Annotated in this window: 51 protein-coding genes (1 of these 51 running past the window's edge); 28 read left to right on the forward strand and 23 right to left on the reverse strand. The window is 35.7% G+C overall.

The features are described from left to right. Positions 1–155: 155 nt before the first annotated feature. A complete protein-coding gene (locus VB796_RS19295) occupies positions 156–1,238 on the reverse strand; it encodes an LptF/LptG family permease (protein WP_323348223.1) in 1,083 nt (360 codons plus the stop codon). Between the two features lie 305 nt (positions 1,239–1,543). After that, entirely contained in the window at positions 1,544–2,626 is a 1,083-nt protein-coding gene (locus VB796_RS19300; protein WP_323348224.1) for an aminotransferase class V-fold PLP-dependent enzyme, read from the reverse strand. Between the two features lie 186 nt (positions 2,627–2,812). Between VB796_RS19300 and VB796_RS19305 the strand changes: the two genes are divergently transcribed. Beyond that, positions 2,813–3,850 carry a type IX secretion system membrane protein PorP/SprF gene (locus VB796_RS19305; protein ID WP_323348225.1) on the forward strand — a complete coding sequence of 346 codons (1,038 nt, stop codon included), beginning with the start codon at positions 2,813–2,815 and terminating at the stop codon, positions 3,848–3,850. A 266-nt stretch (positions 3,851–4,116) separates the two neighbouring features. Here the strand turns inward: VB796_RS19305 and VB796_RS19310 are convergent, their stop codons facing one another. The 5 genes from VB796_RS19310 to VB796_RS19330 all read right to left on the reverse strand — a co-directional run bounded on the left by VB796_RS19310 (position 4,117) and on the right by VB796_RS19330 (position 7,917). Next, positions 4,117–4,446: a hypothetical protein gene (locus VB796_RS19310; RefSeq protein WP_323348226.1), complete on the reverse strand. Its 330-nt coding sequence runs from the start codon at positions 4,444–4,446 to the stop codon at positions 4,117–4,119. Positions 4,447–4,508: 62 nt separating this feature from the next. Continuing rightward, positions 4,509–4,901 (reverse strand): LytTR family DNA-binding domain-containing protein, encoded by a 393-nt coding sequence (locus tag VB796_RS19315; RefSeq protein WP_323348227.1) that lies wholly within the window; start codon positions 4,899–4,901, stop codon positions 4,509–4,511. Positions 4,902–5,048: 147 nt separating this feature from the next. Further along, complete coding sequence (locus tag VB796_RS19320) at positions 5,049–5,516, reverse strand: NADH-quinone oxidoreductase subunit A (RefSeq protein WP_323348228.1); 468 nt, start codon at positions 5,514–5,516, stop codon at positions 5,049–5,051. A gap of 32 nt (positions 5,517–5,548) precedes the next feature. Beyond that, positions 5,549–6,166, reverse strand: a complete 618-nt coding sequence (locus tag VB796_RS19325) for a DedA family protein (protein ID WP_323348229.1) — start codon at positions 6,164–6,166, stop codon at positions 5,549–5,551. Between the two features lie 101 nt (positions 6,167–6,267). Next, positions 6,268–7,917 (reverse strand): amidohydrolase, encoded by a 1,650-nt coding sequence (locus VB796_RS19330; protein WP_323348230.1) that lies wholly within the window; start codon positions 7,915–7,917, stop codon positions 6,268–6,270. 58 nt (positions 7,918–7,975) lie between these two features. Here VB796_RS19330 and VB796_RS19335 point away from each other — a divergent pair, with 58 nt between their 5' ends. Then, positions 7,976–8,482 (forward strand): DUF192 domain-containing protein, encoded by a 507-nt coding sequence (locus tag VB796_RS19335; RefSeq protein WP_323348231.1) that lies wholly within the window; start codon positions 7,976–7,978, stop codon positions 8,480–8,482. Positions 8,483–8,543: 61 nt separating this feature from the next. On the opposite strand, the gene VB796_RS19340 is transcribed toward VB796_RS19335, so the two are convergent. Beyond that, the gene (locus VB796_RS19340; RefSeq protein ID WP_323348232.1) at positions 8,544–9,206 is read right to left on the reverse strand and encodes a hypothetical protein; all 663 of its coding nucleotides are present in this window, start codon (positions 9,204–9,206) and stop codon (positions 8,544–8,546) included. A 93-nt stretch (positions 9,207–9,299) separates the two neighbouring features. After that, complete coding sequence (locus tag VB796_RS19345) at positions 9,300–9,851, reverse strand: hypothetical protein (protein WP_323348233.1); 552 nt, start codon at positions 9,849–9,851, stop codon at positions 9,300–9,302. A 123-nt stretch (positions 9,852–9,974) separates the two neighbouring features. On the opposite strand from VB796_RS19345, the gene VB796_RS19350 reads away from it, so the two are divergent. The 4 genes from VB796_RS19350 (at position 9,975) to VB796_RS19365 (ending at position 13,429) form a co-directional block, all read left to right on the forward strand. After that, on the forward strand, positions 9,975–10,829 hold the full coding sequence (locus tag VB796_RS19350; protein WP_323348234.1) for an AraC family transcriptional regulator: 855 nt from the start codon (positions 9,975–9,977) through the stop codon (positions 10,827–10,829). Positions 10,830–10,912: 83 nt separating this feature from the next. Further along, positions 10,913–11,539 (forward strand): ABC transporter ATP-binding protein, encoded by a 627-nt coding sequence (locus VB796_RS19355; protein WP_323348235.1) that lies wholly within the window; start codon positions 10,913–10,915, stop codon positions 11,537–11,539. 117 nt (positions 11,540–11,656) lie between these two features. Continuing rightward, on the forward strand, positions 11,657–12,919 hold the full coding sequence (locus VB796_RS19360) for an ABC transporter permease (protein WP_323348236.1): 1,263 nt from the start codon (positions 11,657–11,659) through the stop codon (positions 12,917–12,919). 60 nt (positions 12,920–12,979) lie between these two features. Next, the gene (locus VB796_RS19365) at positions 12,980–13,429 is read left to right on the forward strand and encodes a DUF3299 domain-containing protein (RefSeq protein WP_323348237.1); all 450 of its coding nucleotides are present in this window, start codon (positions 12,980–12,982) and stop codon (positions 13,427–13,429) included. A 104-nt stretch (positions 13,430–13,533) separates the two neighbouring features. Here the strand turns inward: VB796_RS19365 and VB796_RS19370 are convergent, their stop codons facing one another. From VB796_RS19370 to VB796_RS19380, 3 genes are all read right to left on the reverse strand, one after another. Continuing rightward, the gene (locus VB796_RS19370) at positions 13,534–14,016 is read right to left on the reverse strand and encodes a GNAT family protein (protein ID WP_323348238.1); all 483 of its coding nucleotides are present in this window, start codon (positions 14,014–14,016) and stop codon (positions 13,534–13,536) included. A gap of 7 nt (positions 14,017–14,023) precedes the next feature. Further along, positions 14,024–15,112 carry a hypothetical protein gene (locus VB796_RS19375; protein ID WP_323348239.1) on the reverse strand — a complete coding sequence of 363 codons (1,089 nt, stop codon included), beginning with the start codon at positions 15,110–15,112 and terminating at the stop codon, positions 14,024–14,026. A gap of 125 nt (positions 15,113–15,237) precedes the next feature. Next, a complete protein-coding gene (locus tag VB796_RS19380; RefSeq protein ID WP_323348240.1) occupies positions 15,238–15,867 on the reverse strand; it encodes a uridine kinase in 630 nt (209 codons plus the stop codon). A gap of 310 nt (positions 15,868–16,177) precedes the next feature. On the opposite strand from VB796_RS19380, the gene VB796_RS19385 reads away from it, so the two are divergent. The 9 genes from VB796_RS19385 to VB796_RS19425 all read left to right on the forward strand — a co-directional run bounded on the left by VB796_RS19385 (position 16,178) and on the right by VB796_RS19425 (position 26,675). After that, complete coding sequence (locus VB796_RS19385; protein ID WP_323348241.1) at positions 16,178–19,417, forward strand: endonuclease/exonuclease/phosphatase family protein; 3,240 nt, start codon at positions 16,178–16,180, stop codon at positions 19,415–19,417. A gap of 109 nt (positions 19,418–19,526) precedes the next feature. Further along, positions 19,527–21,404, forward strand: coding sequence for a 7TM diverse intracellular signaling domain-containing protein (locus tag VB796_RS19390; protein ID WP_323348242.1), 1,878 nt, complete (start codon positions 19,527–19,529; stop codon positions 21,402–21,404). 352 nt (positions 21,405–21,756) lie between these two features. Then, complete coding sequence (gene typA, locus VB796_RS19395) at positions 21,757–23,571, forward strand: translational GTPase TypA (RefSeq protein ID WP_323348243.1); 1,815 nt, start codon at positions 21,757–21,759, stop codon at positions 23,569–23,571. 180 nt (positions 23,572–23,751) lie between these two features. Further along, positions 23,752–23,955, forward strand: a complete 204-nt coding sequence (locus VB796_RS19400) for a hypothetical protein (protein ID WP_323348244.1) — start codon at positions 23,752–23,754, stop codon at positions 23,953–23,955. After that, entirely contained in the window at positions 23,939–24,373 is a 435-nt protein-coding gene (locus VB796_RS19405; protein WP_323348245.1) for a putative toxin-antitoxin system toxin component, PIN family, read from the forward strand. Before VB796_RS19400 ends, VB796_RS19405 begins: the two co-directional genes overlap by 17 nt. 91 nt (positions 24,374–24,464) lie before the next feature. Further along, on the forward strand, positions 24,465–25,439 hold the full coding sequence (gene ftsY, locus VB796_RS19410; protein WP_323348246.1) for a signal recognition particle-docking protein FtsY: 975 nt from the start codon (positions 24,465–24,467) through the stop codon (positions 25,437–25,439). A gap of 15 nt (positions 25,440–25,454) precedes the next feature. After that, positions 25,455–25,784, forward strand: a complete 330-nt coding sequence (locus VB796_RS19415) for a nucleotidyltransferase domain-containing protein (protein ID WP_323348247.1) — start codon at positions 25,455–25,457, stop codon at positions 25,782–25,784. Between the two features lie 226 nt (positions 25,785–26,010). Next, complete coding sequence (locus VB796_RS19420) at positions 26,011–26,139, forward strand: hypothetical protein (RefSeq protein ID WP_323348248.1); 129 nt, start codon at positions 26,011–26,013, stop codon at positions 26,137–26,139. After that, positions 26,136–26,675 (forward strand): hypothetical protein, encoded by a 540-nt coding sequence (locus VB796_RS19425; protein WP_323348249.1) that lies wholly within the window; start codon positions 26,136–26,138, stop codon positions 26,673–26,675. The genes VB796_RS19420 and VB796_RS19425 overlap by 4 nt, the downstream gene beginning before the upstream one ends. A 203-nt stretch (positions 26,676–26,878) precedes the next feature. On the opposite strand, the gene VB796_RS19430 is transcribed toward VB796_RS19425, so the two are convergent. Then, positions 26,879–28,540: a glutamine--tRNA ligase/YqeY domain fusion protein gene (locus VB796_RS19430; protein WP_323348250.1), complete on the reverse strand. Its 1,662-nt coding sequence runs from the start codon at positions 28,538–28,540 to the stop codon at positions 26,879–26,881. A gap of 187 nt (positions 28,541–28,727) precedes the next feature. On the opposite strand from VB796_RS19430, the gene VB796_RS19435 reads away from it, so the two are divergent. The 8 genes from VB796_RS19435 (at position 28,728) to VB796_RS19470 (ending at position 39,472) form a co-directional block, all read left to right on the forward strand. Further along, positions 28,728–30,107 carry an ATP-binding protein gene (locus VB796_RS19435; protein ID WP_323348251.1) on the forward strand — a complete coding sequence of 460 codons (1,380 nt, stop codon included), beginning with the start codon at positions 28,728–28,730 and terminating at the stop codon, positions 30,105–30,107. Then, complete coding sequence (locus VB796_RS19440; RefSeq protein ID WP_323348252.1) at positions 30,094–30,753, forward strand: hypothetical protein; 660 nt, start codon at positions 30,094–30,096, stop codon at positions 30,751–30,753. Before VB796_RS19435 ends, VB796_RS19440 begins: the two co-directional genes overlap by 14 nt. A gap of 234 nt (positions 30,754–30,987) precedes the next feature. Continuing rightward, the gene (locus tag VB796_RS19445) at positions 30,988–32,859 is read left to right on the forward strand and encodes a DUF1800 domain-containing protein (protein WP_323348253.1); all 1,872 of its coding nucleotides are present in this window, start codon (positions 30,988–30,990) and stop codon (positions 32,857–32,859) included. Positions 32,860–32,948: 89 nt separating this feature from the next. After that, positions 32,949–34,478, forward strand: a complete 1,530-nt coding sequence (locus VB796_RS19450; RefSeq protein WP_323348254.1) for a DUF1501 domain-containing protein — start codon at positions 32,949–32,951, stop codon at positions 34,476–34,478. Between the two features lie 47 nt (positions 34,479–34,525). Further along, positions 34,526–36,901: a PA14 domain-containing protein gene (locus VB796_RS19455; RefSeq protein WP_323348255.1), complete on the forward strand. Its 2,376-nt coding sequence runs from the start codon at positions 34,526–34,528 to the stop codon at positions 36,899–36,901. A gap of 29 nt (positions 36,902–36,930) precedes the next feature. Beyond that, complete coding sequence (locus VB796_RS19460; protein WP_323348256.1) at positions 36,931–38,283, forward strand: DNRLRE domain-containing protein; 1,353 nt, start codon at positions 36,931–36,933, stop codon at positions 38,281–38,283. Between the two features lie 95 nt (positions 38,284–38,378). After that, entirely contained in the window at positions 38,379–38,669 is a 291-nt protein-coding gene (locus VB796_RS19465) for a TIGR03643 family protein (protein WP_323348257.1), read from the forward strand. A gap of 335 nt (positions 38,670–39,004) precedes the next feature. Further along, positions 39,005–39,472: an Lrp/AsnC family transcriptional regulator gene (locus VB796_RS19470; RefSeq protein WP_323348258.1), complete on the forward strand. Its 468-nt coding sequence runs from the start codon at positions 39,005–39,007 to the stop codon at positions 39,470–39,472. Between the two features lie 189 nt (positions 39,473–39,661). On the opposite strand, the gene bshC is transcribed toward VB796_RS19470, so the two are convergent. Both bshC and VB796_RS19480 read right to left on the reverse strand, forming a co-directional pair. Then, positions 39,662–41,209, reverse strand: a complete 1,548-nt coding sequence (gene bshC / locus VB796_RS19475; protein WP_323348259.1) for a bacillithiol biosynthesis cysteine-adding enzyme BshC — start codon at positions 41,207–41,209, stop codon at positions 39,662–39,664. Positions 41,210–41,419: 210 nt separating this feature from the next. Then, on the reverse strand, positions 41,420–41,794 hold the full coding sequence (locus tag VB796_RS19480) for a DUF423 domain-containing protein (protein WP_323348260.1): 375 nt from the start codon (positions 41,792–41,794) through the stop codon (positions 41,420–41,422). 266 nt (positions 41,795–42,060) lie between these two features. On the opposite strand from VB796_RS19480, the gene VB796_RS19485 reads away from it, so the two are divergent. The 3 genes from VB796_RS19485 to VB796_RS19495 all read left to right on the forward strand — a co-directional run bounded on the left by VB796_RS19485 (position 42,061) and on the right by VB796_RS19495 (position 44,597). Then, entirely contained in the window at positions 42,061–42,489 is a 429-nt protein-coding gene (locus tag VB796_RS19485; RefSeq protein ID WP_323348261.1) for a hypothetical protein, read from the forward strand. 60 nt (positions 42,490–42,549) lie between these two features. Beyond that, a complete protein-coding gene (locus VB796_RS19490; RefSeq protein WP_323348262.1) occupies positions 42,550–42,978 on the forward strand; it encodes a hypothetical protein in 429 nt (142 codons plus the stop codon). A 107-nt stretch (positions 42,979–43,085) separates the two neighbouring features. Next, positions 43,086–44,597 (forward strand): hypothetical protein, encoded by a 1,512-nt coding sequence (locus VB796_RS19495; protein WP_323348263.1) that lies wholly within the window; start codon positions 43,086–43,088, stop codon positions 44,595–44,597. A gap of 91 nt (positions 44,598–44,688) precedes the next feature. Here VB796_RS19495 and VB796_RS19500 read toward each other — a convergent pair whose 3' ends face one another. From VB796_RS19500 to VB796_RS19525, 6 genes are all read right to left on the reverse strand, one after another. Continuing rightward, positions 44,689–46,512: a glycosyltransferase gene (locus VB796_RS19500; protein ID WP_323348264.1), complete on the reverse strand. Its 1,824-nt coding sequence runs from the start codon at positions 46,510–46,512 to the stop codon at positions 44,689–44,691. A gap of 105 nt (positions 46,513–46,617) precedes the next feature. Beyond that, positions 46,618–47,610, reverse strand: coding sequence for a VWA domain-containing protein (locus VB796_RS19505; RefSeq protein ID WP_323348265.1), 993 nt, complete (start codon positions 47,608–47,610; stop codon positions 46,618–46,620). 123 nt (positions 47,611–47,733) lie between these two features. Beyond that, positions 47,734–48,678, reverse strand: a complete 945-nt coding sequence (locus VB796_RS19510; RefSeq protein ID WP_323348266.1) for a hypothetical protein — start codon at positions 48,676–48,678, stop codon at positions 47,734–47,736. After that, positions 48,678–48,914 carry a hypothetical protein gene (locus VB796_RS19515; RefSeq protein WP_323348267.1) on the reverse strand — a complete coding sequence of 79 codons (237 nt, stop codon included), beginning with the start codon at positions 48,912–48,914 and terminating at the stop codon, positions 48,678–48,680. Before VB796_RS19515 ends, VB796_RS19510 begins: the two co-directional genes overlap by 1 nt. A 2-nt stretch (positions 48,915–48,916) precedes the next feature. Beyond that, positions 48,917–50,896, reverse strand: a complete 1,980-nt coding sequence (locus VB796_RS19520) for an HpaII family restriction endonuclease (RefSeq protein ID WP_323348268.1) — start codon at positions 50,894–50,896, stop codon at positions 48,917–48,919. 85 nt (positions 50,897–50,981) lie between these two features. Further along, positions 50,982–51,848: a DUF58 domain-containing protein gene (locus tag VB796_RS19525; RefSeq protein ID WP_323348269.1), complete on the reverse strand. Its 867-nt coding sequence runs from the start codon at positions 51,846–51,848 to the stop codon at positions 50,982–50,984. Between the two features lie 264 nt (positions 51,849–52,112). Between VB796_RS19525 and VB796_RS19530 the strand changes: the two genes are divergently transcribed. Next, the gene (locus VB796_RS19530) at positions 52,113–53,732 is read left to right on the forward strand and encodes an acyl-CoA carboxylase subunit beta (RefSeq protein WP_323348270.1); all 1,620 of its coding nucleotides are present in this window, start codon (positions 52,113–52,115) and stop codon (positions 53,730–53,732) included. Positions 53,733–54,012: 280 nt separating this feature from the next. Further along, entirely contained in the window at positions 54,013–54,447 is a 435-nt protein-coding gene (locus VB796_RS19535; protein WP_323348271.1) for a CBS domain-containing protein, read from the forward strand. 222 nt (positions 54,448–54,669) lie between these two features. Here VB796_RS19535 and VB796_RS19540 read toward each other — a convergent pair whose 3' ends face one another. Next, positions 54,670–55,584, reverse strand: a complete 915-nt coding sequence (locus tag VB796_RS19540) for a PfkB family carbohydrate kinase (protein ID WP_323348272.1) — start codon at positions 55,582–55,584, stop codon at positions 54,670–54,672. 283 nt (positions 55,585–55,867) lie between these two features. Beyond that, positions 55,868–57,671, reverse strand: partial view of an efflux RND transporter permease subunit gene (locus VB796_RS19545; RefSeq protein WP_323348273.1) — the 3' portion only. The gene runs 1,298 nt beyond the window's last position; only the last 1,804 of its 3,102 coding nucleotides appear in the window; its start codon lies off the right edge, out of view — the gene reads right to left on this strand; it ends in the stop codon at positions 55,868–55,870.

Consider the following 57,671-nt stretch of genomic DNA (forward strand, 5'->3'; position numbering starts at 1 on the left):
TTAAAATGAATATTTACGTCGATGAAAGAACAATTAACAAACAAAAATTTGGACAACAACTTGGACTTTTCTAAGTTTACAAATAATCAAAAAAGTCAACCTATTTTAGGACGGGACATCCAATTACTAATCAACCAATAACCAGTAACCACAAATCACCTCGGTACGGCTCGATATAAAACCATTCCAATTAAAGTAAAGACAATATTGGGCAACCAAACCGCCAAAAGTGGCGGCATTCCTCCCGATTGGGCAATTCCTTTACTCATCATGAAAAACAAAATGTAAAGAAAAGCCAACATAAAACCCAAGGCAATTTGAAAACCCACGCCTCCACGAGCTTTTCGGGCAGATACAATTACCCCTATAACCGTAAGAATTACCACTGCAAAAGGATTGGCAAAACGAAGGTATTTTTCAATCAAAAATACTTCTATTCCGTCCGCTCCCCTACTCCGTACTTTATTGATGGTTTCTTCCAATTCGGGCATTGTAAAAGTTTCGTGCAATTGATATTTACTGTCAAAATCCTTCGGAAGAAGATTTAATGTCGTATCTAATTTCGCTCCGTAAGATAATTTTTGTTTCCCATCAGCTAAAAATCTTCTAATTCTATAATCTTGAATATTCCATTTTCTATGTGTCGAATCCCATACAATACGGTCTGCTAATAATTTGTAAGTCAATTTATTACCCGAAATCTTGTCTAAAGCAAAACTGTATCCCGTATTTGTTCCTGTATCGTAGCTTTGAAGGTAGGCATAATCTTCAGGACCAATTTTAATATGAACATCACGTCCACTGAAATAATACGAGCCGCCTTCAACGTACTTGCGTTCAAAAGCAATTCGGGTTTTATTGGCAATAGGAATAACCCAACCAACCATCAAAAACGTCAGAATTCCTATAATGGATGCACCAATAACGTATGGACGAAGAAAGCGATTAAAACTGACTCCTGTACTGAGAATGGCAATAATTTCGGTACGTGCCGCCAAGTTTGCTGTGAAGAAAACCGTCGCAATAAATACCATCAGCGGACTAATATAATTTGCCCAATATGGTATAAAGTTGAGGTAATAATCAAGCAGAATTTCTCTCAAAGGAGCTTTATTATCAATGAAATTGTCAATCTTTTCGGTATAATCAATCACCATGATAATGGTAACAATAATAAGCACCGCAAAGAAATACGTTGTCAGAAATTTCTTAATAATGTATAAATCAAGGATTTTCATTTTCTCTTTTTGTGTATCTATGAAGAACAATTCACAAATTTACGAATAAAAAAACCTCTCAGCATTAGAGAGGTTTTTTTAGGGGATTAAATATTGTTAAAATTCCGTGTGAATTACATGGAACGCAGATGAGACAGATGCTTCGCAACGCAGATTTAAGGGGATTTTTATATCAAATTAGGAACTATAAACTATTTTTAGCGAAAAAAAATAGACCACAGATTTAACGGATTTCACCAGTTTACAGAGATAAAATCAGTAAAAATCTGTCAAATCTGTACTATCTGTGGTCTATTTGTTATTTGCTATACTTTCCGCAACGCCTCAACCAACGTCTCCACCTGTTCCAAATTCACCGCAGCAAAATTGGCTATTCTCAACTGAGTCGCTTTGAAGTCGCCATAACCAGAACCAATCACCATATTTGCGTCTGTTTGTACTTGTTTGATAATGTCTGCTGCCGATTTGTCTTTCACATTTACCACCACTACTGTTTGCGAACGATGGTCTGGGTTTTTCACGAAAATTTCTAAGAAATCACATTTTTCAGCAAAATCATAAAGCACTTTTGCTTTCTTTTCGGTTTGCTTTCTGATGTTCTCAATGCCGATTTTGTTCATGTCTTCCGCTACTTTTCCTAAAACATAAATTGCCATCACGTTTGGCGTTTCTGGCGTTTCAAATTTTGAGAAATTTTTGAATAACGAAGGTAAATTATGATACGTTCCAATCTGATTTTCATGTGTTTTCATGCGTTCTGCTTTTTCTAACATTGCAGGATTGACAATCCAACAACCTAAACCAGCGGGCATTCCAAATGATTTTTGCACTGAGAAAAAAGCAGAATCAACGATATTAAAATCTAAATCTGGATACGGAGCTGATGAAACCATATCAACACAAATAAATTTATCTTTATTAGCTCTTTTCAATTTATGAATCTCCGTAGCACGCATCTGTACACCCGACGACGTTTCATTGGCAGTTGTACAAATTAACTCTGCATATTCGGGAACGATAATTTCAGCATTATCAAATCCTTCTCCGAACGGTTTTTCAAATTTGTGAGCGAATTTGTTTAAATCAACTGAAAAATCGTAGAATTTCTTTGAAAATGAGCCATTTACTAAGTGGAAACTTTCGTGTTCAACGGTATTCTGAATTAAACGTTCCCAAATTTCAGTAGCAGAACTTGTGAAGAAAATACCATTTGTTTCTGGAACGTTCATCAAAATTCTTAACTGCTCAACGGTGTGCTTATAAATATCTCTAAACTTCTGCGAACGGTGTGAAATCGAGCCTAATTGTTGCTCAAAAGCATCTTGATAGTGTCTTTCAACAGTTGGAAAAAGTTCAGCAGGGCCTGGGGTGAAATATGTCTTACGCATTTTTTGATTATGAATTTAGACTACAAAATTACGAATTAATATTTGGTAGGGAAGAAAAAGCCAAAGAATGCTACACGTATAATAATTATCATTCCCTAAATTCAAAAAAAAAAGCGTTTCTACTTATCTTTATGGTTCGTTTTTTCGTTGATGTGGTAATAGTTGACGAAATGCCCACAAAAAGCTATGCAAAAAATTGTACTGATTATATTTTTGACATCATTCTCTCTGATTGGATTTGCCCAAAGCAAACCCCAATACAGTCAATACATGATGAATAGTTATCTGATTAACCCAGCCATTTCGGGTATTGAAGATTATGTGGACATCAAAACTGGGTACAGAAATCAATGGACGGATTTTCCTGGAGCTCCTTCAACGTACTATGTTTCTGCCAATATTCCAATCGGTAAGCCTGACCGCACCAGTACGGGTGCTACGCCCAATATTAGTAAAACTATTCGTCGCCCGCTTTCACTTTCTACTGAATTTAGAGGGGCTGCTCGTGTGCCTGGGCATCATGGCATAGGGATTGCCATCGTAAGCGACCATATCGGAGCAAATACCCAAAATAGTATTACAGCCAGTTATGCCTATCATATTCCTGTGTCAGGAAATGTAAAATTATCAATTGGTGCTTCAGGGGGAATTACACAATATAGTGTCGATTTTAGCAAGATTCAAGTAAGAGATAACCCAGACCAAGCTATTTTAGACAATGGTTCTTTATCTGCCATTCAACCGTATATTAATTTGGGAGCGTGGTTATATTCTCGTCATTTTTTCTTGGGTTTATCTGCAAATCAACTCATTTTTGACAATTTTAATTATCAAAATTCAAACCAAACCGTAAGTACGTATTCATGGATTGGAACTGCTTATCCACACTATTTTTTGACGGCGGGCTATCGTGCAGAAATCAATGAAGATTGGGCGGTTATTCCTTCTACCCTCATAAAAAGAGTCAATCAAGCTCCAATGAGTTTTGACATTAACCTTAAAGCAGTACATAAAGACCGCTTTTGGTTTGGAGGTTCGTATCGTCATAAAGACGCTGTGGTGGGACTTTTAGGAGTAAATATTAGTTCATTTATCAATCTTGGATATTCTTACGATTATACGCTTTCCGACATTCGTGAACGCTCAAAAGGTTCTCATGAAGTTGTTTTGGGTATCATGCTGAACAATCGTCACCGCATCGTTTGCCCTCAGAATTTGTGGTAGAGTAAAGAGTAAAGAGTAAAGAGTAAAGAGTAAAGAGTAAAGAGTAAAGAGTAAAGAGTAAAGAGTAAAGAGTAAAGAGTAAAGAGTAAAGAGTAAAGAGTAAAGAGTAAAGAGTAAAGGAAAGTACGATTTAGCAGGGATAGTTCCTTAAATATAAATTATTTTCAAATAATCTCTGTTTCGTCTTGGAAGATAAGGAGCATGTTAAGAAACCAATATCTATCCTCTGAAATCTGTAATCTAAAATCTAACCTCTATTCTCTACTTTAAACATATTTCAAAAACGCCCAGAATTTTCTTTTCTTCAAATATTCCAAATTATCATCGTTTTGATAGGCTTCTTTTTCAAAACTAATATTTCGATAAGCTTGATTGGCGGTCTGACCTTTTAGCCTATTTAGCAGATATTCAAATACATACCACAAATAAAACGGCAAAATCAGCAATTCAATTTGTTGTCTAAAATGGATTCTTTCGTGATTGATTAATACCTTCGAAGGAGACTTTTGTTTGATTAATAAAAACGGAAAAATTGCCATGCCGTTTACACGCATGAAAGGTAAATGAACAATAAAAAAGCGAAAGCGAGCGAACATAGAATGGAAGATTTAGTCAAAGATAAAAATTTTCATTCATATCTCACTATTACTTTTCTTCGCTATTTAACGGCAATTCTTTCTTGAAAATCTTTTCTTTTTCTTCTCGAAATACTGATTTTGTCCTTGTTTTGCATTACAGCAAACATACAATCAGCTTCATAACGTTGAAGACATTTCATATTGATAAGATGAGCTTTGTGTACACGTAGAAAATCTGCTCCTTCCAGTACATAATCATATACTTTCAATGTCCTTGAGCTAATCATTACCTCTCCATTTGTGAGATGGATTAAGGTATAATTACGAACTCCTTCCAAACGTACAATGTCTTTTAGTAAAACACGTCTCATTTTGGCTTGGTCAGGAACTAACAAATATCTTTTTCCAAGAAGTTTAACTATTCTAATTGAGAAATTTCCGAAAGGAACTTGTCGTAGAGCTTGAAGATTCATTAAGTGTAATTTTATGGTATTGACTATTAATTTTAATGCAAGTTATAGAATTAAATAAAGCGTGTCAAACCGTTTAATAATATTTTTTAAAAGTAGATATTCGGTAGAACACGCAAGGCGAAACTTATTTTTGTACAATTTAAGACATCACTTAGTATATTTTTTATTAATGTTTTCGTAAAGAGAAACAGGAATTTTAGACTCATAATCAGGCTTTTGAATGTCAGGGCGTACCCAATCCAAATGTCCTTTTACCCACGCATACGCCAGTCCAAGTAGCAAAATTCCCACGAAAATGAACATTTCTATCAGTGAAAACCAGCCCCAAACACCATTTGTCATTTCTATTAAATGTTGATTCCCAAAAACAGTTGCCCATGGGAAAAGGAAAATCAACTCAACATCGAAAAGTACAAAAATTAAAGCAATTACATAAAAGCGTAAATTGAAACGCACATTAGCATTACCGTCGGGTTCTTCACCAGATTCGTAAGTAGATAATTTTTCCGCATTTGGACGATTGGGTCGAATCAATTTCGCCACAAAAAGCATCAATGCCGTAAAAGCAATTGCAGAAATAATAAAAAGTAATATGTAACCGAAATCTGTAAGCATGAAATGTAGCACGAACAGCCTTGTCCGCCGAATTAAGACTTTTTAATATTTAGATAACCCTTAATAACCGTAAAAGTAGTAATCGCTAAGAAAAACAAAATTACGTATTGTACATAATTGATTATCCACGGAAATTGTACACCAAAGAAATACCCTCCTCCCACTAATGAACCAACCCAAAGAGCAGCCCCTGATACATTCAGGAACAGATATTTAGGGTAATTCATCTTACTAATACCTGCTAAAATGGGTGCAAAGGTACGGATATAAGGCAAAAAACGGCTGATAATCAGAGCTTGATTTCCGTATTTTTCAAAGAAATCATGCGTTGATTCTATGTGTTTCTTTTTAAAGTACCAACGGTCGGGACGATTTTCAAGGGTACTGCCAAAAAATCTACCGAATAAAAACCCTGTTAACGAACCCAATACTGCCGCCACAAAAAGGTATAAAAGCACTGTGACAATTGTATATTTCAAAAAGCCTGTTCCCACAAATACACCCGTGAGAAAAAGAAGATAATCACCTGGAAGAAAAAAGGCAAAAAACAACCCATTCTCGGCATAAACCACAAAAGTGACCGCCCAAAGTCCTAAACTAATAATTTCCTTTGAGTCAGATAGATATTTAATAATTTCGGATATTTCCATTTTAAGGTTTTAGGTATTTGATTTTAGGCTTTAGAAAGTATTTTCTTATAAGTCGGGCATTTTTTCACTAAAACCTAATACCCAACTCCTAAAACCCAATATTACTTCTTCTCGTAAACAATTTTTCCATCAAAAATAGTCATCAAAACCTTTACATTTTGTATTTTTTCTGGTTTAATGGTCAGAATATCGTCTGAAAGGACAACCATATCTGCCAATTTCCCAGGTTCAATCGACCCTTTTTCTTTTTCCTCAAAAGCCGCAAAAGCATTATTAATGGTATAACCCTTGATGGCATCTGCTACGGATATTTTTTGTTTCGGAATCCATCCCATTGGATTCCCACCGTCCACCGTTTGGCGAGTTACTGCCGCATAAATTCCTAAAATTGCATTCAACGGAGCAACAGACCAATCTGACCCCATACAAAGTTTAATGCCTGCATCCAAAAACGACTTGTATGGATGCGTATAATCAACCCTATTTCCGATGCGTTTTGCCGCCCAAACACCATCATCAATACAATGATAAGGTTGCACAGAAGCAATGACCCCCAATTTAGCAAATAAAGGAATATCCTCTAATCTGACGTGTTGAGCGTGTTCAATTCTAAAACGTCTATCCCATTTTGGGTTCGTTTTGGTAATTTCTTCAAACAATTTGAGCATCAAATAATTAGCCGAATCACCAATGGCATGAATAGATAATTGTAAATGATTTTTATCGGTATCCATTGCCCAATTATTCAATTTTCCGTTAATCACAATATCACTCGCCAAACCCTTTGTATTTGGGTTTTGGTCGTAAGGTTTAAACATCAATGCCGTACTACTTCCCAACGAACCATCTGCATAAGCTTTCAACGAACCTAATTTGATTTTATTAGAACCAAAACCCGCTTGAATACCTGCTCCCACTAAATTTTGGTAAGAATCAATCGGCAATCGTGTATAAAAACGGCAGGTCAATTTATCTTCTTTTTCCAAAGCTTGGAACGCCAACAAATCGGGTTTAAAAGTAATATCATGTACCGACGTTATGCCATTTTCACGAGCCTCCTGCAAAGCACGGTGTACACATTTCAGCTTTTGTTCGGGTGTCAATTGTGGAATAATACTGTAAACCAAATTCATGGCAGCATCTTTCAAAATACCTGTTGGTTCGCCAGTTTTTGGGTCTGTTACAATTTCTCCACCATCGGGCGACTTTGTTTCTTTGGTAATACCAGCCAAAGCCAATGCCTTTGAGTTTGCCAAAGCAGTATGTCCATCAAAACGGTCAATGAAAATAGGTGTATCTATCGAAAAATCATCAATCATTTCTTTGGTTGGCAATTCTTTTACTTCCCAAGATTCATGATCCCAATTTCCAGACTTTATCCATTCTCCTCGATGACTTTCAACATACTTTTTGATGATTTCTTTAAATTGTGTAGTCGATTTTGCGTTACGCAAGTCAATTCCCAACAAATACATGCCACCATCGGCAAAATGCGTATGGTTATCAATAAAACCTGGAAGCATTAATTTACCTTCTAAATTCACCATTTTCGTTCGACTGTCAGACCATGCCGCACGAGCTTCTGGCGTTGAACCGACAAAAATAATCCTTCCATTTTCAACTACAACCGCCTCCACAACCGAGCTACGAGCATCAACTGTATAAATTTTGCCATTATAAAAACAGATTTTTTGAGAGAAAGCTGTGTTTTGAATAAATAAGTAAACAACAAGCAGTAATAGTTTTTTCATGGAATGATACAAGGAAGTTTGAAGATTGGTAAATTTACATAAAATTATCTTCAATAACATGAAAAAAATAGTCGCCATCATTTTAGTAATCATTCTGCTTTTTGGCGGATTAATTTCAACGGGAGTTTTAAACTTTTCCAAGAAACCAGAAGAAAATATCACCTCTAACTCCACTGAAGAAGTGAAGGTTGAAGAACCTCAATTCAAGAAAGAAGGAGAATTGACTTTTACCAAAAATCAGCAAAAATTAACGATAGAAATTGCCGATAATGACCAAGAAACCACGCAAGGGTTGATGTACAGACGTTCAATGCCTGACTCTTGTGGAATGTTATTTATCTTTCCAGACAATCAACCACGTAATTTTTGGATGAAAAATACTTATCTACCTTTAGATATTTTGTTTTTAGACGAATCTAAGAAAGTCGTTACCATTCAAGCCAATAGAACACCGTTTTCTGAAGAGCAAATTCCCTCTTACGAAAATGCTAAGTATGTTTTAGAAGTCAATGCAGGATATTGTAAAAGAAAGGGAATTGAGAAGGGAAATTCTGTGAAGTGGTAATAACAACAAAGTCAGCATTTTGAACGCTGACTTTGTTTAGAAATTCTATTTCTTTTAATTTTTAGAATAAATAATAAGCTCCAATTCCTGAAAAATTTGTCACACTTCCATAAACTGAAAGGTTATTGGTAGTCATATTAAGATTATCAGACGACGATTTTGAATAGCTATAACTCAATCCTGCCGCTCCCAAATTCATGCTGAGTAAAATATTATTATTCACTTGATAGATAAAATTGAGCGGAGAAATATTAGCTCTCGCCCCAAAACCTCCAGTACTCAAAGAAGCACCAGAAGCATTTGAGGTTTCACTCGAACCAAATGTGCCAGAAACACTAAAAGTTGAATTTGGAGCGTAATAAAACTGGTCAAAAACTTTCACAAATTTACCAAACTGAATGGCAGGCCCTATTGAATACGACGAACTCGAAATGTTCAAAACAGAACTTCCTATTAATTGAGGAGTAGTTCTCGAATTAGCATTAACCTCAAACCCATAAGCTGTGTAGGTGTTATTTTCTCTGACTTTCCCAGTTAAAAAAGTAGCATTTAAAGTGAAATTAGACGTTTTCACCGAAGATGAAAGTGAATTTCCTTGCGTACTAATATTGGTAGAATTCATGGAGAAATTTCCATTAATAATACGTTTTCCAGCGAGGTTTTGAGAAAATAATGAAACAATCGGGAGACAAAAAAGTGATAGTGTAAGAATACGTTTTTTCATGAGATGTATGTATTGTTTTATTGTTATAGATTTACAAGAACTCTAACGCAAAACTACATCCAAAATTATTCACTTATCTATATTAAATGTCTTTTATTTCACCTCCACATCAAAACTAACATCAATATCGGTACTACCAACCGTAAAAGAACCATTTTTCACGGCAACCCCTCCTACTGGTGGCTGATGGTGCAATACAACTCGTAATTTTCCAGTACCCGCTGCCGTTGTAATAGCAGAACCTTTCAAGCCAACATTATAGTCACGAGTGTCTTTATCAGTTGGTGTTATTGCTAACAGACTCGTAGGATTTGAAACGTATTCAAAAAGATGTTCGTCCTTTTCTGCTTCAATATCTGCCGTAATATCCGCAACGGGCGATTTTGTCTCATCTAAAACCTCAACCGCCAAAGTATAAGTTTTATTAGGTCTTAGAGTAATTTTCTCAATGGTTGGGGCATTTCCGCCATCTCCATCCACATCACGAAACATAAAAGTTGACGTTGTGCCACCTTCGGTAAATTTCAACTTTAAGGTTGTCAAATTTTCGTTGTCCTCCACTGGAGCTGGTTCATCTTTTTTACAACCTAATACTAAAGTAGCACCCATGAGTGCGATAAAAAAACGCTTCTTTATTAATTTCATAGTTTAAAAATTTACATAATGCAATTATGTTGCAAATATATACATTTTAAAAACTAATGCAATATTGTTGCAATAAAAATTTGTGATTAATTTGTTACTTTTGTGCAGCATAATCACAAAATCATGATTCGAGTCCCTTCTCTTATACACGCAGGCGAATTTCAGTCCTTGAAAATTCAAGATATGACTTTCGTAGCCTACCGAAATCAAGACCCTCCGCTGAAGAATGAGGTTTTTTTTGAAGAACACGCTGTAATTTTTGTTTTAGAAGGAGAAAAAAAATTCGTTTCCCCAACCCAAACGATACACGTTCGTAAAGGAAATATTGTTTTTATTAGGCGTGGATATTATCTCATGCAGGAAACGATTGATACAAATTATAGAAGTTTGGTGTTTTTCTTTAACGAAAAGCTATTAAAAGAATTTGTCGGACAACATTTGGAACTATTTGAAAATGTGCCACTTAATCACGAAAATGCTTCTGCTCTTTTGGTTTTTGAAATCACTGAAAGTCTCAATAAATTCACGGAATCTATCTTTCCGTATTTTCATCATGAAACACAATATTTGAATCATTTCTTACGATTAAAACTACAAGAATTACTGCTTCACATTCTTGAAATTGATATTTCGGGACACTTCAACAGTATTTTGTTTAGACTTTACAAAGGTGAGAAGGTTGATTTAGAATATTTAATGAATTCATACTACCTAAAACCTCTCTCGTTGGAAGAACTTTCAAGGCTTTCGGGACGAAGTTTATCAGCTTTTAAAAGAGATTTTCAAGATAATTTCAAGACTTCTCCTGCTCTTTGGATTAAAAATAAACGGCTCGAATACGCTTATTTACAGTTGGAAAAAACCAATAAAAATGTGTCGGAAATAAGTATGGAAATTGGTTACGAAAGTGTTTCCCATTTTATAAAAGCGTTCAAGGAGAAATTTGGAAAAACGCCAGGAGGGGGCGATAGGAAATAGAGACAGAAAAAGGACGGTTTTTATGTATATTTGTGAAAGAAACTTTCATCAAAACTAATAACCAATAACTGATAACTAAACCCATGATTGCAACGCAAAACCTAACCTTTGCCTACGCTGCTGATAAGCAATTTATCTTCCCTGATTTTTCTTGTGCCGACCGTGAAACGATGCTTATTTTGGGCAAATCAGGAAAAGGAAAAACGACTTTCCTACATTTAATGGCACTTTTGCTAAAACCTACGGGCGGGAAAATTCAAATCAACAATCAAGAAATTAGTCAATTATCTGTTTCCGCTGCGGCAGATTTTAGAGCCAAAAATGTGGGCATTATTTACCAAAAACCACATTTTGTTCATGCTCTTTCGGTGATGGATAATTTGTTGTTATCCAATTATTTAGCAGGCAAAAATCAGGCGAAAGATAAAGCCAAACATTTGGCAGAAAGCTTAGGCTTTACTGACCATTTATCGAAGAAAACCACGCAACTTTCGCAAGGAGAACAACAACGAGTAAGCATTGCAAGAGCTTTGATGAATAGTCCTTCGGTGATTTTAGCGGATGAGCCAACCTCAAGTTTGGACGACGATAACTGTCTAAAAGTGATTGAATTACTCAAAAAACAAACACAAGAAATTGGGGCAAGTTTGATAGTCGTCACGCATGACCAAAGGTTGAAAGATGTGTTTGCGGCAAGCCTTGAGTTATGAGTGATAAGCAATGAGTATTTTGGGGTGCTTTCTTTAAAATATTTTACCCCTCAACAACTTCACGCTTATTACCTATTTCTCTCTTAACTCATCATTCATAACTTATCACTCCCAATCATGAACCTACTAAAAATATCGACAAGCAATTTAAAAGATAAGCCACTAACCAGTTTTTTAAGCATTTTATTGATGGCTTTGGGCATTGCCATTATTTCACTTTTGCTTTTAGCTGGCAAACAAATCGAAGAAAAATTTACCCGAAATGTCGCAGGAATCGACATGGTAATTGGGGCAAAAGGAAGTCCTTTACAATTAATTCTTTCAAGTATTTACCAAATTGATGCACCTACGGGCAATATTTCAATGGAAGAGGCAACTCGCCTAACCCGTAGCCCTTTGGTAAAATCAGTCATTCCGCTTTCGATGGGCGATAATTATCAAGGCTACCGAATTGTGGGAACAAATCCAAAATATTTGGAGCATTTTCAAGCAGAATTTGAGCAAGGAAAAGTCTTTGAAAAGGCAATGGAAATTGTGGCAGGGGCAAAAGTTGCTAAAAATTTAGGTCTAAAAGTTGGGGATAGTTTTGCATCACAACATGGTTACGACCAAGAAGGGCACGCCCATGATGCCAAGAAATTTAAAGTAGTGGGGATTCTGAAAAATACCAATTCGGTACTCGACCAAATGATGATAACACCCTTAGAAAGCGTTTGGGAAGTGCATGACGAAGAACATCACGAAGAAGAAGCGGGCAAAGGAGCAAATGCTTTGAAATTATTGGAAGAAGACAACAACAACGTAGGGGCGAATAGCATTCGTCCGATGGACGAAGAAAAAGAAATTACTTCAATGCTGGTAAAATTCAGAAATCCAGCAATGGGCATGATGATGGCAAGAAGTATCAATTTGAACTCTACGCTTCAAACGGCTACACCTGCCATTGAAATCAATCGTTTATTTGCCTTAATGGGTTTCGGGATTGATGCTTTAAAATTGATTGCTTTAGTAATTATTATCGTGTCTGGACTGAGCGTTTTTGTGTCACTCTATAATTCCTTAAAAGAACGAAAATATGAAATGGCTTTAATGCTTTCGATGGGTGCGAGTAGAACGAGATTATTCTTTTTATTGTTATTAGAAGGATTGATAATCAGCATTTTGGGCTTTATTATTGGGATTATTTTGAGCCGTCTGGGACTTGGGATTATGTCAGAAAATATAGAACAAAATTTTCATTACGACTTCAACGTTTTATCTTTGCTTAAAGAAGAGTTTTGGTTATTTTTAGGTGCATTATTCATTGGATTATTAGCCGCTGCCATTCCATCTTTGGGAATTTACAACATCAACATTTCAAAAACATTAGCAGACGAGTAGCACAGACTTCAGTCTGTCATCGGTACAGACTAAAGTCTGTGCTACTAAAATCATAAACACATGAAAATCAAGGCATTTATTTTATTAGGTTTGATAGTTTCAACCTTCATTTCGGCAAAAAATGCTCCTGCTGAAAAACTCACTTGGGATATGTTGAAAGATGTTTCTTTCAAGAAAAAGTGGTATCCGCAGGAATCTATTTTTATGTTGTATCCAACTTTTGGAGCTCCATTAAAGAGATTAGAAAACAAAGAAGTTACGATAAAAGGCTACGTAATTCCTGTGGATGTGGCTACGAATATGTATGTATTATCGGCATTTCCGTATAGTCAATGCTTTTTTTGTGGCGGTGCAGGCCCAGAATCAGTAATGTCATTGAAACCAAAGAAAAGTGAAATTAGAAAGTACAAAACCGACGAAATGCACACTTTTACGGGGAAATTAAAACTCAATGCCGACGATATTTACGAGATGAATTATATCTTGGAAGAGGCTGATATGATTGAGTAATTTATTGAGTATAAAATACAGATCATTCCAGTTTCAACGTAGGCAGGATTTTGAAACCCTGCCTACGTTGAGGATATAAATTCACATAACATAAATACTGACTCCTAATCCATAATATAACTCATCAACACTTCATCAATAAACCGTCCTTCACTTTTTAGGTGCGTGTATTTTCTCAACACTCCCTCCTCTACAAAGCCAGCTCGTTTATATAATTCAATTGCTCTTTTATTAGCAATACCTGCACTCAATTCTATCCTTAAAATACCCTTTTCTGCTGCTAAATTGATAATTGCGTTCATCATTTTTAGTCCAAACCCTTTTCCTACAAAATCTGAATGAATAGCTAAACCACCCAAATAAGCAATGTGCGAAGAACGAAATTTTAGTGGTATTAACTTAAACATACCTATCATTTGTTGATTATCTTCAAAAATATATTTGATTTCATCTTTCAATAAATCTTGAAAAATAGGCTGAAACTGCTCCAATTCCATTTTTTCGTACATTAAATGAGGATTTGACTGCGGGTGCATATACAGGTCAAAGATAAACGGAAGGTCATTTTCGGTAGCTTTACGAGTCATTTTTGTTTTAATTATAAAAATCGTTATCAAAATCTTTTAAAAATCTACGCATACTTTCCTGTCCACGTAGTACCGCAATATTTTGTTCTAATTCTTTGGTATTTCTACGTAAACGACTGATTTCGTATGAAAATTTAAGCTTCATTGTCTTCTCATCGCCTCCAAACTTAGTAAATAAATTTGTTCCTTCCATTGCCGTTGATGCTCGTTTTCTTACTTCTAAAAGGTTTCGTTCAAGTTCTGAAACTTGTTCTTTCAATATTTTATTGTAATATTTCAACTGTTCATCCGCCATCGTAATTGACTCTATATCAGAATTTTGCAGTTCAATCTTCAGACGTAACAGTTCAAACAAATCATCTTTTTCATAGGCTTGCGTGACCAATTTCATGATTTCGGTTTTGCGTTCACGCTCAGTTTCATCTTGCTCACGGTCGGGGTGAAAAGCCTTCACTAAATCAGTGTAAATACTTCTGGCAACTTTACTGATATTTTTGGCTTCTTGCTTTAGTTTTTCTTCTTTTTCAAGCTGTTTGGCAGTTTTTTCTTTTGGTGGATTTTGAAAATGAGCCTCAGATTCCTTTTCTTCCAATTTCGAGGCAATGTAGTCTTGTATTTTTTGGGGATTACTCAAATCGGCATCATCATCAATTTCAATTCCGTATTTAGATTCTATCATATTCTTCATAAAATCTGTCGTGATATTATCAGCTTGAGCATTTACTTCGTCATAAGAACGGTTTGCATATTTTTCGTAAAGAGGTTTCAAGCTATCCATACCCAAATTTTCAATCAATTCTACCGTTCTGTCAATGATAAACTCAGCCATTTTTGCTTTCTCTTTTTTCTTGAAAAATGGATTATCACAATGTTTGTCAAAAACATAGACCAGTTCCGTCAGTTGGTCATTATGTTTACGTTCAAGCGGGACAATATCGGCTTGAATACGAATCAGAATTCGTCGAAGCATTTCCTTTTCAGTAACGATATTTCCTTTCAACTCCTCAATTTTCTTAACATTAGCATTAAATTGCTTTTGAAGTTTGGATAAATCCTTCGCTGATTTTTTGGTAAGTATTAAAGATTGATGTGACATGGTTTGGATATTAATGCTTGAAATTTTCTTAGTCACTTATGGGCAAGATAATGCTCAAATTATTATTGGTGAAAAATAAAAACCGTGAAATATTGCTACTTCACGGTTTTTATTGGGATGATTATTTATGAAATCTTGCTTCGTAAATAACCAACCAATATTTCGAGTCCTTTTTCAAAATGAACATTATTGGGAATCACAATATCTGATGCTTTTCGGTAAGGTTTTACATATTTCTGAAAGGCAGGCTCAACGTGATTATCCCAACGATACATTACCTCTTCACGCTCACCGTATCCACGTTCTTCCGCATCACGTCTGATACGTCTGTCAAGTCTAAGTTTTCGTTTTGCATCAATAAAAACCTTCAAATCTAATAAATCCGCAATTTCTTTGAAATAAAAAACAAAAAGTCCTTCTACCACAATAATTGGTTTAGGTTCAAAAGTCAACGTTTCTGGAATAATATCAGGATTATTAAAAGTATATTCTTGTTTTTGGAAAGGCATTCCAGAGCGAATCGTTTGAATATCAAGAGCATACTGGTGTAAATCTAAAGAATTTGGTTCGTCAAAATTGATATATCCGTGTTCATCAACTTGTTGGTCTTTGCGGTCACGGTAATAATTGTCTTGAGAAATCAAGCAAATTTCCTCTTTAGAAAAAGACTTTAATAATTGATTTAAGAACAACGTTTTCCCCGAAGCACTTCCTCCAGTAATGCCAATTATATACGGTCGTTGATTTGGTTTCATGCGATAAATTTTCGTCGTAAATTTTCTGCAAAGGTCGTAAAGAATGTTAAAACTTACATCATATTTATTTCAAAGTGACAATTAAAAAAAATTAAGGAGGTTTTGATTAGTGATATATGCTCAAAAATGGTGATTTTCTTAAAATTAATGATTTGTTTATGTTAGAGTTGTAGGTGTTTTTTATGATAAACAGTATTTTTGTTTAGAATTGCCAATTAGTTCAACTCCCTCAAAATTAAGCCTTTCCCAAGTCCTACGTTATCAAACAAACTTAAAAAATCAATCATTCAACTAACTCATTCTATTGATAATGAAACACTTCGCCAATCTAAATCTCAGAAGCGTGCTTCTGGTTCTTTTTTCTTTGCTGTTATTTTCAATTTCTGAAAAAACTTACTCCCAAACTTTAATTGCAGGATGGGATTTTCAAACATCTCCTGGTACTGCTGTCTTAGCATCTCCTAATACGCCTAAATTATATAGTGCCAATGTTGGTTCTGGAACACTATATCTTGATGGAACTAATAATTCAAGTTCATGGGTTACAGCAGAATTAAATGCGTTTGGAGGAACTGCACTCAATGCGGGTGCGTCAACGGGATTAAGCACCACTACAACGTCGCCTGCATCTTTAGCTATTCTCGGTGGAGCTGCAACTCCAACGGCTAATGGAAAAAGCATAATATTTAAGGTAAATATGACTGGGTATCAAAATTTGGTAATTTCTTATGCAACTCAAAAAACTTCAACGGGTTTTAATACACAAGTATGGGAATACAGCACAAATGGTACTTCATGGTCTTCTATTGGTACAATTAGTACAATTCCTTCATCTTTTGCCACTCAAACCCTATCTACTGTAACAGGCTTAAACAGTGCTGTCAATGCGTATGTTAGACTAACAGTAACAGGTGCAACTAATACCTCTGGTAATAATAGATTAGATAATATTCAATTCAACGCAACATTAATCCCTGTCCCAACACTTACAAGTTCCTCAACCTCTCTAACAAATCTAAGTTACGTTGAAAGCAATGGCCCATCAGCAGAGCAATCATATACATTATCAGGTAGTGTGTTAAATCCTGCTTCAGATACCATCAAAATATTTGCTCCATCTAATTTCGAGATTTCAAAAACATCAGGAAGTGGATTTAAAGATTCCTTAAACGTATTATATTCTGGTAGTGCCTTCGCATCAACAACCATTTATACACGCCTTAAAACTGGTTTGACAGAAAACACATACAGTGGAAACATCACTCATAGTGGTGGTGGAGTTGCAAGTCCTCCAAGTGTTGCTTTATCAGGTTCTGTAACCACAGTTCCACCGCCAGTAGTTACCACAACTGGTACTTTAACTACATTTTCAACATTTGTAGGAAATCCTGTTACGCCTCAATCATATACCGTTTCAGGTACAAATTTGGTTAGTGATATTACAATTACGGCTCCTGCTGGATTTGAAATTAAAACGGGTGCAAATGCCTATGCTTCATCATTAATTTTACCACAATCAAGCGGAAGTGTTGCAACTACAACGATTGATGTAAGATTGATAAACACAACAGCAGGAACATTCTCTGGAAATATTACTCATACTACTACAAATCTTACGCCTTCTCCAACTGTTGCAGTAAGTGGAACGGTTACTGTTGCTTGTACTACTCCCACTAATATATCTGTGGTTCGTGCGTCTATTCCAGAACAAGGAACATTTCCTGCGACGGGCGTAACGGCAACACCTGCAACGGTCGCAGGACGTGTAACTGCTATTTTTGGAACTAATAAGTTTTACGTTCAAGATACAACAGGTGGACTTGCCATTTTTTCTACTGCCAGCGGAGGAGTTGTAGCCGCTAATGGTATTGCTTTAGGGGATTCGGTGAAAGTAACTGGCGGTATGGCTCGCTTTAATGGTGAAGCTGAATTTAATAGTGCCACTTGTGTTAATAAAATAACAGGTAATGGAGCAATAACAACTCCTCCTGCCATTATTTTTGATGCAAACAATCCGCCAACAGGGATTAATCTACCTACATTTTTAGCAGACAATGAGGGTAAATTGGTAAAAATTATTAGTACAAATATCAACGTTACAGGAACTTTTGCCTCAAATACAAATTACTCCATTACTGCTTGTAACTCACAAGGAGAAGCAGAAATTAGAGTTGATGCGACCGCTACAACCATCCCAACTCAAAATATTCCCACAGTTACTCAAGACATTACAGGGGTAATTGGACATTATATTAATGCTTCGGCAACGGTTAATATTTTACAATTATTCCCAAGAACAATTGCTGATTTAGGAAACAGTGCCATTACTTGTGTTACGCCTGTACCAAGTCCGAGTGCAAGTTGTGGAGCAATTGCTTCAACGGCCGTACCTGTTGACTCGACTCTTGATATTACAACATGGAATGTAGAATGGTTAGGAAATACAACGACTTCTCCAAGTGCGTTAGGGCCAACAAACGATACCCAACAAATGACTAATGTCATTACGGTTTTGAATACTTTAAAATCAGATATATTTTGTGTAGAAGAGGTTTGTGACCACAAACAATTTATTGCAAGAGTTGGTACTGACTTGCCAGAGTATGGTGTGGTATGCCAAACAAAATATTACTCTCACTTTTTTGACTCGCCAGAAACAAATAGTGCAACTTCATTTGGACAAAAGGTATGTTTCTTGTACAAAAAAAGTATTGTAAGTTATGTTGATACATTATCGCTTTTAGCAAGTCAATATGGATATAATGCTACACCAGTGGCAACTCCTTATCCAAACAATTGGGCATCTGGACGTTTACCATATATGTTTGTTGCAGATATTACTTTAAATGGACTTACGAAAAGAATCAATTTTGTAGGACTTCATGCTAAATCGGGTTCAGATGCAGCAAGTTATAACAGAAGGAAGCAAGACGTAATTGACCTAAAGGCTGAATTAGATACAAATTATCCAAGTGCTAATATCATGATGTTGGGAGATTATAATGATGATTTGGATGGTTCAATTTATGTAGGACAAACTTCTACGTATGGTAATTTCGTTTCAGATAATACAAACTACGTTCAAGTATCAAAGGCATTAAGTGATTGTGCCGTTTCAAGTACAGCTTCTTATGCTGATATCATTGACCACATTATGGTTTCAAACGAATTCGGAGTAATTCCAGCAACGGGTTCAAACCCTGCTCCATCAACGTCAGGCATTTATTACTTAGAAAAAACAGTAAACGTTTCAAGACCAATCAATTATGTGGCAGGATATACATCAACCACATCAGACCATTATCCTGTTAATGCTCGCTTTAGATTTGGCTTGCCTCCAGTAGCTCCAGCGACCATCACAAGTGTATCAACAGGAAACTGGTCATCGCCAAGCACTTGGGATTGTAACTGTGTGCCAACTGCGGCAAGTGATGTAATTGTGGATACCGCTCATACCGTAACTGTTGATGTAGCTTCACAAGCCAAAACGCTTAATTTAAAAGGAACACTCAATTGGGCTGCTACTTTTACATTATCTTTAGGAATGTAATAATCCATAAATACTTAAACAAAAAGGTTCAAACGGTCTCGTTTGAACCTTTTTGTTTGATAAATGACTGATTATTTGTAGGTTTGAGGTGAATCCCAAGATAAATTTCATGAGAACGATTGTCAAAATACTTACCCCAAATTTTCAAATTCATACTATTACTCAAAGAAGTTTCTTTACTTTCCTTCTATTGAATTGTATCTGTTTAATGGGATTTTCTCAACGAAAAATCTTGATGCAAGACCCCAATGAAGCCCAATTAATCGGGCGACAAATTGAGGTTTTTGAGGACAAAACTGCTTCACTGACTTTTGAGGAAGTCAGTAAACGCTCTGATATTGATGCTCGGTTTACACAAAGTATTCAACTCAATCCTAATTTTGGCATTACTTCGTCAGTCATTTGGGCAAGATTTACACTCCAAAACAAGTCTTCTCAAAAACTCTATCTTGAAATTTCCGAGCCAGTCATTGATAGTATTGATGTTTTCAGAATTGATGTCAACAACAAAATCACTCATAAAAAAGCGGGAGTTTTTGTACCCGTTTCAAAACGAGATTTCCATACTAATTTTTATTTATTCGACCTCAACCTCAACTCTGAGCAAACCTGTACTTATTACATTCGTTTTCAAAATTCATTGCCATTATTATTTCCGATAAGGATTGCACCACTAAAAGTTTATTTTGAAGACAACCACTCAAAAGACTTAATGCAGGGCATTTATTTGGGTTTAATGCTGGTCATGGCAATTTTCAACTTCTTTATTTACTGGACAGTTCGTAGCAAAGAATACCTCTATTATGTATTTTATGTGCTTTCGTTCGCTTGTTTTTTTGCTTATAATAAAGGTATTTCACACGAATTTGTTTGGAATAATGCCCTATGGTTTAATCGTTTTACGCCCATTTTCATCTCTTCTGGAGTTATTTTTGGGGTATTGTTTGCCAATAGTTTCTTGGACGTAAACCGTTATTTACCCATTGCTCTAAAAATTTCAAAAATACTTATCAGCCTAATTATTATCTGTTTAGTATCTTATTGGTTTGGCTTAGGTGCATTAAGCATCACGATGTTACACTTATTTGCCTTCCTAACAGTGATTTACGTACTCATGATTGCCACATTTGTATGGTTGGAAGGCTCTCAATCTGCCTTATTTTTCTTGATTGCATGGTCTGTATTTTTGGTAAGTGCTTTAATTTTTATCATGCAATTATCTAATATTTTACCAAGTGATAATTTTACGAGAAATGCACTACAAGTAGGTTCAGCCTTAGAAGTAGTCTTACTTTCTTTTGCTTTGGCATACAGAATCAATTCTGACCGAAAAGAAAAAGAACAATATCAAGCTGAGGTAATCCGACAATTACAAACCAATGAACAGATGCGAAATCGTATTGCCCGAGATTTGCACGACGATATTGGTTCAACCTTGAGCAGTATCGGCATTTTGAGCCAAGTAGTTGAAAATCAAATGGGTGAAAACTCAAACTCTGTCAAAGAAATGGTGCGACGTATTGGAGAAAGTTCACAAAAAGTACAACGTTCATTGAGTGACATTGTCTGGACGACCAAACAAACCGAAGATAATTTTGATAACGTTTTGGTGAAAATGAAAGAATTTACTTCCGAAATGTTAGAAATGAAAGACATTTTTTACACTTTCAATACCGACTCCCTACCCAACGTAAAACTCTCACCCTCAAAACAATACAATTTTTATTTGATATTTAAAGAGGCAATAAATAACATCGTAAAATACTCAAATGCAGATGAAGTGACGATTGAAATCAACCGTCACGAAGAAAGTCTAATTTTAACTATTATTGATAACGGAATTGGTTTTGATGAAAAAAATATCAAATCGGGAAATGGCTTAGGAAATATGCGTAAAAGGGCAGAAAGTCTTAGCGGAGAAATCAAAATTGACTCAAAAAGTCAGGAAGGAACACAGGTTAGATTAACAATCCCAGTATCACAATAAAAAACAGAATTGTATTTTTATCATTTCAGCCCGAAAAAACTAATCTTAAATCCAAATACTAACGTTTATACAATGGCTATTAAGTATTGATTTACAATAACTTAACCCCTCTAACGATAAATACTTAATCTTAATTATTTCTTCATTATTTTTTCCATCAAATAGTATTTTTCTAAGATAATCTCCGTACCTTTGCACCCTAAAATCTAAGAATTTGAAAATGTACCAAATTTGAAAATTTTAAATTTTTATGACATTAACTCGGTCGTTGAAATAATGATGAGTTGGCAGTCTGATAATTTTTGAATTTCATTTTCAAATTACCGAATTTTCAAATATTCAAATTGAAATCATGCAAAGTATTCGTAACATCGCCATTATTGCTCACGTTGACCACGGTAAAACTACCCTTGTCGATAAAATCATCCACGCTTCAAAGTTATTTCGTGATAACCAAGAATTCGGAGATTTAATCCTTGACAACAACGATTTAGAGCGTGAACGTGGCATCACAATCGTTTCAAAAAACGTGTCTGTTCGCTATAAAGGCGTAAAAATTAATATCATTGATACACCTGGTCACTCCGACTTTGGCGGTGAGGTAGAAAGAGTTTTAAAATTAGCTGATGGTGTTTGTCTTTTAGTCGATGCTTTTGAAGGCCCAATGCCTCAAACTCGTTTCGTATTAGGGAAAGCACTTGATTTAGGCTTAAAACCTATCGTAGTTATCAATAAAGTTGACAAAGAAAACTGTCGTCCTGACGAAGTACATGAGCAAGTTTTTGACTTAATGTTCAACTTAGGAGCAACTGAAGACCAATTAGATTTCCAAACACTTTACGGTTCATCTAAACAAGGATGGATGAGTACAGACTGGAAACGTCAGACTGAAGATATTACTGAATTATTAGACGTAATCATCGCAAGCATTCCTCCAGCACCAGTAAACGAAGGAATTCCACAAATGCAGATTACTTCTTTAGATTATTCTTCTTTCGTGGGTCGTATCGCTATCGGTCGTGTACACAGAGGAACTTTCAAAGAAGGAATGCAAGTTGCTTTGATGAAAGCTGACGGCTCTGTAAAAAGAATGAAAATCAAAGAACTTCAAGTATTTGAAGGTCTTGGAAGAGCAAAAGTATCAGAAGTTTCTTCTGGTGAAATTTGTGCAATGACAGGTATCGAAGATTTCGAAATTGGTGATACTGTTACTGACTACGAAAATCCAGAAGCATTACCAAGAATCTCGATTGATGAGCCAACAATGAATATGTTGTTTACCATCAACAACTCTCCATTCTTTGGTAAAGAAGGTAAATTTGTAACATCTCGTCACTTACGTGACCGTTTGTTCAAAGAAACTGAGAAAAACTTAGCATTGAAAGTAGTTACAACAGGTTCTGAAGATAAATTCTTAGTATTTGGTCGTGGTATTCTTCACTTGTCGGTTTTAATCGAAACGATGCGTCGTGAAGGTTATGAATTACAAGTTGGTCAGCCTCAAGTAATTTTCAAAGAAGGTGAAAACGGCGAACGTTTAGAGCCAGTTGAAATCTTGGTAGTTGACGTTCCTGAAGAATCAGCAGGTAAAGTAATTGAATTAGCTACACAAGGAAAAGGAGAATTGTTGATTATGGAACCAAAAGGTGACTTACAACACTTAGAATTCAACATTCCTTCACGTGGTTTGATTGGTATGCGTTCAAAAGTATTGACTGCGACTTTCGGAGAAGCTATCATGGCTCACCGTTTCAAAGCTTACGAACCATACAAAGGAGTAATTGCTGGACGTATCAACGGTTCATTGATTTCAATGAACTCAGGTGCTGCCACTCCATATTCAATTGATAAATTGCAAGATAGAGGTGTATTCTTTATTGACCCTAACGAAGAAGTTTATACAGGTATGGTAATTGGTGAACACAATCGCCAAAATGATATCGAAGTAAACGTTCAAACAGCGAAGCAATTAACCAACATGCGTGCATCAGGTACTGATAACAACGTAAGAATTGCTCCAAAATTGAACTTCTCTTTAGAAGAATCAATGGAATATATCCAAAAAGATGAGTATTTAGAAATCACTCCAAAATCTATCCGTATCCGTAAAATTTACCTTGACTCAGGCGAGCGTAAACGTGCAGAACAGAAGAAAGAGATGGTTTAAAAAAGTTATTAGGAATTGGGTGATTTGTTTTAAAACTAAGACCTAAAATCCAATAACTATACCCTCAAAACAAAAGCCTTCGCCTTGTGTGAAGGCTTTTGTTGTTTATGTCATATCCTTTCTATTTTGGGAATCTTCCAAAAAATGCTAATATTGTACTAAATTAAAACATCCAAAACGATGACAAAGCCACTCACAAACGTTCAAGTGGAGCTTTTAAATACTTTTGCTTATCAACTCCCCGATGATGAACTTCAAGAGTTAAAGCAAACGCTAACACTCTTTTTTGCTCGTCGAATTAGAAAGAGAACCGATGCCATTTGGAATGAAAAAGGATACACCTCAGAAACAATGAATAACTGGCTGAATGAAGAAAACCAATAGAATTAGAGTGGTCTTAGATACTAATGTTTTTTTAGTATCATTAGCTCCGCAATCTCCCTACGCATTTATATTTGATGCACTTCTTGAACAGTCCTTTGAGTTAGTAGTTAGCACTGATATTTTAGCAGAATATGATGAAATCATTTCAAAACGCTATGATAAGCAAATCACAAATGATGTATTTGAATTATTACTTCATTTAGAAAATGTTCATCAACAAACGGTATATTATCAATGGAATTTAATAGAATCTGACCCTGACGACAATAAATTTGTTGATATTTTTGTGGCTTCACAGGCAGATTTTCTGGTTACTAACGACCGTCACTTCAATATTCTACAAAATATACCCTTTCCTCCCGTCAACCTTATCAAAGCCGAAGTATTTTTAAGTTTGCTAAAAAATAGAATGGCTTAATTCAAAACTAATTTGCTACAACTATGTCTGTATCAAATTAGTAAGTGTAAATTTGCAGATGATTATCATTGATAACAAATAAAGAACAAACATGGGATTATTTGATTTTTTTAAGAAAAAAGAAGTTTTAAATACAGAAGAGAAAGAAACGCTCGACAAAGGATTAGAAAAAACCAAAGAAGGGCTTTTCTCAAAATTGAGTCGGGCGGTAGTTGGAAAGTCTAAAGTAGATGAAGAGGTATTGGATGAATTAGAAGAAATTTTAATTTCGTCGGACGTGGGCGTGGATACAACCCTCAAAATTATTGAAAGAATTGAAGCTCGTGTAGCTCGTGATAAATTCGTGGACACAAAGGAGTTAGACAATATTCTTAGAGAAGAAATTGCTGAATTATTAGCCGAAAACAAATCGCAGGATATTACAAATGCCTTCAAAATCACCGATGTAAAACCGTATGTAATTATGGTGGTGGGCGTAAATGGCGTTGGAAAAACAACAACGATTGGTAAATTAGCTTCGCAATTTCATAAAGCTGGAAACAAAGTTATTTTGGGTGCAGGTGATACTTTCCGTGCGGCAGCAGTTGACCAATTGAAACTTTGGGGACAAAGAGTGGGCATTACCGTAATTGACCACGGCATGAATACGGACCCAGCCTCAGTTGCATTTGATGCCGTAAAACAAGCCGTTGAACAAAATGCCGATGTTGTAATTATTGACACCGCAGGACGTTTACACAACAAAGTAAACTTGATGAACGAGCTTTCTAAAATCAAACGAGTGATGCAAAAATTCTTACCCGATGCACCGCACGAAGTATTATTGGTTTTGGATGGTTCGACGGGGCAAAATGCCTTTATTCAAGCTCAAGAGTTTACAAAAACCACTGAAATTACGGCTTTGGCAATTACAAAATTGGACGGAACGGCTAAAGGTGGCGTAGTTATCGGAATTTCAGACCAATTGAAAATTCCAGTAAAATATATCGGCGTTGGCGAGAAAATCGAAGATTTACAGGTTTTCAATAAGAAAGAATTTGTGGATTCGTTGTTTAAGAGGAAATAGATAAATGCAAAAATTATGTTCAATAAAGATGCCTTAATTCGAGACTTTAATCAGTTAATGGTTGAACATTACGCAGACCGTTTGGCAAAAATCATTTTATATGGTTCTTATGCCAGAGGTGATTTTCATGAAGAATCAGATATTGATTTTTTGGTATTATTGAATGATGAAAATGTATCAATAACAAGAGAAATTGGAGAAACAAATAATGAGCTTTTTGATTTATCATTGAAACATAACTTTATTCCAATTTCATCTTATATTGTTTCTAAAAACAGTTTTCAGACCTCAAATAAAGCCATTTTCAGGTTTATTAAAAAAGAAGGAATAACCGTTTATGAATGAAGATTTGGCTACATATTTTAGGCAGGCAGAAAGATAGTTTACAAGCTGCACGAACGTTAAAAAGGTGCAGTGAATCATTGCCATTACGCTTATTTTTGGATTGTTCGAGGTTTATTTTTGAGCAAAGATATTTTACGAAAACGCATTCGGGTGTACAAAGTAAATTTGCAGAGTTATTTATTGTCACCAATTTAATCCCGAAAAATACGGTCAATACTTAGCTAAATTGTTTAAAGAAAGACAAATCGCTGACTATGAATTGAACGGAGAATTTACAGAAGAAGACATAGACGAATATATCTCAATGGTAGAAGATTTTATGGAGTTTATGAGAGAAAATTATTCAAGACTATGAAAATATCATCACTGATTTTATGTATTTGTTGTTTTATCACAACGCTTTCTTTTGCACAAAAAGCTAAAAAGAAGGTGCATAAAAGAGTGAAAAAAGTAAAGGTTATTGCTAAAACAAAACCTCAGCCTGTGGTTCAAGAAAATACTAAAAGTTCTTCCACAACACAAGGTATTTGTGGCACAATTGTTTGGAAATCAGGCAATATGATGCCGTCACCAGATAAAGTCATTCTTCCTCCTAAACCCATCGAACGTGAATTATTGGTTTATGAACTTACCAATATTGCTCAAGCAACATTGCAAGATGGGTTTTACAAAGCCATTGCTTCAACGCTCATAAAAACGGTAAAATCTGATAGTCAAGGAAGATTTTGTGTGGATTTACCCGAAGGAAGTTATTCACTTTTAGTACGTGAAGGAGATAAAGGTTTGTACGCCAATTCGTTTGATGACAAAGGAAATATTTTACCCGTAACAGTAGGAAAAAATAAGGTTTCAATTATTGTTTTTACGGTTGATTATCAGGCAGTTTATTAGTAACACAGACTTCAGTCTGTAAAATAATTACATACAGGCTGAATACACTGTTTAATAAGTTATTTCAACTTCCCGAAAGTTCTAAAACTTTCGGGAAGTTCTCCAATCAAACATTTTAGGATGAAAATTATCCAGATAACTTATTAAACACTGTACTGAAGTCTGTGTTACAAAATTTACAGACTAAAGTCTGTGCTACTAAACTATTTTTTAAAGCTATCTTTCAAACCTACGGTACGATTAAATACCAAATTTTCAGGCGTTGAGTCGGTATCTAAACAGAAATATCCTTTACGCATAAACTGATAGTTTGTTCCGATTTTAGCATCTTTCAAACTTGGCTCAATAAAAACTTCAGAAAGTACCGTCAAAGAATCAGGATTAAGGAATTTTTTGAAGTCATCTCCAACTTGTGAAGCATCTTCTAAAATCAATAATCTGTCATACAAACGAACTTCTGCTTTGTGTGCATGAGGCACTGAAACCCAGTGAATTACACCCTTAACACTTACGCCAGAAGCATCACCTCCAGAGCGACTATTTTCGATATAGCTACAATGTAATTCTGTAATATTTCCGAATTCGTCTTTCACAAAATCATCGCATTTGATGATGTATGCTCCCTTCAAACGAACCATTAATCCTGGTCCTAAACGGAAAAACTTCTTCATCGGTTCTTCCATAAAGTCGTCACGTTCAATATAAATTTCACGACTGAATGGTACTAAACGACTGCCAGCTTCAATATTTTCTGGATTATTTTCGATGGATACTTCTTCTGATTGCCCTTCTGGATAGTTAGTAATAATCACTTTCAAAGGGTCAAGCACCGCCATAACACGAGTAGCAGACTTGTTCAAGTCTTCCCTTACGCAGAAATCTAAAACACTTACGTCAATTAAATTTTCACGCTTCCCAACACCAATTTTTTCACAAAAATTACGTACCGAAGCAGGCGTAAAACCACGACGACGTAACCCCGAAATCGTTGGCATTCGTGGGTCGTCCCAACCCGAAACCAAACCTTCTTGCACTAATTGCAACAATCTACGTTTACTCATGACAGTATTTGTCAAGTTCAAACGAGCAAATTCATATTGTTGAGAAGGGAATATATTGAGTTTTTCAATAAACCAATCGTATAAAGGACGGTGAACGTCAAACTCTAATGTACAAATTGAATGTGTGATTTCTTCATGAGAATCTGACTGTCCATGAGCAAAGTCGTACATCGGATAAATGCACCAAGCATCGCCCGTGCGGTGGTGATGAGCGTGTTTGATACGATACATCAATGGGTCACGCATGTGCATATTTGGGTGAGCCATGTCGATTTTTGCCCGTAATACTTTCGCTCCATCTGGAAATTCTCCTGCACGCATACGAGCAAATAAATCAATATTTTCGGCAATCGGACGATAACGATATGGACTATCTTCTCCTGCAAAATTTGGATTTCCTTTTTGTGCTGCAATCATGTCAGCGGGTTGGTCGTCCACATACGCTAAACCTTTTTTGATAAGCTCTACCGCAAATTGATAAAGCGTTTCAAAATAGTCAGAGGCGTACAGTTCTTGATTATTAGTCCACTCAAAACCCAACCATTTTACGTCCGCTTTGATAGATTCTACGTATTCAGTTTCCTCTTTTTCGGGATTGGTATCGTCAAAACGGAGGTTAGTTTGTCCGCCATATTTAGCTGCCAAACCAAAATTCAAACAGATAGATTTGGCATGACCAATGTGTAAATAACCATTTGGTTCAGGAGGGAAACGAGTAAGGACACGTCCTTCATGTTTGCCAGAGGCTAAATCTTCTTCTACAATTTGTTCAAGGAAATTCAGTGATTTTTTTTCTTCTTCCATATTTCAATATTCGATGCGACCGTTGCACGGTTCACATTTCGATGTTTGTTGTAACTCTATATGCTTGATTCGATAAATTTATTTTATAAGGACTACTAAATTACGGAATTTTTGGGGAATGGGCTTTGCTGTGCGAGTGGTTTTATCTTGTTTTTTGATTTACTTTGTAGAAACAGTTGATGATACAATGAAAGTAAAGGAATTATATATCAAAAAATACCATCAGTTTGAAGATTTCAAATTAGACTTGACTTATCCCCAAGGACACGAAAAAGCGGGACAACCTTTGGATAAGGTTTGCTTTATTGGACAAAGTGGGACAGGGAAGACGAGTTTGTTGGAGTTCATTCAAAAATTTATTAGAGCATTCTTTTTATTTGGATACAATGACGAGCAGCTTTTAGAAGTAAGTCAGGATGAAATTGGTTCACGTATCATCTTTATTACTCCTCATACTGAGCAGGAAATGTTTTTTAGTGCAACAGAAGAAAAAACTTTTGATGTTATTCTAACTCGAAGTGAAATAGAAACTGACATTAAGTTGAAACGACATAACATTCAAAAGGTTATCCAAAATTACCTTCCTTCAACAAAAGTGGTTTCCATATATTATCCCGTTAATTTTACGAATAATATACAACCAAATCAGAGTGCCCTAACAGAATATCTTATAGATAATATAATAGAACTCAATTTTATAGATTTCGGAAGTTTAGGGTTTGAAATAACTTGGTACAACATAAATCATAAAATTACTGAATACCGAGAAACCCAAATCCAGAAAAGTCTTGCTATTTCACAGATTACCAATAAAACAGGCTTCAAATCAGAAGAAATTTTAGAGGCTGCAAAAAAATACCAAGAGTGGGAACAAAATAATCCTAATCCATTACAAGATTTAGCGGATAAAGTTTTAGACAGAGTTCTGAATAAATTTAACCTAAGAGTAAGAACAAGATTAGATTTTGAAAGAATTGAAGATGTTAAAACCATTAAGATAGAAACACTTGATGGTCAAGAAGTTCCTTATGATTTTCAGAGTACAGGAACACGTCAAGTTTTTCTTTCAATGCTCCCACTTTATACCTTAAAACCAAATAGAACGGCGATATTTTTCGACGAACCCGAACGCTCATTATACCCAGACATTCAAAAAGAAATCGTTGATATTTATACCTCTTTGACAACGGACTGCCAGTTTTTTTATGCCACACATTCACCCATAATTGCCTCTTCTTTTGAGCCTTGGGAGATTGTGGAATTAAAATTTAACCCGAAAACAGGAACAGTCTTTCAAGAACTTTATTACGAAGGAGAACGCCACGTGGATAATTACACGATAAATCCACAGTATTTGCGTTGGGATGATATTTTGCAAAGAGTTTTTGATTTAGATTCAGAAGGTAATGAAAAACGAGTGAAGGCTTTGATGAAATTGGCAACTTTAGAAAGCAAATTAAAAAAGAACAATATCACACCCGAAGAAAGAGAGAAGCTTTGGCAAGAATACCTAAAACTATCAAAATTAACAGGCTGGACTACCCGAATAACTAATGAGAAAAATTGACAAAACCACTATTCTATCTACGGCTTATAAAAATTGGGAAGAATCTTTAAGCGAACATCCCGAATACAATTCTTCTAAAAATAAATTCTACTACGATGTTGTGATGAATCTCTTTCATTGCCAACAAGGTTTATGTGCCTATACTGAACAATTACTTTGTATTTCAACGTTTTATGATGGTCAAAATTGGAAAGATGGTATTTATCAAAAACCTCAAAATTGGTCAGTAAAAGGACAATTGGAACATTTTGATTCTACCCAAAAGAAAACAAAAGGATGGCTTTGGGATAACTTTTTCATGGCTGATACAGATGTCAATACCAAAATAAAACGCACCAAACCTGTTAACAATATTTTAAAATTTGACCATCCTAATTATAATGAATTTGAGCTTTTAGAATACGACTCTCAAAGACATATTTTTATTGCCAATACCGATTTAGAGGAGGCTGTTCAAGAGCAAATTAATGAGATGCTATTTACTTTGGGTGTTAATCATGAGCCTGTAAGAACGGTTCGAGAGGATTATTTAGAGTATAAAATTCGTGCGATATTAAATCTGATAAATACTTGGGAGAATATCAATATCATACAGTTTCCAACTGCTTTTGAATTCTGTAAAAGAGAAATTTTAGCTTCATCATAGTTTTCAATATTCTTTATCCCAAAAAAATCATTTATTTTCAAAACCGTTGAGTGAACGGTATGTTTTTATCTTAGTCTTTTGGTAAATTTGTCAGAGCGACTTTATTCTTCATCACAGCTTCTTAACAATTACTTCTACTCACATTTTCTGATTTTAGCCCAAAGTATATTAAACAAGATAATTTTACTGAAATCGGTACTAATATATCGGTTAATAAAACGTGTTCAAATATTTATGAAACTAAAACTTACCGTTTTTTTCATCACTCTTTTTAGCTTAAATTTTAACATTCACGGACAACAAACGGTCACTTTTGGGCTTGGAAATGTTAAAAATGTAACGGTTTCGTCTTCCTCTCAAAGCATAGATGGAACTAAAACGTTACAGAGTTCTGGATATTTACCCAATTATAACTCAGCATCTCGGTTTCTTTCACACGCAACTCTTGGAGCAAAAATGTCTGATATTCAAAGTGTTGCCACTTTAGGAAAAGAGCAATGGATTGACAATCAGCTTAATTTATCAAACTCTTTTAGTATAGAAAACTATCTGAGAAGCCTCCACCAATTGATGGTTGATTCAATGCTTCGAGATAATCCTGCGGGTGGATATACGCTCGACAATACAGGTGTACAAAATTGGCACTTTGATGCGTCTTGGTTTCAAGGAAGTATGACTGCCCCTGATGTATTACGGTGGCGAACAGCCTTAGCACTAAGTGAAATTTTTGTTATTTCACGTGTTTCCAATCTTGACGGTCAGCCTTATGGTTTAGCCAACTATTATGATATTTTGTTGAATGAGGCTTTTGGAAATTATCGAACCATTTTAGATAAAATTACTTATCATCCTGCCATGGGTTCGTATTTGACATTTCTAAATAATCACGCTACAAATACCACCAAACAAATTTATCCCGATGAAAATTATGCTCGTGAAATTATGCAGCTATTTTCTATTGGCTTGTACAAACTCAATTTGGACGGTTCAGAAATGAAAGATGCCAATAATAAATCTATTCCTACTTATACCAACACCGATATTACTGCATTGGCAAAAGTTTTTACAGGTTTGGGTTGGGGAGATAGACCATATTTGGGACATTATCAAAAAGACAAATGGAGTTATACCCAACGAATGAAGTTTTTCCCACTTGATTCCTTAGAATATTATCAAGGTTGGTGGCAACCAAGAATCTACAACGGTCATGAACCTGGCTCTAAAACATTTTTGGGCAGTACCATTCCTAATCGTCCTGTGGTGCAAGGTGAACAGGATATTCAAGATGCGTTAAATATTATTTTTAATCATCCCAATGTTGGACCTTTCATGGCTCGAAGATTGATACAACGTTTGGTTTCTTCTAATCCTTCCCCTGCTTATATTCAACGAGTTGCGACTGTTTTTAATAATAATGGTGCTGGAGTTCGAGGAGATTTGAAGGCGGTCGTCAGGGCAATTTTATTAGACCAAGAAGCCTGCGATTGTAACGCTGATAGCAACAGTAATTATGCAGGAATGTTACGTGAGCCTTTTGTGCGTTATATGAATCTGATGCGTGGCTTGAAACTGACAACACAAGGAGGAGTTTATCGAAATACGATGTATACACTTTATAATAGAATTGAACAAATTCCTTTGTATTCGCCAACGGTTTTCAACTTTTTTCAACCTGATTATTCTCCCGATGGCGACTTAAAAACTGCCAAAAAATACGCTCCAGAATTTCAATTACTTAATTCTCAAACACTTACTGCATACGTAAATGCCTTGAATAGTTGGCTTGTCAATGATGACCCCGTAGAATTTTGGGGGCTTTTTAGTAATGAAACATATAAACCTGACCAAGACGCAAGGTTTGATTTATTGTCAGATTCAACCTTGGCAGTCAATGAAAAAATCCCGCAATTGTTGGATAAATATAATCTCATATTGGCACACGGAGCTATTTCTAAAGAGAATATTGAAATAATCCGAAAAGCCATTATTAGTATGCCATATACTTATGATTACTACGGACGACCTTACTCCGAAGATGTTTATAGAAGAATTAGAATGGCAATTTTTTTAATAATGATATCTCCTGATTATTTGATAAACAGATAATTTTAATGGTGATTTAGTGAGTTGTGAATTAGTGAATATTAGTTCCAGTAATTCACAACTCACTAAATCACCAAATCACAATTGAATATATGAACAGACGAAATTTTATAAAACAAACCAGTTGTGCCGCAATGGGAACTACCACATTGCTGAGTACCTTAGCCAATTTAACAAGTTTAAATGGAGCTTTAGGTTCTGGTTTGGTAAAATCAGCACCGCCAAGCGACTATAAAGCAATTGTTTGTATTTTGCTTTCGGGTGGCGTAGATTCTTATAATATGTTAGTACCAACAGGTACAACAAGTGGCGGCGACAATGGCTATAACGAATATAGAGCTGTAAGAACGGACCTTGCCATTCCCAATGTTGGGGCAAGTGGTGGTTTATTATCACTGAATAATCCACAATGCAGCAGTTTTAGAGGGATTCCATGTTCTTATAATTCTTTTGGAGTACACCCAACGATGACGGGAACGAGAACTTTATTCAATAACGGAAATCTTGCCTTTATGGGTAATATTGGCACTTTGGTAGAACCAATCGCCAATTATACACAATTTCAAAGTGGTCTAAAAAAATTACCTGTCGGGCTTTATTCACATTCAGACCAGTCGATGCAATGGCAAACCTCTGTACCTCAAACTCGTGATGCTTTGGGTTTTGGAGGAAGGCTTGCCGACTTATTAAATGCAGCAAACACTCATCAAGAGGTATCGATGAATATTTCTTTAGCAGGGAAAAACATATTCCAACGAGGGCAAAATATTTCAGAATATGCCATCAGTAATGATGTAAATGCCAACAATATAGGATTTGAGAGTGTACCAACTTGGTGGGGAAACTCAGGTTTATTGACTCAAACACGAAATAATACCATTGATAGTTTGGTTTCAAAAACATATTCTAATTTGTTACAAAAAACCTATTCTACCACCACTAAAAACTCAATGGCATCATTCGGAGTTTTTAAAGATGCTTTGCAAAAAGTGCCCACTCTAACCACAACATTTGCGGATAACCAACTGTCAAACGACCTTTCAGCAATTACCAAAATTATGAGTGTTCGTAATTTCTTAGGAGCTAAAAGGCAAATTTTCTTTATTGATTTTGGCGGTTGGGATATGCACAGTGATTTGATTTCGGGCTTAGATAGCCGACTTTCAGTAGTCAGTCAAGCACTGAAAAGTTTTTATGATGCAACGGTAGAATTGGGAATTTCTGATAAAGTAACCACTTTCACTATTTCGGATTTTGCCAGAACGATTACGTCCAACGGTGGCGGTGCAGACCACGCTTGGGGAGGCAATACGATGGTGATGGGTGGAGCAGTCAATGGGGGCAAAATTTATGGAGCATATCCCAAAATGGATGTTTTGAGTGCCTCCAATCAGCAAAATGTATCTTTCAGAGGCAATTTTATTCCATCCATTTCAACTGATGAATTTTATGCAGAATTAGCCCTTTGGTACGGAATCAGCCCTTATGATTTATGTTATGTTTTGCCAAATCTTGGAAATTTTTATAGTTATTCAGCTAATAATTATCCTGTTGGCTTTATGAATTTTAATGGCACAACCATTTCAAATGAAAATTTACCACAAGATTGTTTAACGTATTGAGCTTATTTGTGATTGAGTGAATTAGTGATTGAAAATTTATTGAAAAAATGAAAATAAAAATATTTTACATAGTATTCATTTTACTCTTAACCCAAAATTGGCTCTATTCGCAAAGCAGTTGCGTGGGTACGCCTGGGCAGGTAAAATGGAGTTATTGGCTAAACTTTTCTTCTTATCCTGATAGTTTAGATTTATCGTCTTTAGAGAATTTTCCGACACACCCCAATGGAACACAACTGTTAGGTTCGTTGAGAATGCCCCAAAATTTTGCCGATAATTATGCTTCTATGATTAGAGGATATATTTATGTGCCTCAAACCGCCACTTACAAGTTTAATATCACAGGCGATGACCGTGTGGCATTTTATTTAAGTACCGACGATAATCCTGCCAATAAACGCAAAAAAGCAGAAGTAAAAACCTACTCTGGAACTGACGAACATAATAAAGAAGCCAACCAAACGACGGCAGCGATAACGTTAACGGCTGGGCAAAATTATTACTTTGAAATGTATAATTATGAATCTGGATGGAGTGACCACATGACCCTTTTTTGGCGAAAAACGGCAAATCCTGATACTACGTGGCTCGTGATAGATTATAACTATCTCAAAGAATATGTTTGCGGACAAAACTGTGCCGTAAGAGGAACACCTTGTAATGATGGAAATTCGCTGACAACCAACGACCAACAAGATGGCTTTTGTAACTGCGTTGGCACGTACCCAACTACCAATACTTGCGTTGGAACAAAGGGTTTGACCGAAGCATATTATTACGACAATATCGTAGGAAGTTACGTTGAACCTGACTTAGTAAATGCTCCTAAATTCCCTCTTGTTCCCGATAGAAAAGAAAGTCTGCTTGGTGCTTATGGGCCTTTAGTACCTTACACAAAAGAAAATTACGGAACATTAGTTCAAGGATATTTGACCGTTCCCATGTCGGGAATGTATGAATTTAATATCACTGGAGATAATCAAACCTATTTTTTCTTGAGCAAAAACGATTCTGTTCAATACAAACAATACCACCAAGCCATTGTAATTTATGGCGTAGATGAAAATGAACACAATATTTCAAGTTTTCAAACTATTGCACCGCTTTATTTAGAAAAAGGGAAGTATTATTATTACGAATTTAGGCACAAAGAAAACGGCTGGCGTGACCACTTTAATCTTTTCTGGAAAACACCTTTTTATGAAAGTAGAGAGTGGAAACGTGTTCCCAATTTTTATCTGTACGATTATAATTGTGAAATTTCGTGTATTGCACAAGGAACACCATGTAACGACGGAAATCCATACACTAAAAACGACCAATTTAATAACAACTGCCAATGCGTTGGTACGCCCTGTGTTGGTACAGATTGCGACGATTTATCAGTCAGTTACCAATCGTATGAAAGTTGTGCCGCTACCAAAAATCTCCTTAATAATGCCGAAGGTTCTTGGGTTTCGTGCGATACCAGTCCAAACCCAAATACCGCAAGGACAACACTTACCAAATGGATAAAATACGATTTTGGCGATGTTTACAAATTTCAAGGTACACGAGTTTGGAACTATAATGTAGCCAACGAAACCAATAAGGGCTTTAAAAATGTAACAGTAGATTATTCGGAAGATGGAATAACATGGCACGCTCTCGGCACAAGTTATTTATGGCAACAAGCACCTGGAACATCAGATTATTCGGGTTTTGCTGGCCCCAATCTTAATGATGTAAAAGCCCGCTACGTCCTCATTTCAGCCATTGATACTTGGGGAAATACCTGTGCGGGTTTCAGTAAAATCACCTTTGATGCCTCATTATGTAGTGCAAATGGAACCGCTTGCGACGACCAAGACCCACTCACAAAACACGACCAATTTGATGCCAGTTGTAATTGTAAAGGCGTAAATATCAACTGTGCAACGGATACTTTGAAATTGGAAAACCTCACCCTTTCTGAAGCATCGTATCAAGCCGTAAAAGAAATAAAGGCAAGTAGTCTTGTCCCAAAACCAAAGAATGTCTCGTTCACGGCGGGTAACGACATTGTTCTTTTACCAGGTTTTGACACCCGAGATAGCACCGTTTTTTCGGCTGACATTGCCAATTGTTTACAAACGGCTTTTGTGCAAAACAAGTTAGATTCAAACAAAGAAATGGACTCGACTGCCACCGAATTTTCGGCAAAAGATACCTTGAATAATAAAACAAAAAAGATAATTTTCAGACTCAATAAACCCGCTCAAGTGGTATTAACGATTAAGAATGCAAATGAGCAAATAATCGCCACTATTATTGACGATTATTACCAAAATTTAGGAACACAAATAAAATTTTTACCCATTAATAAATTAGCCAAAGGACAATATTGGGTAGAATTAAAAGCTGATAAAGAGATTTTGAGAGAAAGTTTAGTTGTCGATAATTAAAGATTACAACTCTTCCGTTGATAGAACTTATGAAGTATTTCTTTTACATTTTAATATTTACCTTATCGTCAATCGCTTGTCATGCACAATTAGATTCGATGACTTTTTCCCCTGTAAAAGATAATTCCATCTATTCAGAAAGCTCAAATTTGAGTAATGGAGCTGGTAATAATCTTTTTGCAGGAAGGACTTTAACCTCATTAATGAGACGGGCTTTATTGAAATTTGACTTTACAGGCTTGCCAAATAATGCTCAAATTCAACGAATTAGCCTAAAAATGCCGATTTTACAATCTTCAGGAAATACCACCATTCCGCATAGTTTCTCATTGCACAGACTAACCAAAAATTGGGGAGAAGGTACCTCCGCAGGAAGTGGACAAGGAGCTGCCGCAACCACAAATGATGCTACGTGGGGAAATAATTTTTATAATTCAAGTTCGTGGACAAATGCTGGAGGTGATTTTGAAACTACTGCTTCTGCTACTTCCAACGTAACTTTTGCGATGTTTCCCCTGCAATTTGGCACTTGGAGCAGCTCAAATATGATAACGGATGTACTTGATTGGATAGCAAGTCCAAATAATAATTTTGGGTGGATTCTCAAAGGAAACGAAAATCTTAGTGGTTCGGCAATGAAGTTTTCCTCTCGTGAAGAAACATTTTATCCCAAACCTGCTTTGGTCGTTGTATTTACTTTACCCACAGTTGACAAAGTATTGATAAATGAAGTAAATCCGCAGAAAAAATGGATTGAACTTTATAATCCTTCAAACCCTTCAATCAACTTAAATAATTATTGGATTGCCAATGGAAATACCTCCATTTCTTTAGCAAATTTGACGGTTTTGAATGGAAGTTTAACCTTAGATTCTGCTAAATATGTGGTTATCAATTGGGCAGGAATTGGGGGAAACAATGGAGAATTGGCACTTTTTAACGGAAATCCAAGCACAGCCGAAATGAAAGATTATGTCCAATACGGTTCGGCAACTCATCAACGAAGTTCAGCGGCAGTAACGGCTCAAGTTTGGGATAATACCAATAATTTTCTACCAACTATTTCGGCTGATACCTTAACATATTCTCTAAATGGAAACAATATTTATTCTTCTGGGAAAGCCACGAATTCCACTTCTTTCGTAACGCAAAGACAAACCCCGACTTACAAAAATATACTTTGTCCGCCCAATATCTCACTATCAGGCAACATCGTTGATGCCTCCTATTCTACATCAGGAAGTTTACAATTGACTGGAAACATGACCTCAACTTCATTCTCAAAATTCACTTCTGAGTCATTTATCCAACTCAATCCAAACACTTTAATAGAGCAAGGAGCAAAATTTCAAGGGCAAATTTCGGGTTGTTTGAATAATTGAGTCTAATCTCAGAAAATATTTATCAAAACATAATCCCCGCACCAATAGTTATCAAGAAATCGTAGCAAATGTTACGACTTTTTTATTGACGAAAAATGAAATTAGCAACACCCGAATTAACCGACCAAGATATTGACCGCATTGTAGAAATGGCATGGGAAGACCGCACCCCTTTTGATGCCATTCTTGCCCAGTTTGGGCTAAAAGAACAAGAAGTTATTGAACTAATGCGACGTGAAATGAAAGCATCTTCATGGCGAATGTGGCGTGCAAGAGTACAAGGACGTGCCACCAAACACCGTGCAAAAAGTGTTGTAGATGATGCTCGTTTTAAATGTACTTTACAAAAGAAAATTTCGTTGAACAAGATTTCTAAACGGAAATAGAGGTCTTTGCAAAAGAAGATTTTGTTTATCGAATAAATGCAATATTAAAATAATTCTGTTTTTGCCGAATTTTATACCAATTTAAGCTAAAAACTACCACTTAATAAAAATATTATTCTTCCATATTGCATTTCTGTAAAATTTCTTAGAGTTTTTCAAGAAAACTAATTAGCTTTGCAAATATTCCTATCCCACCGCTGATATAAATCAATAATCATATTTTTTAAAAATTAATAAACTTTTTAGTGATAATTCATTACTGATTGGTCGAATGTTTTTCGTTCTCTAAGTTTGATAATTCTTCACTATACAAATTATTCTAAACGCTGCATAAAATGAGCATTAAATTAGACTTAATCGACCATAAGGTATTAGAAATTTTACAACAAAACGCTAAAATTACCAATGCTCAATTGTCAAAAGAAATTGGTTTGTCGCCCGCTCCGACATTAGAACGTGTAAAAAAATTAGAAACTTCAGGAATTATAGAAAGCTACCACGCACAGTTGAACCGTGATAAAGTAGGCTTAGGCGTAACGACTTTTGTAACTATCACTTTGATTGGACATAAAAAGCAAGTGACTGAATCATTCGTTTCTCAAATCAATATGATTCCAGAAGTCATTGAATGTCACCACGTTACTGGCTCAGGAGACTTTTTATTGAAGATAATCGCAAAAGATATTGCCTCTTATCAGAAATTAATGTTGGAGAAAATCAACGAAATTGAAGAAGTAGCAGGTACACAAACAATGGTTATTCTTTCAACTTTCAAAGAAAGCAAAGTATTACCAATTCCTTGATACAGTTAGCAGTTAGCAGTTAGCAGTTAGCAGTTAGCAGTTAGCAGTTAGCAGTTAGCAGTTAGCAGTTAGCAGTTAGCAGTTAGCAGAAAAAAAGCCAGTTTGGGAATTATTAGTTCCTAAACTGGCTTTTTTTTATACACTATATCAGTAAAATCTTCACTGATAACTGTTTACTGATAACTGTCCTTAAATCTCCACCATAATATAAAAACTAAAATCAAGCGGGTCAAAAACTTCGGAAACTTGATTTAAGAATGTTGGATTATTTAGATAGAAGTTCAAGAAGTTTTCAGCTCTTTCCTGTGGTACGCCATTTGGAAAGAGTTTTTGTTTTAAGCCCAATAATTGATTTACCTCTGTCTCTTGATTGCGTTCTTCGGCTTTTTTGAGGCGTTTTTCAAGGTTTTCTAAAGCATTCAAAACTTTCTGTTGCTCTCCTTTTACTGCTCCTTCTAAGGTTTTATCAACCTTAATGGCTTTTTCTAAAATCTTATTAAATACTTCTGTAAACTCCTGACTTTCAGTTGATAGACTAAGTGAATTTTGAGAGTTCTTTTCTACAAAATTCTTTTTCAAGCTGATTTCATCCAAAAATAAATCATTGGCAGAAAGTCCTAATTTTTCGATTTTCTTGGCTGATGGTTTATTAACTACCAAACCAAAATTACGAGGCATTAAAATCGGGAATGGAATCTGATGAATATCAAAAATTTCTTTGAGTTGAAGCCAATAAGGAACTTCAGAAGGACCACCGATATAAGCTAAGTTGGGAAGGATAACTTCCTGATAAACAGGACGAAGCACTACGTTTGGACTAAATCTTTCGGGTTCGTTTTCGAGTAACGTTAATATTTCTACTTCCGAAAACTGAATATCTGTATTGAGAACTTTATACGAATTATCTTCTTTCACGATACGCTCACGAACGCCATCAATCAAGTAAAAAAAGTTGATTTCTCTTGGGGCAATTTGCGTTTTATACCCTAAACTTTCGAGTTCTTTGGTCGTTTTTGTTACAACCTCAAAAGCAGTATGTTGTAATAAATCATTTTTAATAACAGGAATAAACTGTCTTTTCAGCTCACGGTCGTCGGCATCAATACAAATAAGTCCTTGATTACCAAATAGTTCATGAGCATAACATCGAGCCGCATCCGCTAAAGTATCGTGACTCAAATACGCATTTTTAAAAATCGCTGGGCATTCAGCCATTTCTGAAATAAGACTTTTCAATTCCTTCGGATTCATACGTCCAACTGCACCCGTTTGCTCAGTTTCCCAAGCTAAATTCTTTCCAAATAATGAAAAATGGTTGATTTCTGCAAAATCATGGTCTTCCGTAGCCATCCAATACACAGGTACAAAATCGTAATCTGGAAAGTAACTTTTCAGCTTTTTCGCCAAATTAATCGTCGTAATCATTTTATAGACTACGTACAAAGGCCCCGTAAAAATATTGAGTTGATGTCCCGTCGTTACGGTAAAGGTATTTTCGTTTAAGAGAATATCAAAATTGGGCTGATTCGGAAGATTTTTATATTGATTTTTGAGGGTTTCTACTAAAACCCTTCTCTTATCGGCATCTAATTTTTTAGTAGCAATTTGTCGGTTAAACCCATGAATATCAGGAAAGTTGCTATAAAAATCTTTTACTTTAGATGATTGTTGGATAAAGTCTAAAAACAGAGAAGAAAATTGATTTACTTCCGAAAGTGGCAATTGATTAATTTGCATGATAGCTCAATGGTGAAGGGTGAACGGTTAGTTTTGAACGAAAGAAATTATACCCTTAACTTTTTCTTAACGCATATATTTGGGAGTTTGTTCCTTGACTAAAAAAGCGGACACCATTTAGCGTATCAGAACTATAATTGTTTAGATTTCAGGATTAACCTTTCGTAGAATCTCAAAATCTATGAACCCGAGTAATCTTAGTGCTAAATGCTATGACTTCTTACTAACTCCTACCAAAAATAAAACCCAGCCAATCATCAAACTCGTTCCGCCAATGGGTGCAACTGCTCCCCACATCGTTACGCCTGTGGCACAAATTAGGTAAAGTGAGCCTGAAAAAATCACAGTTCCAATCAAGAAAGCATTACCTGCCCACGAAAGAAATTTATGCGAAATTTTATCCGTCAAAATTCCTACTAATATCAAAGCCAAGCCACCATACATTTGGTAATGAGCGGCTGTTTCAAAGGTTTCTGTACGATTAGTTGCTTCTAAAGCTACCTTAAATGCGTGAGCACCAAAAGCACCAAGGGCAACGGATAAGCCAGCTAAAACTGCTCCTGATTGGATGAAAAATTTATTCATTTGGGTATTTTATCAATGAGTTTGAAAATGATTCTAATGATTGCTACAAAGGTAAATAATTTGAACGGAGGAAGTATGAATAATTTTTAGGAAGCTATACACCAAAAACTGTTAAATCATTTATTCCCATAAAATCAATAATATTCTTCTATAAAACAGGTATTTCTACCCTTTTAAGGCGTTGATATTTATCAGAATTTTGTACAAAAAGGCGTAAGCTGAAAAGCCTTCAAAAGAGTAAGCAAAAAATCTAAATTCTAAAAACTATGGCAACGCCACTTTCATTGTATGTACCCATTAAACAAGACGCTGCGGCACAACAAATTGCCCAAAATCTTTATGATGGTTTTGTCGATACGATTACGCCCATTTTATCTAAAATCCAAATTGTTCATTATGCTCGTTTGGTACTCATTCCAAATGCTGACGGAACGGGCATTGATGCCATTATGTTAGTAACCACTTTTGACGGTGCAATGAATCCATATTTAAGTACCTTTTGGAATGGCGGTGATAGTTTTCATACGTTTGTAAACACTGTTGCGGCTATTGCTCTTGACCCACCACAATTACCCATTAGTACGCTTAGCAGTTTTGAAAACTTCATTAATAGCAATAACCTAAGTCAACCTGCTGATTTATATCAAGCATACAACGATACTGTTCTTCAGGTATTGGCGTATAATGCTGGTTAATTTAGGCAGTAATTTATTCTATTATTCAAAGCGTCAAAACAATTTTAAAATACTAATAAAATGGCAACTCCACTCACATTATATATTCCGATTAAACAAAACGAAATTGCTCAATTGGCGGCAAAAGCTCTTTATAAAGACTTTATGTCAATTGTTACTCCGATACTCACCGAAATTCAAATTGTGCATTATGCTCGTTTGATTTTGATACCTAATGCTTCAGGCGAAGGCATCAATGCCATTACGCTCATTACCGTTTTTGATGGAGCAATGAACCCATATTTGAATACATTTTGGGACTCAGGTTTTGATTTTAAGGCTCTTTTGAATGCCATCGCTGCCATTGCCGTGACACATCCACCTTTGCCAATTCTTACTGAGAGTAGTTTTGAGAATTTTATCAATAGCAACAATCTTAGCCAACCAGCAGACTTATATCAGGCGTATAATGATACCGTTGCACAGGTTATTGCCTACAATCAAGGTTAAAAATCAATACTTTCTCAACATATATGGGTGTACTAAGTGTGAAATATGAGGGCTGAGTTTTGTCTGCATATTTCACACTTGATTGATAGCCCTAAAATATATTCAAAATGTCTGGCACAACTACTTCTCCTTCTCCTGATAAGTCAAATATTCAAGGGCTAATCCTTCGTGGTTATACGCATCCGTATTCATGTCATTTGATGTTCAGTTTTAAAGCTCCTACGGTAACACTCAATACTAAAGGTTTTTTTTCAGACTTATACCCAAGAGTTCAACCTGCCGTTGATTGGGGAAATAATAAGCCTGCTTCAATGCTAAATATTGGCATTACCTTTAATGGATTAAAGATTCTTGGCGTTGCCAAGTCCTCAAAAAGTACCTTCCCGTATGAATTTCAACAAGGCCCTTGGTCAGGTGGTTCTCAACAATCTTTAGGTGATTTTGATGATAGCTCACCTTCAAAATGGTGGTATAATAATTTTCAAAATCCAGATTTACATTGCGTAGTTCATGCCTATGCCCTAACAGATGCTGATTTAACCCAAATCATTTCAACGATTACTACTTCTGCCACCACCAATGGTTTAACGGAATTATTACCCTTAAAAGATGGCGACGGAAGACTCTATCAGTCAATTGTTGAAAATGACCCCGCTAAAATACACTTTGGTTATACTGATGGCATTTCAGAACCAGCTTTGAGTACGCCTACAAGTAAAGCAACTGCTAATCAAGCTGATTTGGATAATTTTTTGATTGGTTATCCGCAATATTCATTGATTGACCCAGGCCCTTCGAGTAATATTGCTTCTAATCCAGAAGCTCAATTTGCTTTTGATGGGTGTTATAATGCTTTTAGAATTTTATACCAAGATGTTGCAGCATTTAACAATTTCTTGATTGCTCAGGCAACAGACCCCAATAATGTGGCGAAATTGGCTTATTTAGGGCTAAGTCAAGATGAGTTGGTTGAATGGTTTGCGGCAAAATTGGTAGGACGATGGCGTAATGGTTCTCCCCTAATGCTTAGTCCAGATGCTCCAGACCCAGCAACGGCCAGAAGCGAAGATTTTGAATATGCGACTCCTGGCGTTCCAAGTCCAAATCAAGATGTTCAAAGTAGCTTTAAATGTCCTTTTTCAGCACATACACGGGTAACAAATCCAAGAGACCAAACCTTAACACAAGGCGAAGGAACTTTAGGTGTGCCAAGAATTTTGAGAAGAGGGATGTCTTACGGAGCAGAACTTATCGGAAATACTAATGACAATGTTGATAGAGGGTTGATTGGCTTATTTCTTTGTGGAAGTATTGCACAACAATTTGAAAAACTGTATGGTTGGATGAATTATAATAATTTCAGTCCAGCACCCGATTATTCAGTCACAAAACCTCCGCAAGATGCTTTATTGGGAAATAGACCATCAAGTGCAAATAGTGGAAATTATCCAGGTGTGGTAAATACTTTTACGATACCAATTCAAAATCCAGCTACACCCACTCAATCTGATTCGATAATTATTAATAATTTGCCATTATTAATTAAAACCAGAGGGACGGCTTATTGTTTATTGCCAAGTTTGAAAGCTTTAAATTATTTAGCAACTGGTGTGATGTAGTAGGTTTTACAAATAAAGAGGAGCATTTGGAAGTTTACTATTAAACTTGCCGAAAATTCTGAATTTTCGGCAAGTTCCTACAAATCAAATTCTATTTTTTACGTTTCAAAGCCAAATCATGAGCAGTGTCATAATAGCTTCTCAAATTACTCCAATCAAACGTTTCTGAAATACTTTCTACACGGTTACGTTGTGTAATTCGTTCACGAAGTGATTGTTTTACGAATTTCAATAACATTTCTGAAAGTTGTTCAGCCGCTTTATGAAAATCCTGCGAAGTACGATTTACCACCATAACGCCCCATTGTTCATAATCACGCATGATTTGCATCATATAATCTCCAAAACCCGAAAGGTCAGACGTGATAGTAGGCACGCCACGAGCGATACATTCCAAAGGTGTATATCCCCAAGGTTCATAATAACTTGGAAACACGCCCAGATTACAACCTCTTACAAACTGTCCGTAATCTAACCCAAAAAGTGGATTAGTAGAAACGATAAAATCTGGGTGATAAACAATTTTTACTTTATCGTCAGGATTATTCATCAAGTTTGCCTTCCGAGTATAATCCGTGATTCCGTCTTCTTGTTTCAGTAAATGCGTTACTACTTTCGGACGCTTATTGGTTTTCCAAGTCTGAATGGTTCTACGTAAACGCAAACGCCAATATTCATCAATAAAATCATTCAAATCAGGCATTTTCAAATCGGTTGCCATTGCCGAAGCCTTGAATAATTTTTCACCAATTTGCTCTTCGATAGAATTACAAGTTTCATGGATTTCGTCCATTACTGCTCTTGATTGCAGCACTTCTGGGTCGATAGAATGATAAGGTTGTTTGGTAATAAAAAACATCACGACGGTTTTATCAATCTTAGCTTGTTTCATCTTCCAATTGAGGCGAGCAAGGGCTTCGAGTGTAATATCATATCCTTTATTCGAGAATTCATAACGTCCAGAAGTAAAGAAGTAAAGTGTTTTTTCAAGGTCAAATGGTTGACTTTGGAAGAAATGCCCCATCACAAATTCATTAATTTTATCTTTGAATTTAGTGTGGAGATTTTGATGCTCGTGCATTGCCGAGAAACGAGTAATATTTAGACCATTAGGTAAAATTAAATCGGGAACTTTACCTAATAAAAACTCACATTCACGAGCCGTAACATCACTCACGGTTGTCATCACATTACACATATTTGCTGCCATTCGCTCAATCGTTGCTTGTGCTTCAATTCCGTAATGGCGTGCTTCATCCAGCCAGTTGAAGGTGTGTAATTTATCGTAAAAATCAGGCACATTTCCTGCCAAATAACGCCCTAACATGGTAGCGTGGGTAGTAAAAACCGTTGCTATTTTCACACCGTCCGCTTTTAAGTCGGGTACAGAAGTTGCTGCCATCCATTCATGGATATGAGCTACAATTTCTGATTTATTGGCTTGGTCTTGGGCTAATTCAGTCAAGAAAATACGAATCATTTCACCAAACAAAACGGTTTGATTTACGATGTCTTCAACATTCAAAGTAGATACTTTATGTCTTTCCCAAAGTCGGGCTTTAAGTTCATTAAGTTTATCTGTTACCGAAGCTAAGTCAAAAAGAACAATGCGAGGTTTTCCTGTAATCAACCAATAGCCATAATGAACGCCCAAACCTGCTGCACGCATTTTTTGAATGGTTTTTCCGAGTAAAGAGTCGTCCAAATCATGAATTGGTTCAAATTCTGCAGAGGCTGTTTGCGGAAAATATGGGCCCAGTAAGAAGTAATTATCTCCCCACTTTTCAACCATCGAAGGCACTTTTGTTCTGATAACGGTGTAAATTCCACCCACCTGATTACAGGTTTCCCAAGCGATTTCGATTAAGACTTTTTGCTTATTAGCAGAAGATTTGAGAGGATTTTGGATTTCCATACGTTGGATTGGGGTAATTAAATCTTATAAAAATGAATAATATTATCAAATATGTTAAATTATTCCGTAAAGTTTTCCTGAAATGTGAGTTTTTTTAAAAAAGACCTAATCTTCTAAGATATTACCCATAAAAGTGCTTTTTAAGGCAAAAGAAATCAAGAAAAATACAATTGCCCATCGTAAATATGGATGATAAAAATCTTGGACGTTACGGTACTGGTTTTGTTTAATTTCCCCTTTTTCTAATCGGTTAATTTCTTTAAAGATATTTTCTAAAGAACGAGCATCTCTGGCACGGAAAAACTTTCCTTCACTAATCTTTGCAATTTCTCGAAGAGTTCCTTCATCAACTTTATCAGTGGCTGTTTTTTCACTTCCAACAGCAATGGTATAAACTCGCACGTTAAAGGCTTTTGCCAACTGTGCCGACGTTACGGGGTCAAGGTTTCCTGCGGTATTGTCTCCGTCCGAAATTAAAATAGCAACTTTACTTTTAGAGTCAATTTCTCGCAAACGATTGATACACATTCCGAGGGCATTACCAACTGCCGTCCCTGATACATTGATGTGACTCGACGAAATATCGTCAATATAATCTTTCAACATTTCATAATCGGTAGTCAGTGGACATAATGAATTGGGTACGCCCGAAAATATTACTAAGCCAATTCTATCTTGTTTACGTCCTTTTATAAATTGATTTGCCACATTTTTAGCAACCGTCAATCGGCTTGGGGGAATATCTTTATTGTCCATTGATTTAGAAATATCCATTGCCAACATAATATCAATGCCTTCACCGAATTGGTCTTCTTCCGAAATTGAGCGTTGCGGACGAGCCAAAGCTAAAATAATAAGAGCCGTTGTAAACATCAAAAAAACACCTGGAATAAAACGCAAAAAACTAATCCAGTTTGATTGAATTTCATTGGCGGGAAAAGCAACATTTAACTTTTGGGTAGAATTATTTCGTAGCCAATCTCTCAACAAAAATAAAATCGGAATTAGTGGTAAACTGTATAAATAGAAAGGATGTGCCCAATCGAAACTCGAAAGGGTTGAGGGGAAAAACCAATATTTTGAAAACCAATCTTGCATATTGTAAATAAATGGTGATTAGTTATTAGTGATTAGAAAACTGGTAAATTAATTTTAAATCTTGAACAACAAGAAGTTAATTTATTGTAAATGAGACTCTTATGCAAACCAATCAACCAATAACTAATTACCAGTAACCACTTGCTGATTACCAAGTGCTAATTCTTGTCGATGTTCCAGATAAAGTCCTTCTGCCAATTCTTGAAGAATTCGTAAAGAAGCAATCGTTTTGTTTGAATAAACGCCTCCATAAACGGTAGCGTCAATTTCTCGTAAAGCATCAGACAAACGATTATCGTCTAAATTATCTAAAATTTCTTTTGTTGTAAAAGTCGTAAATGGCTTATTTTCAAGTCGTTCAATATATTTTTTCCAAAGAACAACCGCTTTTTCGATATTCTCCAAACGTTTCTGGGCATCATCCGTTCCACGACTAAGACGTTGGAAAAGTTTTTGAAAGTCATCATACCTTCTTTTAAAATTAAATAATCGTATTTGTCTGCGAATAGGCTTTCCGAAAAACCAAAAAATTAAAGCTGCTAAAATAGCCAAAGCAATAAAAATCAAGAGAATAAGTGGCACATTCACTTGCTGTTTGATGGGAATCAAATGAGTGTCCTTTTTCAGTAACATCGTATCAACATTACTTTCTGTACTAATAATACTTTCGAGAATAACCTTATCCATTGGTGCAAAAACCCGAGTACAATCCTGTTTAGCACGTACATATACAGGTAAGCTCAATTCCTGTATAGGCGAAACCTCAAAAGAAATCAAGGTATAAATAACACTATCCAAACTACCATTTATATCGGTTGTCGTTGGAAAATACACACGATTTACCAATTCAAAAGGAGCAAAATTATAAGACGAATCAGGGAAAAAAATATCAGCAGTTGCCTTGTGACGATAACTGAGTGCATATTTTACGGGCAAACCTACTTTTATACTATCACTCAGGAATTTCCCTTTGGGTGGTGTCCAACTGGGGATTTGAGCAATTGCTTTTAAGGGAATTACCGTACACAGAGATATAATTAATAGATATTTTAGGGATTTTGGGGTCATTATATATTACTCAAATACTCGTCATCTTGCCAAGCAAGTTTAAAAGTACGGTCAAATGTCAAATAGTTTCCATCTATAATTTTAAAAATCCAAATTGGCTCACCTTCTATAACATCCGAAATCGTTATCTCTCCATCATCTTTTATACAATCAGTTAATGTCAAATTGTATAATTGAGCATATAAGTTTAATGTATCTTCTGTATAAACTATGTTCGGGTGGAAAGTCGGGATCATGGTTAAAATCTCAATTGTAGATTCAATTTGAAGTATATTCGATTATCTTTTTCTAAAATTAATTTTCCAAATCTATGCCTTGTTGTAGATGGTGTATCTAATTTTATTTTGTGGAAAAGGTAGTTTTTCAAACTTTCTAAATCAACTATATGAAAAGCTACAAAATCTCCTGTCGACTTTACGATAATCGTACCATTGGCATCATAAACTCCATTCCATTTACTTCCTGCAAAAAAACCTAATAAAATATCTATCAAGAATTTTTTAATTTTATGTTCTAAATATTGCTTATCCTCATATTGTATTTCACTCATTAGTATACCTTCATTATGAATATCGTCTATAATCTGGGCAATTGATGCTATTCTTTTTTTATAAAAGGCAAGTAATATTTTCCCAATTATTAAAGGCATTAATGAATCAACCATTTTTAAGTTGTAATTCATTGTATCTTTTTCTGGACCTTGATAATGAAATACACCTCCATATGCCTCTATCAACTCTATTCTATCTTTTAATTTAGTTTTTGTATCTATTTTATTTATTTCGTCAACTTTATTTTTATCTAACCCTATTACTTCAAAGATAAAATTAGTATTACCCGAAGCATTTAAAAGTGTAGGTTTACTACCTAAATAAGACTTTATCCCAAAACCTTCATTCTCTTTCGCTAATAGTAAATTGTCTATATCTAAAGTTATATCTGCTTTCTGATTACTATTACCTCCTTTTATTACAGAAAATCCTAAAGTATTCTGAATGACCTCAAAATCTGGCAACTCAAATGTAGCTTCTCCTAATTTTATCTTATTAACAATATCACCTAATATTTGCCTATTAATAATCTGGTCAATGTTTATTAATTTAGTTTCACCATTTTTTTTATTACGTATTTCTATCTCTGATTGATTTATAATAAAAAACTCTAAATCAAGATTTTGAGTCGTTACTTTCTTAATATCGAAAAAGTTAATCGTTGGATTTAGCTTCTCATCTGAAAGGAAGACTCGTTGTTCTAATAATAATTTAATAAATACTAATAATTCAGTCCACTCTCCTTTATTCTTAGTTTTTTTCATAGTTATAATATTCTTATTTAGGCTATTCATGTAGATAATAACATTTTTTCCAACTGCTTCTACAGCGTTAACAGCGACACTATTACCTAACTGTTTTATTGCTTGAGTTGGGCTAACAGGAAATTCGTAATCATTGGGAAATCCTTGCATTTTTCTCGCTTCGATATAAGATAGCTTTTTAACAATACCATCCACACGGTAAGCATCCCAATTTCTTCTGTCTGTAATATCAGAGCCACGCCCACCAATACGTATAGTAAACCCTATCTTCCTATCACAATTCCCCTCCCAAACATCACTCATTGTAAATTTCAATGGTTCTTTAGCGGGAAAGTTAAACCCATTCATAAAGCTATCATCCCTAAAACCAATAATAAAAACCCTTGGTCTTAATTGTGGCAATCCATAGTCTGATGCTTTAACAACCTGATAATAAAAGGAATACCCAAGCTCACCTTCTAATATTTGACGAATTGTCTTAAATGTTTTACCATTATCGTGCTGAATTAATCCTGTTACATTTTCAAGAAAAAATGCTCTTGGTTTCTTTGCTTCTATTATTTCAGCAATATTGAAAAATAAATTGCCTCTTTCAGACTTATGATTATCATCAAACCCTCTTTTCTGACCTGCTTGACTAAATGGCTGACATGGAAATCCTGCACATAAGACATCAAAATCTGGAATTTCTTCTGGCATTATATTTCTTATATCATCATTAAAAAAACCTTCAGAAAATAAATTTGGTGATATTTTTTCAAAATTATGTTCATAGGTCTTACGAGCAAATGAATCAACTTCTGATGCAAATACACATTCCCCTCCTAAGCGGTGCATTGCTAAATGAAACCCACCAATACCTGCAAATAAATCAATAAATTTAAATGTACTTTCCTCTTTCATACTTTCTCTAATACTCTATTTCTACCTTATTAAGATACTTAACAATACTTTTTTTACATTTCTCAAAAATCTACCATCTAAAAAATCACTTCCTAACCTTAAACAATTTAACCAGCTTCGGAACATAATCTTCTGAAGCGTCAATGGCTAAATAATTGGCTTTGTTTTGCTTACAAATTTGGTCTAATTGTTCTGAGTTTTTCTCAAAAAGGTTTTTCATTCGGTTTCTAAACCAATTTGAAGACGCATTTACCCAAATGGTTTTACGGCTTTCGGTATCAAAAACAGGAATGATGCCCAAACGGGGTAAATTCGTTTCTCTTTGGTCGTAAAGGTGAATCACAATAAGGTCATGTTTACGGGCAAGAGCTTTTAGGTTTTCTTCATAGCCCGAATCAATAAAATCAGACACTAAAATCACTAAACTTCGTCTTTTCAACACGTCCAAAGTAAACAGAATCATCTTTTTTAAGTTTGTTCCTGCCGAGTCTGTTTTGAGTTTAAAAAGCTCCAAAATCGTCCTGTACCCGTGTTTTAGCGTATTGGCAGGTTTTATATATTTCTCTTTTTGGTCGGAAAAACACAATAATCCCACATGACTTGCCTCTTTTATCGCTGATAACGCCAAAACGCCACAAATTTCTTTACTGGTATCTAATTTTGAACGATTCGAGCGTCCAACATCCTGCGAAGCACTCACATCCAATACGAAAAAAACCGTTTGTTCTTTTTCCTCTTTAAAGATTTTCACATAAGTTCCGTGACCTTTCGCTGAGGTGTTCCAGTCGATAAGGCGAACATCATCTCCGTATTGGTACAAACGTAAATCACTGAATTCCAAGCCAGAACCTTTAAAAATAGAATGAAAATTCCCCCGCATTTGCGATGTTACCGCCTTGCGAATTTTGATTTCATATTTATGAAGTTTGGATAAAAACTCGTTTGGATTCATTTTTAGGGACTGGGAGTTAGGCGTTGGGACTTAGTGTTTCAGCAATATAATCCTCAAGCTACGCTCTTTAATAATTTCAGTTGCTCTGATATATTAATAACCTCATTCAGAACTCAAAAATAAGCATTTAAGCCTGATAAGTCATTATTATATTACTTATTTGTCAAACCTATATTTCCGTTTGCATCATGAAAATCACAAAGAAATAAAATTCATTTCCTAAAAAAAACTATCTTGCATTTATTCCATCAACAATCAAAAACAATGAATATCCAATCTCAAACATCTCATCAAAACCTCCTCGAGGAAAGAAAAAAACGCCTTGAAACAATCAAGTTGGGCGGAGGACTCAAAAACATTCAAAAACAACACGAAAGAGGTAAACTTACCGCCCGTGAACGCATTGATTACCTAATTGACGACAACTCTGAATTCTTAGAAATCGGAGCTTTTGTAGGCTACGAAATGTACGCTGAACATGGCGGTTGTCCTGCGGGAGGCACAGTTGGCGGTTTAGGTTATGTATCTGGGCGACTTTGTGTTATTGTTGCCAATGACCAAACCGTAAAAGCAGGAGCGTACTTTCCTATTACAGGCAAAAAGAATCTTCGTTTTCAAGAAATTGCCATGCAAAATCACCTACCAATCATTTATTTGGTAGATAGTGCAGGCGTTTTTCTACCAATGCAAGACGAAATTTTCCCCGACCGTGAGCATTTCGGGCGAGTTTTTTACAATAATTCACTCATGAGTGCGATGGGAATTACGCAAATTTCAGCCGTTTTGGGCAGTTGCGTAGCGGGTGGAGCGTATTTGCCCATCATGTCGGACGAAACGCTAATGGTGGAAGGTCAAAGTTCTATCTTTTTGGCTGGGCCATATTTAGTAAAAGCCGCAGTTGGGGAAGATGTGGACGCTGAAACTTTGGGCGGTGCAGTTACACATACTGAAATCTCGGGAATTGCCGATTATAAATTCAAAACCGAACAGGAATGTTTAGACCAAGTAAAACGCACAATTGGTAAATTAGGTAAACATCCAGATGCTGGTTTCGACAGAGTTGAAGCAAAAGAACCAACCAAAAACCCAGAAGAAATACTCAATTTCTTCCCAGAACTAAGAACAAAACCTTACAATATGCTCGAAATCATTGAGCGATTGGTAGATAATTCGGAATTTGACGAATTTAAAAAAGATTATGGAAAAACTATCATTTGCGGATACGCTCGCATCGACGGTTGGGCGGTTGGCATTGTGGCAAATCAACGTATGGTCGTGAAAAGTGCTAAAGGCGAAGTACAAATTGGTGGTGTGATTTACAATGACTCAGCCGACAAAGCTGCTCGTTTTGTGATGAATTGCAATCAAAAGAAAATTCCATTGGTTTTCTTACAAGATGTAACGGGTTTCATGGTTGGTAGTCGCTCTGAACATTCGGGAATCACCAAAGACGGAGCGAAAATGGTTAATGCCGTTTCTAATTCTATCGTTCCTAAATTTACCATTATCATCGGAAATTCTTACGGAGCGGGCAATTACGCCATGTGCGGAAAGGCATATAATCCGAGTTTTATTTACGCTTGGCATTCGGCAAAAATAGCAGTAATGGGCGGTGAACAAGCCGCCAAAACGCTCTTACAAACACAAATTGGCTCAATGAAAGCTAAAGGAAAGGTTTTAACCAAAGAAGAGGAAGATGCTATTTTACAGGAAATTATGGAACGCTACAACACTCAAACTACGCCATACTACGCAGCGGCTCGACTTTGGGTGGATGAAATCATTGACCCACTGGACACTCGAAAGGTCATTTCAAAGGGGATTGAGGCGGCTAATCATGCTCCAATCACGAAAGATTTAAAAGTTGGAGTTTTTCAGGTTTGAGAAGTAAATGAAAAAACAAAGTAAAACTTTAACAAAATTCACTTTACTATATTAAAACAATATATTACTCATAAAGTAAAATTGGGATAACCACTAATTATAAACGGTGTATTGGCATAGCTCTTTACACCGTTTTTTTATTTTCATTAATAGCTTTCAAACTTTACCCTCAAAAGTCTATTCTTAAACTCCAAAGACTAAATATCCCAGCAAAATATAACTTGCATTTATCAAATATTTTGTATAAATTTTACTTCCTAAAAACTAAAACTAATCGGTTATGAAAAAAGTCTCCAATCTTATTTATCACAAAGGAAATACAGTTACGGTAATTGACGCATCAAAAACGGTTTATGATGCCTTAGAAATTATGGTTCAAAAAAATATTGGAGCATTGGTTGTTTACAATGAAGATAAATTCGTTGGCGTAGTAACTGAACGAGATTATGCCCAAAAAGTAATTGTGAAAGGGAAACATTCACATGATACCTTAGTTTCGCAAATTATGCAACCATCCCCTGCAACAGTGAAGTTTGAAGATTCTATCGAAAAATGTATGGAGTTAATGTCCGACAAACACATACGTTATCTACCAGTAGTTGCCGATAGCCACGTAGTTGGCTTGGTTTCAATGGGTGACGTGGTGAGATATATTATTGAAGATCAGAAAAATACAATCAATCATTTACAGAATTTTATTTCTGGAGGAATGTAAAATATTTGGGTAGAGACAAGGCATTGCCTTGTCTCTATTTGTTTAGTCCAATGCCTTGTCTCTATTTGTTTAGTCCAATGCCTTGTCTCTATTCGTTTAGTCCATTGCCTTGTCTCTATTTGTTTAGTCCATTGCCTTGTATATTTGTTTTATTGTCAATAGGTTAATTAGACAAGGCATTGCCTTGTCTCTACCAAGAAATACCAACAAAAAATCATACTCCTAAACGTCAAATCCAGCTAAATCTTTAAATTCTGCAACACGAGCAGATAATTCATCTTCTGATAAATCTATTAAACGCTCTGTACCGAATTTCTCTACGCAGAAAGAAGCCATTGCTGAACCATAAACGATAGCACGTTTCATGTTTTCAAAAGAAATATCATCTGTTTTCGCTAAATAGCCAATAAATCCGCCTACGAAAGTATCTCCTGCTCCTGTTGGGTCAAAAACTTCTTCCAATGGTAACGCTGGACAGAAGAACATTTTATCTCCTTGAAATAACAATGCACCATGCTCACCTTTCTTGATAATCAAGGTTTTAGGCCCCATTGCCATAATTGTTTTTGAGGCAGTTCTTAATGAATAATCTCCAGATAACTGGCGAGCTTCTTCGTCATTGATACACAAAACATCAACCATTTTCAAGACAGTTTTCAAATCGTCCATGGCAATATCCATCCAGAAATTCATGGTATCCATTGCAATCAATTTAGGACGATTTGCCAAACGGTCAATTACCGTTTTTTGAACTGCTGGCGTTAGATTTCCTAACATCAAATATTGACAATCTTGGTATTCAGCAGGAACAATTGGGTCAAACGTACCTAAAACGTTCAATTCTGTCACCAATGTGTCACGAGAATTCATGTTATTATGATAACGACCAGACCAAAAGAATGATTTTTCACCTTTCTTAATTTGAAGTCCTCTTGTGTCAACACCTTTATTTTCAAGAAGTTGAATATATTCTTGGGGAAAATCTTCTCCTACTACGGCAACTAAGTTGATAGGGGTTTTGAAATAAGATGCCGACAAAGAAATGTACGTACCTGCACCACCAATAATTTTGTCTGTTTTTCCGTAGGGAGTTTCGAGGGCATCAAACGCCACCGAACCGATTGCTAATAAACTCATTCGTTGATTTTAAAAATTAAAATGGAGGATAAACCTTATAAGTGAAAACCCAAAACACTATTGCTTAGGTTTTTATGAATATGCAAAGTTACAATATTGTTCCGAACTATGATTTATGGGGATTGAATGTTTTTTAGATTGTAAAATCACATAACACTCATTCTGAACCATGATTTATGGGATTGAAGGATTTTAGGATTATTAAAATCACCATTAACTAAATCACAACTCACCATTAACTAAATCACAACTCACCATTAACTAAATCACAACTCACCATTAACTAAACCGCTTCAACTAATTCTTCACTTTTAATTTGTCCACCTTGTGGTTTCAAATCTCTCGACATATAACTATAAACCGCAGGAATAATGTAAAGCGTTAAAGTTGTGGCAAATAACATCCCTCCTACTACGGCAATTCCCATCGAAACTCTACTTTGAGAACCTGCTCCCAAAGCCAATGCAATCGGTAAAATACCCAAAATAGTACAAAGCGAAGTCATCAAAATTGGTCTGAAACGAGCCACAGCAGCTTCTTTGGCAGCTTCTAATTTTGTCCTTCCCATTTCTTTGCGTTGATTGGCAAATTCCACAATCAAAATACCATTTTTGGTAACTAAACCAATCAATACAATAATTCCGATTTGTGAGAAAATATTTAAGGTTTGCGAGAAATCCCAAAGTGATAATAACGCTCCTGCAACTGCTAAAGGAACAGTCAAGAGGATAATTAAAGGGTCAACAAAACTCTCAAATTGAGCTGAAAGAATTAAATAAATCAAAATTAAAGCCAAAGCAAATGCAAATACTAAAGATGAAGAAGATTCTTTAAATTCCTTCGACTGTCCATCATAAGCTGTTGAAAAAGAAGCATCTAACGTTTCTTTCGCAATTTTATCCATTTCATCTAATGCCTCTCCCAACGTTACACCTTTAGCCGCTTGTGCTTGTACCGTAGCCGCCACATAACGATTATAACGGAATAATTGAGGGGGTGTACTTTGCTCGGTAATTTTCACCAAATTATCCAATTGAATCAATTCATCACGATTACTTTTTACGTACAATGAACGTAAATCTGACACGTCATTTCGCTCAGGACGGTCAATTTGTCCAATAATTTGGTATTGTTTTCCATTCATTAAAAAATAACCAAATCTACGTCCCGAAAGCCCCAATTGAAGTGTTTGAGCTACATCTTGAATAGAAACTCCTAAATTTTGTGCTTTTTCACGGTCAATTTCTAAGCGTAATTCTGGTTTTGTAAATTTCAAATTCACGTCGGCAACTTCAAATTTTGGGGACTCCCGAACTTTAGCCATAAATTCTGGGATAGCTTTCTTGAGTTTGTCAAAATTTGCGGCTTGGATTACAAATTGAACAGGCAAACCTCCTCCACGTTGACCTGTTTGGATGGTTGGTTCTTGGATAACAAACATTTTTGCACCCGTATATTTTTTCAATTTAGGCTGAATTTCCTCCACAATTTTTTGTTGGCTTCTACGGGCAATTGTATCACGCAAAACCACTCGCATTGCTCCCGTATTGGCACCTCCATTTCCGAAGGGTGGCGAAGTAATCGTCACAACCCCAATTCTTTCAGTTGACGATAATTCTTTCATCAAGAAATTACCCATTTCGTCGGTAATGCCCAACATATACTCAAAAGTTGCCCCTTCTGGAGCAGTTGCCGAAATCCTAAAACCACCTCTGTCTTCCATCGGGGCAAGTTCTGAAGGAATTGCATCAAATTTGAAGAGTGAATAAATAATTCCGATAAACAAAATCATCAGAACCCAAGCCGTACCTCTGATACACAGAAAACCTGCCAATGAATTTTCATAAGCACTGGTAAATCCTTGAAAAAATGGTTCTGTCACTCTATAAAACCAAGGCTGATGATGTCCACCTTTCAAAATTTTAGAACTTAACATTGGCGTTAAAGTAAGCGAAACAAAAGCTGAAATAATTACCGAACCAGCCACCACAATCCCAAATTCACGGAAAAGTCTTCCTGTAATTCCTTGTAAGAAAATTACAGGCAAAAACACCGCAGCTAACGTCACAGTTGTAGAAATTACGGCA

Source organism: Arcicella sp. LKC2W (assembly GCF_034931005.1).
GTDB lineage: Bacteria > Bacteroidota > Bacteroidia > Cytophagales > Spirosomataceae > Arcicella.

What these genes read in the sequence shown, in the direction of transcription:
- VB796_RS19295 (WP_323348223.1), bottom strand. Translation starts at nt 1,238, where the DNA reads ATGAAAATCCTTGATTTATACATTATTAAGAAATTTCTGACAACGTAT.
- VB796_RS19300 (WP_323348224.1), bottom strand. Translation starts at nt 2,626, where the DNA reads ATGCGTAAGACATATTTCACCCCAGGCCCTGCTGAACTTTTTCCAACT.
- VB796_RS19305 (WP_323348225.1), top strand. Translation starts at nt 2,813, where the DNA reads ATGCAAAAAATTGTACTGATTATATTTTTGACATCATTCTCTCTGATT.
- VB796_RS19310 (WP_323348226.1), bottom strand. Translation starts at nt 4,446, where the DNA reads ATGTTCGCTCGCTTTCGCTTTTTTATTGTTCATTTACCTTTCATGCGT.
- VB796_RS19315 (WP_323348227.1), bottom strand. Translation starts at nt 4,901, where the DNA reads ATGAATCTTCAAGCTCTACGACAAGTTCCTTTCGGAAATTTCTCAATT.
- VB796_RS19320 (WP_323348228.1), bottom strand. Translation starts at nt 5,516, where the DNA reads ATGCTTACAGATTTCGGTTACATATTACTTTTTATTATTTCTGCAATT.
- VB796_RS19325 (WP_323348229.1), bottom strand. Translation starts at nt 6,166, where the DNA reads ATGGAAATATCCGAAATTATTAAATATCTATCTGACTCAAAGGAAATT.
- VB796_RS19330 (WP_323348230.1), bottom strand. Translation starts at nt 7,917, where the DNA reads ATGAAAAAACTATTACTGCTTGTTGTTTACTTATTTATTCAAAACACA.
- VB796_RS19335 (WP_323348231.1), top strand. Translation starts at nt 7,976, where the DNA reads ATGAAAAAAATAGTCGCCATCATTTTAGTAATCATTCTGCTTTTTGGC.
- VB796_RS19340 (WP_323348232.1), bottom strand. Translation starts at nt 9,206, where the DNA reads ATGAAAAAACGTATTCTTACACTATCACTTTTTTGTCTCCCGATTGTT.
- VB796_RS19345 (WP_323348233.1), bottom strand. Translation starts at nt 9,851, where the DNA reads ATGAAATTAATAAAGAAGCGTTTTTTTATCGCACTCATGGGTGCTACT.
- VB796_RS19350 (WP_323348234.1), top strand. Translation starts at nt 9,975, where the DNA reads ATGATTCGAGTCCCTTCTCTTATACACGCAGGCGAATTTCAGTCCTTG.
- VB796_RS19355 (WP_323348235.1), top strand. Translation starts at nt 10,913, where the DNA reads ATGATTGCAACGCAAAACCTAACCTTTGCCTACGCTGCTGATAAGCAA.
- VB796_RS19360 (WP_323348236.1), top strand. Translation starts at nt 11,657, where the DNA reads ATGAACCTACTAAAAATATCGACAAGCAATTTAAAAGATAAGCCACTA.
- VB796_RS19365 (WP_323348237.1), top strand. Translation starts at nt 12,980, where the DNA reads ATGAAAATCAAGGCATTTATTTTATTAGGTTTGATAGTTTCAACCTTC.
- VB796_RS19370 (WP_323348238.1), bottom strand. Translation starts at nt 14,016, where the DNA reads ATGACTCGTAAAGCTACCGAAAATGACCTTCCGTTTATCTTTGACCTG.
- VB796_RS19375 (WP_323348239.1), bottom strand. Translation starts at nt 15,112, where the DNA reads ATGTCACATCAATCTTTAATACTTACCAAAAAATCAGCGAAGGATTTA.
- VB796_RS19380 (WP_323348240.1), bottom strand. Translation starts at nt 15,867, where the DNA reads ATGAAACCAAATCAACGACCGTATATAATTGGCATTACTGGAGGAAGT.
- VB796_RS19385 (WP_323348241.1), top strand. Translation starts at nt 16,178, where the DNA reads ATGAAACACTTCGCCAATCTAAATCTCAGAAGCGTGCTTCTGGTTCTT.
- VB796_RS19390 (WP_323348242.1), top strand. Translation starts at nt 19,527, where the DNA reads ATGAGAACGATTGTCAAAATACTTACCCCAAATTTTCAAATTCATACT.
- typA (WP_323348243.1), top strand. Translation starts at nt 21,757, where the DNA reads ATGCAAAGTATTCGTAACATCGCCATTATTGCTCACGTTGACCACGGT.
- VB796_RS19400 (WP_323348244.1), top strand. Translation starts at nt 23,752, where the DNA reads ATGACAAAGCCACTCACAAACGTTCAAGTGGAGCTTTTAAATACTTTT.
- VB796_RS19405 (WP_323348245.1), top strand. Translation starts at nt 23,939, where the DNA reads ATGAAGAAAACCAATAGAATTAGAGTGGTCTTAGATACTAATGTTTTT.
- ftsY (WP_323348246.1), top strand. Translation starts at nt 24,465, where the DNA reads ATGGGATTATTTGATTTTTTTAAGAAAAAAGAAGTTTTAAATACAGAA.
- VB796_RS19415 (WP_323348247.1), top strand. Translation starts at nt 25,455, where the DNA reads ATGTTCAATAAAGATGCCTTAATTCGAGACTTTAATCAGTTAATGGTT.
- VB796_RS19425 (WP_323348249.1), top strand. Translation starts at nt 26,136, where the DNA reads ATGAAAATATCATCACTGATTTTATGTATTTGTTGTTTTATCACAACG.
- VB796_RS19430 (WP_323348250.1), bottom strand. Translation starts at nt 28,540, where the DNA reads ATGGAAGAAGAAAAAAAATCACTGAATTTCCTTGAACAAATTGTAGAA.
- VB796_RS19435 (WP_323348251.1), top strand. Translation starts at nt 28,728, where the DNA reads ATGAAAGTAAAGGAATTATATATCAAAAAATACCATCAGTTTGAAGAT.
- VB796_RS19440 (WP_323348252.1), top strand. Translation starts at nt 30,094, where the DNA reads ATGAGAAAAATTGACAAAACCACTATTCTATCTACGGCTTATAAAAAT.
- VB796_RS19445 (WP_323348253.1), top strand. Translation starts at nt 30,988, where the DNA reads ATGAAACTAAAACTTACCGTTTTTTTCATCACTCTTTTTAGCTTAAAT.
- VB796_RS19450 (WP_323348254.1), top strand. Translation starts at nt 32,949, where the DNA reads ATGAACAGACGAAATTTTATAAAACAAACCAGTTGTGCCGCAATGGGA.
- VB796_RS19455 (WP_323348255.1), top strand. Translation starts at nt 34,526, where the DNA reads ATGAAAATAAAAATATTTTACATAGTATTCATTTTACTCTTAACCCAA.
- VB796_RS19460 (WP_323348256.1), top strand. Translation starts at nt 36,931, where the DNA reads ATGAAGTATTTCTTTTACATTTTAATATTTACCTTATCGTCAATCGCT.
- VB796_RS19465 (WP_323348257.1), top strand. Translation starts at nt 38,379, where the DNA reads ATGAAATTAGCAACACCCGAATTAACCGACCAAGATATTGACCGCATT.
- VB796_RS19470 (WP_323348258.1), top strand. Translation starts at nt 39,005, where the DNA reads ATGAGCATTAAATTAGACTTAATCGACCATAAGGTATTAGAAATTTTA.
- bshC (WP_323348259.1), bottom strand. Translation starts at nt 41,209, where the DNA reads ATGCAAATTAATCAATTGCCACTTTCGGAAGTAAATCAATTTTCTTCT.
- VB796_RS19480 (WP_323348260.1), bottom strand. Translation starts at nt 41,794, where the DNA reads ATGAATAAATTTTTCATCCAATCAGGAGCAGTTTTAGCTGGCTTATCC.
- VB796_RS19485 (WP_323348261.1), top strand. Translation starts at nt 42,061, where the DNA reads ATGGCAACGCCACTTTCATTGTATGTACCCATTAAACAAGACGCTGCG.
- VB796_RS19490 (WP_323348262.1), top strand. Translation starts at nt 42,550, where the DNA reads ATGGCAACTCCACTCACATTATATATTCCGATTAAACAAAACGAAATT.
- VB796_RS19495 (WP_323348263.1), top strand. Translation starts at nt 43,086, where the DNA reads ATGTCTGGCACAACTACTTCTCCTTCTCCTGATAAGTCAAATATTCAA.
- VB796_RS19500 (WP_323348264.1), bottom strand. Translation starts at nt 46,512, where the DNA reads ATGGAAATCCAAAATCCTCTCAAATCTTCTGCTAATAAGCAAAAAGTC.
- VB796_RS19505 (WP_323348265.1), bottom strand. Translation starts at nt 47,610, where the DNA reads ATGCAAGATTGGTTTTCAAAATATTGGTTTTTCCCCTCAACCCTTTCG.
- VB796_RS19510 (WP_323348266.1), bottom strand. Translation starts at nt 48,678, where the DNA reads ATGACCCCAAAATCCCTAAAATATCTATTAATTATATCTCTGTGTACG.
- VB796_RS19515 (WP_323348267.1), bottom strand. Translation starts at nt 48,914, where the DNA reads ATGATCCCGACTTTCCACCCGAACATAGTTTATACAGAAGATACATTA.
- VB796_RS19520 (WP_323348268.1), bottom strand. Translation starts at nt 50,896, where the DNA reads ATGAAAGAGGAAAGTACATTTAAATTTATTGATTTATTTGCAGGTATT.
- VB796_RS19525 (WP_323348269.1), bottom strand. Translation starts at nt 51,848, where the DNA reads ATGAATCCAAACGAGTTTTTATCCAAACTTCATAAATATGAAATCAAA.
- VB796_RS19530 (WP_323348270.1), top strand. Translation starts at nt 52,113, where the DNA reads ATGAATATCCAATCTCAAACATCTCATCAAAACCTCCTCGAGGAAAGA.
- VB796_RS19535 (WP_323348271.1), top strand. Translation starts at nt 54,013, where the DNA reads ATGAAAAAAGTCTCCAATCTTATTTATCACAAAGGAAATACAGTTACG.
- VB796_RS19540 (WP_323348272.1), bottom strand. Translation starts at nt 55,584, where the DNA reads ATGAGTTTATTAGCAATCGGTTCGGTGGCGTTTGATGCCCTCGAAACT.